The organism is uncultured Porphyromonas sp. (genome assembly GCF_915070105.1).
In the GTDB taxonomy this organism is placed as follows: Bacteria; Bacteroidota; Bacteroidia; order Bacteroidales; family Porphyromonadaceae; genus Porphyromonas.
This window is the reverse complement of record NZ_CAJZFJ010000004.1, coordinates 1-57,671: the sequence shown is the minus strand read 5'-3', so window position 1 is coordinate 57,671 and position 57,671 is coordinate 1. Positions and strand designations below refer to the sequence as shown.

43 protein-coding genes (1 of these 43 running past the window's edge) are annotated in these 57,671 nt (G+C 54.2%); 22 read left to right on the top strand and 21 right to left on the bottom strand.

The window, feature by feature from the left end; genetic code table 11:
- Positions 1 to 1,045: the start of a polyribonucleotide nucleotidyltransferase gene (locus QZ554_RS00965; protein ID WP_297193548.1), read on the bottom strand. 1,130 nt of this gene lie to the left of the window's left edge; 1,045 of the gene's 2,175 nt are visible here — the first part of the coding sequence; the start codon lies at positions 1,043 to 1,045; its stop codon lies beyond the left edge, outside the window.
- Positions 1,046 to 1,770: 725 nt separating this feature from the next.
- On the opposite strand from QZ554_RS00965, the gene QZ554_RS00960 reads away from it, so the two are divergent.
- The 5 genes from QZ554_RS00960 to QZ554_RS00940 all read left to right on the top strand — a co-directional run bounded on the left by QZ554_RS00960 (position 1,771) and on the right by QZ554_RS00940 (position 12,650).
- On the top strand, positions 1,771 to 4,347 hold the full coding sequence (locus tag QZ554_RS00960; RefSeq protein WP_297193546.1) for a TonB-dependent receptor: 2,577 nt from the start codon (positions 1,771 to 1,773) through the stop codon (positions 4,345 to 4,347).
- 1,135 nt (positions 4,348 to 5,482) lie between these two features.
- On the top strand, positions 5,483 to 8,548 hold the full coding sequence (locus tag QZ554_RS00955; RefSeq protein ID WP_297193544.1) for a carboxypeptidase regulatory-like domain-containing protein: 3,066 nt from the start codon (positions 5,483 to 5,485) through the stop codon (positions 8,546 to 8,548).
- Positions 8,549 to 8,572: 24 nt separating this feature from the next.
- Positions 8,573 to 10,168, top strand: a complete 1,596-nt coding sequence (locus QZ554_RS00950) for a RagB/SusD family nutrient uptake outer membrane protein (protein ID WP_297193542.1) — start codon at positions 8,573 to 8,575, stop codon at positions 10,166 to 10,168.
- A gap of 17 nt (positions 10,169 to 10,185) precedes the next feature.
- Positions 10,186 to 11,337 carry a substrate import-associated zinc metallohydrolase lipoprotein gene (locus QZ554_RS00945; RefSeq protein WP_297193540.1) on the top strand — a complete coding sequence of 384 codons (1,152 nt, stop codon included), beginning with the start codon at positions 10,186 to 10,188 and terminating at the stop codon, positions 11,335 to 11,337.
- A 2-nt stretch (positions 11,338 to 11,339) separates the two neighbouring features.
- Positions 11,340 to 12,650 (top strand): DUF4302 domain-containing protein, encoded by a 1,311-nt coding sequence (locus QZ554_RS00940; protein ID WP_297193538.1) that lies wholly within the window; start codon positions 11,340 to 11,342, stop codon positions 12,648 to 12,650.
- Positions 12,651 to 12,752: 102 nt separating this feature from the next.
- Here QZ554_RS00940 and QZ554_RS00935 read toward each other — a convergent pair whose 3' ends face one another.
- The 5 genes from QZ554_RS00935 to QZ554_RS00915 all read right to left on the bottom strand — a co-directional run bounded on the left by QZ554_RS00935 (position 12,753) and on the right by QZ554_RS00915 (position 18,983).
- A complete protein-coding gene (locus QZ554_RS00935) occupies positions 12,753 to 13,358 on the bottom strand; it encodes a GNA1162 family protein (protein WP_297193536.1) in 606 nt (201 codons plus the stop codon).
- 219 nt (positions 13,359 to 13,577) lie between these two features.
- The gene (locus QZ554_RS00930; RefSeq protein WP_297193534.1) at positions 13,578 to 14,279 is read right to left on the bottom strand and encodes an outer membrane beta-barrel protein; all 702 of its coding nucleotides are present in this window, start codon (positions 14,277 to 14,279) and stop codon (positions 13,578 to 13,580) included.
- Between the two features lie 199 nt (positions 14,280 to 14,478).
- Complete coding sequence (locus QZ554_RS00925; protein WP_297193532.1) at positions 14,479 to 16,764, bottom strand: BamA/TamA family outer membrane protein; 2,286 nt, start codon at positions 16,762 to 16,764, stop codon at positions 14,479 to 14,481.
- Positions 16,757 to 17,551, bottom strand: coding sequence for a shikimate dehydrogenase (locus QZ554_RS00920; RefSeq protein WP_297193530.1), 795 nt, complete (start codon positions 17,549 to 17,551; stop codon positions 16,757 to 16,759). Before QZ554_RS00920 ends, QZ554_RS00925 begins: the two co-directional genes overlap by 8 nt.
- 379 nt (positions 17,552 to 17,930) lie before the next feature.
- A complete protein-coding gene (locus QZ554_RS00915) occupies positions 17,931 to 18,983 on the bottom strand; it encodes an endonuclease/exonuclease/phosphatase family protein (protein WP_297193528.1) in 1,053 nt (350 codons plus the stop codon).
- Between the two features lie 132 nt (positions 18,984 to 19,115).
- Between QZ554_RS00915 and QZ554_RS00910 the strand changes: the two genes are divergently transcribed.
- Genes QZ554_RS00910 through QZ554_RS00895 form a run of 4 tightly spaced genes read left to right on the top strand, consistent with a single transcriptional unit; the run spans position 19,116 to position 25,742 of the window.
- Positions 19,116 to 21,890, top strand: a complete 2,775-nt coding sequence (locus QZ554_RS00910; protein WP_297193527.1) for a TonB-dependent receptor — start codon at positions 19,116 to 19,118, stop codon at positions 21,888 to 21,890.
- Positions 21,891 to 21,901: 11 nt separating this feature from the next.
- Positions 21,902 to 22,720: a DUF5689 domain-containing protein gene (locus QZ554_RS00905; RefSeq protein ID WP_297193525.1), complete on the top strand. Its 819-nt coding sequence runs from the start codon at positions 21,902 to 21,904 to the stop codon at positions 22,718 to 22,720.
- 40 nt (positions 22,721 to 22,760) lie between these two features.
- The gene (locus QZ554_RS00900) at positions 22,761 to 24,503 is read left to right on the top strand and encodes a BACON domain-containing carbohydrate-binding protein (protein WP_297193524.1); all 1,743 of its coding nucleotides are present in this window, start codon (positions 22,761 to 22,763) and stop codon (positions 24,501 to 24,503) included.
- 9 nt (positions 24,504 to 24,512) lie between these two features.
- Positions 24,513 to 25,742, top strand: coding sequence for a DNA/RNA non-specific endonuclease (locus QZ554_RS00895; protein WP_297193522.1), 1,230 nt, complete (start codon positions 24,513 to 24,515; stop codon positions 25,740 to 25,742).
- Between the two features lie 372 nt (positions 25,743 to 26,114).
- Here QZ554_RS00895 and QZ554_RS00890 read toward each other — a convergent pair whose 3' ends face one another.
- Positions 26,115 to 26,660 (bottom strand): SDR family NAD(P)-dependent oxidoreductase, encoded by a 546-nt coding sequence (locus QZ554_RS00890; RefSeq protein ID WP_297193520.1) that lies wholly within the window; start codon positions 26,658 to 26,660, stop codon positions 26,115 to 26,117.
- Positions 26,641 to 26,898, bottom strand: coding sequence for an SDR family NAD(P)-dependent oxidoreductase (locus tag QZ554_RS00885; protein WP_297193518.1), 258 nt, complete (start codon positions 26,896 to 26,898; stop codon positions 26,641 to 26,643). The genes QZ554_RS00890 and QZ554_RS00885 overlap by 20 nt, the downstream gene beginning before the upstream one ends.
- Positions 26,899 to 28,063: 1,165 nt before the next feature.
- Here QZ554_RS00885 and QZ554_RS00880 point away from each other — a divergent pair.
- Genes QZ554_RS00880 through QZ554_RS00850 form a run of 7 tightly spaced genes read left to right on the top strand, consistent with a single transcriptional unit; the run spans position 28,064 to position 36,567 of the window.
- Positions 28,064 to 28,285 carry a DUF2795 domain-containing protein gene (locus QZ554_RS00880; RefSeq protein ID WP_005467333.1) on the top strand — a complete coding sequence of 74 codons (222 nt, stop codon included), beginning with the start codon at positions 28,064 to 28,066 and terminating at the stop codon, positions 28,283 to 28,285.
- 28 nt (positions 28,286 to 28,313) lie between these two features.
- On the top strand, positions 28,314 to 29,270 hold the full coding sequence (locus tag QZ554_RS00875) for a PorP/SprF family type IX secretion system membrane protein (RefSeq protein WP_297193516.1): 957 nt from the start codon (positions 28,314 to 28,316) through the stop codon (positions 29,268 to 29,270).
- A gap of 15 nt (positions 29,271 to 29,285) precedes the next feature.
- Complete coding sequence (locus QZ554_RS00870; protein ID WP_297193499.1) at positions 29,286 to 30,716, top strand: SUMF1/EgtB/PvdO family nonheme iron enzyme; 1,431 nt, start codon at positions 29,286 to 29,288, stop codon at positions 30,714 to 30,716.
- A 31-nt stretch (positions 30,717 to 30,747) separates the two neighbouring features.
- Positions 30,748 to 31,632 (top strand): gliding motility protein GldL, encoded by an 885-nt coding sequence (gldL, locus tag QZ554_RS00865; protein WP_297193498.1) that lies wholly within the window; start codon positions 30,748 to 30,750, stop codon positions 31,630 to 31,632.
- Between the two features lie 4 nt (positions 31,633 to 31,636).
- The gene (gene gldM / locus QZ554_RS00860; protein WP_297193496.1) at positions 31,637 to 33,181 is read left to right on the top strand and encodes a gliding motility protein GldM; all 1,545 of its coding nucleotides are present in this window, start codon (positions 31,637 to 31,639) and stop codon (positions 33,179 to 33,181) included.
- 24 nt (positions 33,182 to 33,205) lie between these two features.
- Positions 33,206 to 34,213: a gliding motility protein GldN gene (gene gldN, locus QZ554_RS00855; protein ID WP_297193494.1), complete on the top strand. Its 1,008-nt coding sequence runs from the start codon at positions 33,206 to 33,208 to the stop codon at positions 34,211 to 34,213.
- Positions 34,214 to 34,245: 32 nt separating this feature from the next.
- The gene (locus QZ554_RS00850) at positions 34,246 to 36,567 is read left to right on the top strand and encodes an ATP-dependent helicase (protein WP_297193492.1); all 2,322 of its coding nucleotides are present in this window, start codon (positions 34,246 to 34,248) and stop codon (positions 36,565 to 36,567) included.
- Between the two features lie 147 nt (positions 36,568 to 36,714).
- On the opposite strand, the gene QZ554_RS00845 is transcribed toward QZ554_RS00850, so the two are convergent.
- On the bottom strand, positions 36,715 to 37,482 hold the full coding sequence (locus QZ554_RS00845; RefSeq protein ID WP_297193490.1) for a BT1926 family outer membrane beta-barrel protein: 768 nt from the start codon (positions 37,480 to 37,482) through the stop codon (positions 36,715 to 36,717).
- 607 nt (positions 37,483 to 38,089) lie between these two features.
- On the opposite strand from QZ554_RS00845, the gene QZ554_RS00840 reads away from it, so the two are divergent.
- From QZ554_RS00840 to QZ554_RS00825, 4 genes are all read left to right on the top strand, one after another.
- Positions 38,090 to 39,154 carry a DUF4837 family protein gene (locus tag QZ554_RS00840; RefSeq protein WP_297193488.1) on the top strand — a complete coding sequence of 355 codons (1,065 nt, stop codon included), beginning with the start codon at positions 38,090 to 38,092 and terminating at the stop codon, positions 39,152 to 39,154.
- 14 nt (positions 39,155 to 39,168) lie between these two features.
- The gene (gene pdxA, locus QZ554_RS00835) at positions 39,169 to 40,266 is read left to right on the top strand and encodes a 4-hydroxythreonine-4-phosphate dehydrogenase PdxA (RefSeq protein WP_297193486.1); all 1,098 of its coding nucleotides are present in this window, start codon (positions 39,169 to 39,171) and stop codon (positions 40,264 to 40,266) included.
- Positions 40,267 to 40,302: 36 nt separating this feature from the next.
- The gene (locus QZ554_RS00830; RefSeq protein WP_297193484.1) at positions 40,303 to 43,704 is read left to right on the top strand and encodes an exodeoxyribonuclease V subunit beta; all 3,402 of its coding nucleotides are present in this window, start codon (positions 40,303 to 40,305) and stop codon (positions 43,702 to 43,704) included.
- Between the two features lie 739 nt (positions 43,705 to 44,443).
- Positions 44,444 to 45,043, top strand: a complete 600-nt coding sequence (locus QZ554_RS00825) for a YigZ family protein (protein ID WP_297193482.1) — start codon at positions 44,444 to 44,446, stop codon at positions 45,041 to 45,043.
- On the opposite strand, the gene folK is transcribed toward QZ554_RS00825, so the two are convergent.
- The 8 genes from folK to QZ554_RS00785 all read right to left on the bottom strand — a co-directional run bounded on the left by folK (position 44,996) and on the right by QZ554_RS00785 (position 51,838).
- A complete protein-coding gene (folK, locus tag QZ554_RS00820) occupies positions 44,996 to 45,487 on the bottom strand; it encodes a 2-amino-4-hydroxy-6-hydroxymethyldihydropteridine diphosphokinase (RefSeq protein WP_297193480.1) in 492 nt (163 codons plus the stop codon). The two genes, QZ554_RS00825 and folK, sit on opposite strands and share 48 nt — an antisense overlap.
- A gap of 16 nt (positions 45,488 to 45,503) precedes the next feature.
- Positions 45,504 to 46,565 carry a tRNA preQ1(34) S-adenosylmethionine ribosyltransferase-isomerase QueA gene (gene queA, locus QZ554_RS00815; protein WP_297193478.1) on the bottom strand — a complete coding sequence of 354 codons (1,062 nt, stop codon included), beginning with the start codon at positions 46,563 to 46,565 and terminating at the stop codon, positions 45,504 to 45,506.
- A gap of 25 nt (positions 46,566 to 46,590) precedes the next feature.
- Positions 46,591 to 47,313 carry a tRNA pseudouridine(55) synthase TruB gene (gene truB / locus QZ554_RS00810; RefSeq protein ID WP_297193476.1) on the bottom strand — a complete coding sequence of 241 codons (723 nt, stop codon included), beginning with the start codon at positions 47,311 to 47,313 and terminating at the stop codon, positions 46,591 to 46,593.
- Positions 47,314 to 48,147: an undecaprenyl-diphosphatase UppP gene (gene uppP / locus QZ554_RS00805; RefSeq protein WP_297193474.1), complete on the bottom strand. Its 834-nt coding sequence runs from the start codon at positions 48,145 to 48,147 to the stop codon at positions 47,314 to 47,316.
- Positions 48,144 to 48,386 (bottom strand): DUF3098 domain-containing protein, encoded by a 243-nt coding sequence (locus QZ554_RS00800; protein WP_297193472.1) that lies wholly within the window; start codon positions 48,384 to 48,386, stop codon positions 48,144 to 48,146. The genes uppP and QZ554_RS00800 overlap by 4 nt, the downstream gene beginning before the upstream one ends.
- Before the next feature lie 48 nt (positions 48,387 to 48,434).
- Entirely contained in the window at positions 48,435 to 49,313 is an 879-nt protein-coding gene (locus QZ554_RS00795; protein WP_297193470.1) for a permease-like cell division protein FtsX, read from the bottom strand.
- Between the two features lie 925 nt (positions 49,314 to 50,238).
- Positions 50,239 to 50,880 (bottom strand): DUF1266 domain-containing protein, encoded by a 642-nt coding sequence (locus QZ554_RS00790; RefSeq protein ID WP_297193468.1) that lies wholly within the window; start codon positions 50,878 to 50,880, stop codon positions 50,239 to 50,241.
- 310 nt (positions 50,881 to 51,190) lie between these two features.
- Positions 51,191 to 51,838 carry a hypothetical protein gene (locus QZ554_RS00785; protein ID WP_297193466.1) on the bottom strand — a complete coding sequence of 216 codons (648 nt, stop codon included), beginning with the start codon at positions 51,836 to 51,838 and terminating at the stop codon, positions 51,191 to 51,193.
- Positions 51,839 to 52,017: 179 nt separating this feature from the next.
- Between QZ554_RS00785 and QZ554_RS00780 the strand changes: the two genes are divergently transcribed.
- Together QZ554_RS00780 and QZ554_RS00775 are read left to right on the top strand one after the other, a co-directional pair.
- Complete coding sequence (locus QZ554_RS00780; protein ID WP_297193464.1) at positions 52,018 to 52,704, top strand: hypothetical protein; 687 nt, start codon at positions 52,018 to 52,020, stop codon at positions 52,702 to 52,704.
- Positions 52,688 to 53,356, top strand: a complete 669-nt coding sequence (locus QZ554_RS00775; RefSeq protein WP_297193462.1) for a hypothetical protein — start codon at positions 52,688 to 52,690, stop codon at positions 53,354 to 53,356. The genes QZ554_RS00780 and QZ554_RS00775 overlap by 17 nt, the downstream gene beginning before the upstream one ends.
- A gap of 183 nt (positions 53,357 to 53,539) precedes the next feature.
- On the opposite strand, the gene QZ554_RS00770 is transcribed toward QZ554_RS00775, so the two are convergent.
- The 4 genes from QZ554_RS00770 to ruvX form a co-directional block, all read right to left on the bottom strand.
- Positions 53,540 to 53,743 (bottom strand): winged helix-turn-helix domain-containing protein, encoded by a 204-nt coding sequence (locus tag QZ554_RS00770; RefSeq protein WP_297193460.1) that lies wholly within the window; start codon positions 53,741 to 53,743, stop codon positions 53,540 to 53,542.
- Positions 53,744 to 53,842: 99 nt separating this feature from the next.
- Positions 53,843 to 55,924, bottom strand: a complete 2,082-nt coding sequence (locus QZ554_RS00765) for a tetratricopeptide repeat protein (RefSeq protein WP_297193458.1) — start codon at positions 55,922 to 55,924, stop codon at positions 53,843 to 53,845.
- A gap of 89 nt (positions 55,925 to 56,013) precedes the next feature.
- Positions 56,014 to 56,580 (bottom strand): peptide deformylase, encoded by a 567-nt coding sequence (gene def, locus QZ554_RS00760; protein WP_297193456.1) that lies wholly within the window; start codon positions 56,578 to 56,580, stop codon positions 56,014 to 56,016.
- Between the two features lie 41 nt (positions 56,581 to 56,621).
- The gene (ruvX, locus tag QZ554_RS00755) at positions 56,622 to 57,065 is read right to left on the bottom strand and encodes a Holliday junction resolvase RuvX (RefSeq protein WP_297193454.1); all 444 of its coding nucleotides are present in this window, start codon (positions 57,063 to 57,065) and stop codon (positions 56,622 to 56,624) included.
- Positions 57,066 to 57,671 lie beyond the last annotated feature (606 nt).

Below are 57,671 nucleotides of genomic sequence, written 5' to 3'. Positions count from 1 at the left end.
CACGGGTGAAGACGGCCGAGCCGTGAGGCCCTGGGAGATAGTCGGTTTCGATCCAGATAGGGCGTATCTCGGTGGTCTTACGTCCATCCAGACGCTTACCTTCATCGAGGATAGCACGGCGCATAGCCTCCTTCTCTACATCGTGGTAGTAGCGAGCGATCAGCGGAGCCTTCGTCTCAAGCTCTTCTTCGGTGTACTTAGTCTTGTACTCCTCTACGATCGCTTCGAAGGCTTCTGCACGAGCGTGCTTGTCAGTACCAGAGGTAGCTACAGCATAGGCCTTAGCATAGCAGAACTCGTGGACATCCTTACGGAGCTCCTCATCGTTCTCCTCGTGGCAATAGGTACGCTTGACGAGCTTACCTACAGCTTCGGAGAGCTCAAGCTGAGCCTGGCACTGTACCTTAATCGCTTCGTGTGCGAACTTGATAGCCTCAAGCATCTCGGACTCCTGTACTTCCTGCATCTCACCCTCGACCATCATGATGTTATCAAGGGTAGCACCGACCATCAGTTCGATGTCGGCATTCTTGAGCTGCTCGAAGGTGGGGTTAATGACGAACTCACCATCGACACGTGCTACACGCACCTCACTGATAGGCCCATTGAAGGGGATATCGGAGACAGCCAAAGCAGCTGATGCTGCAAGACCAGCCAGGGCGTCAGGCATATCGACGCCATCGGTGGAAAAGAGGAGGACATTGACGAAGACCTCTGCATGGTAGTCATCGGGGAAGAGGGGACGTAGAGCACGGTCTACTAGGCGGCAGGTCAAGATCTCGTAGTCCGAGGCCTTGCCTTCACGACGGGTGAAGCCACCAGGGAAGCGGCCAAAGGAGGCATACTTCTCCTTATACTCTACTTGGAGGGGCATGAAGTCTACCCCTGGGTTGGCATCCTTAGCGGCACAGACAGTGGCTAGGAGGACGGTGTTACCCATACGGAGCTCTACCGAGCCGTCTGCTTGCTTGGCAAGCTTGCCTGTCTCGAGGATGATCTCTCTCCCATCGGGCAGTGTGATGGTCTTGCTAATTGGCTGTAGCATTATCTTGAATTGAGTTACTGATATAATCCTTCTTAATCGGGCGCAAAGTTAGGTAAATTAACGCTATTAACCCGCACTCCTTCCGTATTCCCCTGTGCAGGCCTACCCGACAGCACATCCCCCACAGGCAGGGTAATAGGACATAGGGGGTATCTTGGGAACCCTTATCCCGGAGTCACAAGAGGGCTAATTTCTCGCCCCTACACCCTCCTATCCACCGCTCTTAAGAAGCCTGCTGATAGGTACATAGCCCCCATACTCCGATCATACCGAGAGGGCAGTTGTATACACACGTGTAGACTACTATATACACGCGTGTACACTCTTGTATACACGCGTGTATACAGATGAGCAGACGATAGGAGCTCTCTCCCCTACTTCTCAGGGGGGTGCGGAGGGGGTAGATAAGCACCTCATGAACCACCCCGCTTTGTCGGCTACCCCACCCTATCCTCTACCCTTATATACACCATATCCTAGGGAGGTAGTCGCCCCACCATAGAGGAGACCTCAAGGAGCGGCACTGGGCATCCCCACATATAGGTATAATGAATCTGATATAGAGCTAGATGAAGCGCTTGTTATACTTTTGCATCGCTTCTCCCTCGGGGGTGAGCCTACAGACTGCTTACTTCCCCCGAGGAGATTACGAATTGGTATCGCACCCCAAGGAGCGGGTACTACGTCCTAAAGGACGCCATCCTTACTCAAATTATATGCATTAGATGAAGCTTTTACGACTTCCTTTATCCCTATGCCTCGTCACCCTAGCGATGAGTGTAGATACGACGGCTCAGAGCCCAGCAGATAGCCTGCGACAGGAGCGGGTAGTGGATACCTCTGGATATGATCCTCAGAGCCGTGGGCATCAGGCTCTACAGAGCCAGTACTACGACCTACGTGGTCAGCTCACTGACGCGAATGGCGTCCCCCTCTCTGGCGTCCTCATACGCCTCCAAGATACCCACCTACAGGCAGTGAGCAGCCGAGGTGGCTTCTACCATCTAACAGGGATACCTCGGGGAAAGCATCTCCTGAAGGTACATGGCGCAGGCTATGAACCTCAGGTGCGACTGGTCATCTTCGGCCTAGACGGGAGCCATAGGGATAGCCACCAGCATGAGGACTTCATCCTCATCGAGCGAGAGGAGACCCTGCCTGCTGTAGATATCGTGGGACGAAGGGAGCAGACCTACAAGAATACGATCTCCTATGCAGGCACTAAGACGGCTACCCCACTGCGCTATATCCCGCAGTCCATTGGCTACGTCACTAAGGAACTCGTCCTCGACCAAGCAGCCACTACCATCAATGATGTCGTGAAGAATATCAGTGGCATCAACCAATACTCCTTCTACAACGACTTCTCCATACGTGGATTCCGTGCCACGGGCAACCGTAACTCAGGCAACCTCGTCAATGGCATGCGCTCCCAGACCAGCCTCTGGCGTCAGTCATCCCTAGCCAACGTAGAGCGTGTAGAGGTGATCAAGGGTCCTGCCTCGGCTCTCTTCGGCAATGCCGCCCCTGGTGGTGTGATCAACCGAGTGACTAAGAAACCGCTAGATATCACCCGACGCTCAGTGAGTGTCTCTGCTGGTAGCTTCAGCACCGTACGTGCCTACACCGACCTCACAGGGCCGCTGGATGAGAAGAAGACCCTACTCTATCGTCTAAATCTGGGCTACGAGACCTCCGATACTTTCCGTGATCTACAGGGGCTCACGACCTACATAGTCGCACCCTCCTTCACGTATCTCCTCTCTGAGCAGACTCGCCTCGGTATGGATCTCGTCTACAACCGCAGTCTAGGCAAGATAGATCGTGGGGTAGCGATCTTCGGTGATGGAGACCTCTTCTCTCGCCCCATCTCGGCCTCCCAATCTGCCGCCAACGACTACCTCAAGGAGCAGAACCTCAATCTGACCCTAAGCCTATCTCATCAGATCGCCCCTGGGCTCCTCTTCAATAGCACCTACCTCTTTTCCTCCTATGATGAGGATATGATGGAGCACTCTCAGGATAATGCCTTCGTCAAGAAATCCGACGGGTCCTATGATCCCTCGCGAGTCCTGATGCGTGTCACGCAGCGTGTGCGCCTATTCCGCAATCATAGCCTCAATAACTACCTCACGTGGGATATCGAGACGGGAGCCGTACGACACAAGCTCCTCCTCGGCTATGACTACTTCGCTACCGACCTCCTCCCTGGCTCATCTCAGATAGAGGCAGGAGGATACCTGCTGAAGAACGGACGTACAGCGAAGGACTTCGACCCTGCTAAGGTGAGCAACTACCTCCTGGACAAGGAGGGTAACCCACGTACGAATATCCCAGCCTTTGACCTCACGACCAACCAAGGCAACCTCTACCAAGACATCTCCAAGTACATCTATACTTCTAAGGAGGTACGCCCCGCCACCCAGTATACCCAAGGAATCTACCTCCAAGAGCAGCTCTCGTGGTGGAAACTTCAGCTCCTCCTCGGAGCTCGCCTCGAGTGGTTCACCGACGTGACCAAGCTCTCCTCAGGCCTGAAGGAGAAGACTCACCAGCTAGCCTTCACACCTCGTGTAGGACTCGTCTACAGCGTCCTACCTAAGACGAATATCTATGCTACCTGGATACGTGGCTTCGAGCCTCAGAGTGTCGCCGTACAGAGCAATCCCGAGGCAGGTGGACCCTTCGACCCCGTCCAAAGCGAGCTCTGGGAGGTAGGTATCAAGGCTGAGTATCTCGGAGGTAAACTCAGCGTCACAGCAGCAGCCTTTGACCTACGACAGCGCAACACCCTCTACAACGCAGGCATCACCGGACAACCCGATCTGATGACCCCTATAGGCGAAGAGCGATCCCGAGGCATAGAACTCGATGTAGCAGGTACGATCCTCCCCTACTGGAGTATCATGGCCAGCTATGCCTACAATGTAGCAGAGATTACCAAGGCACCCGCCTCCACTCGTGACCTCAATCTCCAACGCCCAAGCACTCCCAAGCACGCTGCCAACCTATGGACGAAGGTCATCATCCCCTCGGGTGCACTCCGTGGGCTAGGTCTAGGTGTCGGAGTCAATGGTGTCTCGGAACGTCTGGGGCAAGTAGCTAAGCGTGAGCATGTCGTCAGCTACCCAGGTTATATCCTCGTCAATACAGCACTCTACTACAAGATCCGAGCTGTACAGCTCCAGTTGAACCTCAACAACGTCCTCGACAAGCGCTACTACATCTCCGGCTATGATCGGCTACGTTCCTTCCCCGGTGCCCCTCGCAACCTGAGCCTCTCTGCCACCTACCGCTTCTAGTCTCCTAGTCTAGGAGCTCGGAGCAGAGCACAGATGGTGGTAACTAGGGGAATGCTCTCACCTCAATACCCCTCCCTCGGAATAGTATTATAAGGCCCCCATCCCAAGCAAGTGTGGCCAGCAGATCTTGTATGATCTGCTGGCCACATTTCTTTATCTCTTGGGTAGAAGATTTGCCCATGTATCCTCTCCGCACAACGAACGAGTGACCCCTCCCCCATGGACTCACACGATGTCGCTCATACCGGGAAGGCCACCAGCAAGTATACCGAGAAGGGGGTATAGGACATATAATGAACGTCCCCGTCACCTATGTAAGGTGACGGGGACGTTCATACCGAGTCCTCTCCTAGGGACATTACGTATCCTCCAGTAGGGCGCTCAGAATGCGCTTCGCATCCTAGTATTAGCTGCCCTAGGAGCTACTACTTGACTCTATAGACAGTAGAGCGTTACCTTAGGGGCGACACATGATCTCTTTAGTACACTCCATTCTTTGGCTCTTAGGGGATATTGTTTCATGTCCTAGATAGCCTCCGTATCCCTTAAGTGCCTAGACGTTAGCCACGAGGAGAGCTGTATACAAGAGCTCTACAGAGGACGTACTTAGAGCGAGGTAGTGTACACGTGGGTATACAGTTATGTACACGTGGGTACACTTTTGTGTACACACGTGTATACTCACCCCTCCTAGGTAGTAGGTATAGGCCGGGTATGTCTACAGCTAGGACACGGATACTTCTACCTTGGGTGTATGCTCCTTGACTACATTACTCTCGCACTGGAGGGATTTCATGCATCGGCCCTAAGCGTTACCTCACCATGGAGCATAAAATAGGAGACATGCTAGAGGAGCAAGCAATATATCTCCTCGCCTCAGACATCCTTTCCAGCCACACATACCTACTACTCTACCACAAGATTTGCCCATCCCACCTCTCTTGGCACACATAATATAATATATGGAGTAAGTAAACACATGCTCAACCTTGCGGAGACTCCCTACATTCGGGGGCTCTTTCACTTCTTTAAATTCTATAAGAAGTAAATCACACTCAAGGCTTTACATTTTAATATCTTTTAGCTATATTTGCTATGCAACTAAGCACTAACCAATAAACGTATCTATCCGATTATGACTATTAGACTACGTCGTCTGATCTTGAGCTTGGTCCTCCTGATCAGTTCTATGGGTATCGTTTGTGCTCAGACGCTTCGAGTGAGTGGTACGGTACGAGACTCCAAGGGAACACCCCTGCCTAACGTCTCCGTCACCGTCAAACTAGATAACTCCAAGCGCACCACAACGGACTCAGAAGGTAAATTTGCCCTAGAGACTCCTCAGCAGGCAGTACTCGTATTTACCCTGACAGGAAAGAAGACCGCAGAAGTCATTGCTACCAACAAGCCCCTAGAGGTAACCCTAGAGAATGTCGATAAGAAGAACTCTGCCGTGACGACTATGCGCCAGACGACTTCTATTAACACCAAGTACTACCCCCTATGGGTTATCGACGGAGTCGCCTACAAGCAGGACAAGGACTTCAACACGGCCGACCTCGCCTCTCCCGATGCCCACCGTATCATAGCAGCTGCCCTGCCTGGGCTCTCGGAGCGTGACATCGAGGATTTCACCGTGATCACAGATGCCTCCGCCACAGCCCTCTATGGGAACCAAGCTACCGGGGGGGTGATCTCAGTCCGCACACGAAAGGCCCAGCAAGGGACGAACCTCCTCAGCTATACCTCGCAGCTCACCTACCGCTTCCGCCCCTCGTATCGGGAGTTCAATATCCTCAACTCACAGGATCACCTGTCGATGATGAAGGAGCTAGAGGCTGGAGGAACACTAACCCCCGAGAATGTCCTCTACAAAGACACCTACGGGATCTACGGGTGGATGTACGACAACTCGATCAAGTACGAGAATGGGAAGTTCTACCAAGATAACACCCGCGCAGGCCAGCTCGCCTACCTAAGACAAGCCGAGCTAAGGAATACAGACTGGTTCAAGGAGCTCTTCCAAAACAGCATCAAGCAGCAGCATACCATCACCCTCAACTCAGGTAGCCAGAAGGCCTCCTACTATGCGACCTTGGGGGTCACGCTAGACCCAGGATGGGCAAGGGAAACACACTCTAGAGACTACTTCTTCTCACTGAACGCAACCTTTAAGCCCCTAGCGAATTGGACCTTCGGGATGAGAGCAAATGCCTCCTACGGCCAATACCATGGAGGGAATGACTTCACTGCCCTAGAGCAGGCTAAGAGCCTATCCCGTACGATGGATCCAAACACATACTACCGATATAAATACACCCCCTTCAACATCAAGAACGAGCTACAGCAGAACTACCGAGACGATGACGATCTCAATCTCCGTCTCCAGGCTTCTCTTGAATGGAACCCCATCCGTCAGTTCAGGGCATCCCTCGTCACCTCGCTTCAGGTCAATAGTGTGGCGTATGAGTTCACTCGTACTGAGCACTCCAATGTCGCTCAGCGATTCCGTGCCATGGACAAGCGTCTCATCCGTAGTAACAATCCCTACCTCTACAAGCCTGCCGAGGACATATATGCACTGCCTCAGACAGTCATGCCCTCAGGTGGATACCGTACAGTGCAGGACTATCTCTCACGTAAGGTAGACGTGATGGCCCGTGCTATCTACACCGACAGCTTCGATGGAGGGAAGCACACTCTCACAGCGACCGTCGGATCAGACCTCTATGATAATATGCAGCGTAATGGCTGGCATAATGAGTATGGGGTAAACTTTGACCTCGGTCAGCTGCAGACCTACGACCCACTGATCTTCCGTTGGCTACGTGACCGAAGTGAAAACTACTTCAAGCGCACTACGACGATCGACCGCAACGTCGCCTTTGTAGGGAGTGCCTCCTACCAGTACCTAGGCCGCTACACCCTGGATGCTTCATTCCGCTATGAAGGAACCAATAAGTATGGGAAGGCTACTATCGCCCGCTGGATGCCTACCTGGAACGTAGCTCTCGGGTGGGATGTCACGAGTGAACCCTTCTTCGAGCATCTCAGACCTCTATCCTCGCTCTCCACAAAGCTCTCCTACGGGATGACCGCTACGCTCCCCTTCGTCTACAACTCCAATCAGCGTATCAAGCCCTATCTCCCCTTCCGTCCCAACGGTATCAGTGAGACAGAGCTCTATATCGACCAGCCAGCGAACCATGACCTCACCTATGAGAAGATGTATGAGCTGAACTGGGACGTCAATGTAGGCTTCCTTGAGGATCGCATCTCTGCCTCACTCAGCCTCTTCTCACGTCAGGGACGTGACCTCGTGGACGTCTCCTACAACCAGGGGACAGGTGGATTCTTCAAGCTCTATGGAAACGTAGCCTCAATGACTGCTAAGGGCGTTGAACTCTCTCTGACGACACAAAACATTAGGACGAAGGACTTCGCTTGGACCAGCACGTTCTCCTACTCACGTAACACGAACAAGGTCACCAAGCTTAACTCGCGTCCAGACGTCACCACACTAGTAAGCTCCTCTGGAGCTGCACGTGAGGGCTATCCCCTGCAGTCGATCTTCTCGATTCCCTTCTACAAGCTATCCTCTGAGGGCTTCCCTCAGTTCTACAATGCCGAAGGGAAGATTGAGCGTGACCACATCAACTACAGTGCCACGACAAACCTAGACTACCTCAAGCATTCAGGTACAAGAAGGCCTATCGACGAAGGAGGCTTCAATAATGCCTTCCGATGGAAGGACTTTAGCCTCAGCGTCTATGTCCTCTACTCCTTCGGTGCAGTGCAGCGTCTATCTAGCCAGTTTGGTACGACCTATGGTGACTACTACGCCCTCGGACATGAGTTCAACCGCCGATGGATCAAGGCTGGAGATGAGGAACGTACGAATGTACCTAGCCTCCCCACCTCCGCACAGCGTGAGAAGAACCCTACCCTATCGAATGCCTACACCAGCTACAACAACTCTGATGTCCGCATCGCCCGCCTAGACTTCATCCAGCTACGTGATATCACCCTAGGCTATAGCATCCCCAAGCCTGTACTGGAGAAGACCTTCCTCTCCTCCGTAGATCTAAAGCTACAGGCCTCCAACCTCTTCCTGATCTACTCAGACAAGAAGCTCAATGGTGCTCTACCCTATGGCTATGAGCCCCACTCGATCATCTTCACCTGTACCGTAGGCATCTAGTCATCATCATAATACGAGAGAATTATGAAGCTAAGAATTCGCCCACTGTGTGGCTTACTTGCACTCGCTCTACCTCTACTGATGAGCTCATGTAATGCCTTCCTAAGTGAGAATCCAGACTCTGACCTGGTAGATCCAACGTCACCAACTCAGATACAGAAGTTACTCATCGGAGCCTACCCAACCAGCTCGATCAACTTCCTCACCGAGCTCTCCTCGGATAATATCCTAGACGACGGGACGGGTAACCCCAATACCAGTACCTTCGCCGAGGATGCTGCCTACTGGAAGGCTATCCACAATGCTGATGACTACTATGACGCCCCATACAAGCTCTGGCAGAGTAGCTACTATGCCATAGCTCTATCGAACGAAGTCATCCAAAAGGTCACCTCTCTAGGACTGACAGACAATATCTCGATGGTGAGCAAGGGAGAGGCACTCGTGGCACGAGCCTGGGCTCACTTCCAGCTCGCCAATACCTTCTGCCTACCTTACGATCCTCAGACTAGCTCTAAGGATTTAGGTATACCCTACGTAGCAGAGCGTGTAGTGAGTCTACAGCCCGACTATCCACGTGGTACCCTAGCTGAGACCTACCAGCATATAGCGAGTGACCTCACGGAGGGTATTGCACTGCTCGAGCGCTATCCATCGAACTACAGCGAGGACATTAAGAAGTTCCACTTCAACCCCACCTCCGCCTATGCCTTCGCTGCTCGCTTCTACCTCTACTATCAGGACTGGGCCAAGGCTGAGGAATATGCTACGAAGGTGCTCGGGAACAATCCCTCCCTCGTACTGCGAGACTGGAGTTTCTTTACCACAATCCCTCGTACAGAAAAGGCCTATGCACTCGCCTACTACGACACGAAGCTAGCTGCCAACCTACTCTCTGTCTCCACCTATAGCTCCTACCAATGGCAGACAACGAGCGGTACGAGCTACTACCAGTCCCGCTTCACTCAGGCCAAGGAACTGACACAGAATGAGACTCTCTTCGCTCAGAATATCTGGGGACAGAGCGATGCCTACTACTTCGCACCATTCATCTATGTGGAGGGGAATATCAACAAGACGGTGCAGGCCAAGCTCCCGTCCTTCCCTAGCAGCGACTACCAGACGATGGATACCCCGCTGACCACAGACGAGACCCTGCTGGTACGTGCTGAGGCTCGTATCCACCAGAAGAAGTACGATGAGGGGGTGGCAGACCTCAACCTCTGGACCTCTCGCTACCTCAACGATGGCGACAACGCTCAGAAGCCACGTAAGAAGACCTTCACAAAGGATGAGATCATCGCCTTCTATAAGGCGCTTAGCTACGACTCCAAGGTACGCCCTACGATGAAGAAGAAGCTCAACCCACACTTCACCATCACGGCAGGTGATGAAGAGTTCCTCCTACACCACGTACTGCAGTGTCGTCGTATCCTCACCCTACACGAGGGACTACGCTGGCAGGACATCAAGCGCTACGGCATCACCATCTACCGCCGTATCAACAAGAACAGCAACTACAGTGTCGCCGCAGAGCTCGGTGATCGTGACCCTCGCCAGGCTATACCTCTCCCCCAGCAGGCGATCAAGGGTAGCATCGTTCAGAACCCTACGAAGTAACTCAATAAGAAACAGCTATGAAGAAGCTAATATTCCCCTTCGTCATCGCTTGCGCCCTAGGAGCACTCGCCTCATGTAGCTCCGATATCGATAGGGTTAAGCCCGACCGCAAGGTCATCGATACCGAGGATGTAAGCCGGCTGACGAGGCTAGATAGATATATACAGAAGGCTTTCGCCGAGAAGTACAACGTCAGCATCGACTATCGTTACGACGATAAGATGACCGACCGTCGCTACCTCCTAGCCCCAGTCAAGGAAGAGAAGGCAATAGAGTTCCTCAACCTCATTGACTTCGTCTTCTTCGAGACCTACAAGGAAGCAGCTCCCGAGGGTTATGCCCAGAGGCATACCGTCAAGTTCGTCAACCTCTATGGCTCCTCCGGCTACGCTATGGACAGGCGTATGGCTGGGGCAGCACCACAGGGTATGATCTGGATGTACAATATCAATGAGCTGAATACTCATATCGATAGGACGAGGCTCGATACTCGAGCTAAGGACTATGCCTACTGGATTGCCTCCAAGCGTGTGACAGCTGAGATCGAGAGACGCAATAAGGAGGCTAAGGACAAGACTGGGCAAGAGCTCACTGAGGATGAGAAGAAGAAGCTCAAGGATGAGCTGACACCCAAGTACGAGCAAGAGGAACTGTCTGGTGAGAAGTACCAGGGGCACATCAAGACAGCTACACTTGAGCTCGAGCAGCGTATGCGTAGCAGCTACATCAGTACCCTCTTCCACGAGTCTGCCCATACGCTCCATGAGGAGCGTGCTTACCCACCTGAGTACGACAAGCTCTCTGCACTAGACTATCAGAAGCAGGATGCCTTCTCCTACTGGTGGCGTAACGGTAAGGATTCACGTCACGCGGGGTTCGTTAGTGACTATGCTAGTACTGATGCCGACGAAGACTTCGCAGAGCTCTTCGCCACCTATGTCCTATCCTCCGATGGCGAGTGGGATGAGCTCCTAGCGTATGCAGACGCAAAGATCCGCCCCAGCGCCAAGTACACGGGCAAGGAGATCATCCTACAGAAGCTCGCCATCATGAAGCAGTACATCCGTGACGAGTACCATACCGACCTCGATGCCATCCGCCAGAAGGCACTCGAGAAGCTCTACCAAATCCCCTATAAGGACTTCACCCAATACCCAGCAGGATACTAACTATGCACTACTATCATATTTGGTCTCTGGCTCTAGCACTCGCCCTAGGGGCATGCAGCCAGTACGAAGAGATGCCCAGTGGCAAGGACTATGCCGCGACAGTGATCACTCAGCAGGAGCAGGAGATCATCAGTCTCCTTCGCTCCAGTGAGTACGGCTGGTCGCTCATCCTCATCCCCGACGAGGGGAACCATGGGGGGATCAACCTCTCGATGAAGTTCATCTCCGACAAGGAGGCTACCATCGCCTCCGAGGAATACGGAGAGACGGTAGAGGTACCCAAGGATCCCAAGAACCCAGGTGCTGGGACGGAGCAGATCTACCAGACGGAGTTTACCTCCAACTATCACTTCTCCCATAACTCAGGCCTTCGTCTGACATTCGACACATACAACAAGCCGCTGAACTACTACTCCGACCCTGACTGGGGGCTCCCCAATGGTTACAACGGAGACTATGAGTTCACCGTGGATAAGGTCAGCCCCGACAAGGATGTAATCTATCTCACTGGCTGTCGTACGAACAACAAGATGCAGATGATCCGCCTCAAGGGGGACACCAAGGCCTACCTAGAGGGGACAAAGGTCATCAAGCAGGCTGTGACGGGTAAGGCTCTTGCCCCCCTCCAGCTTGGAGGGAAGCAAGTAGCACTCTCCATCTTTGGTCTTGCTCGCCAGCTGTGGGTTCGCTACGATGACAAGTCCGAGCTACACCCCTTCTACTATACAGACGAAGGCATCAAGCTTATCAAGCCTCTCACCCTAGGTGGCGAGACCCTTGAGGGGCTAAAACTAGACAAGGATAAGGCTACTATGACGACCCTTGACGGGAAGAGTAAGCTAGCCCTACAGCTCGGTAAGTATGACTTGACGAAGGACTATCTACGCCTATACTTCCACCAGGGCTATGCGAGTGACCAGGCACTCAGCGTCTTTAATACAGCCAACGATATTCAATGGAGCGATACCTACAAGGCGAAGTATAAGGAGTTCATTGACCTTGGTCAGACGCCTGATGTCTCTAGACCCTCTATGAGGCTAAAAATAAGCGAAAAGGGGGATCTCTGGGATAGCTTCCAGCCAGTCTACTACCTAGACTTTACGTCTATCTACGGTGAGCCTAACCAATTCCATACGGTACGTATCATTCAGTACGGCTTGTCCTATTTCTACGCTCGTCGTGCACAGGAGTGGCTACTAGAGAATCTGTTATATTACTCTCCCTATACGGTCAGTGAAGCTACGGATGGACATGGCTATCACTGGTTGACTTCGCCGAAGGACAATGATGAATTCTGGTGCAAGGTACAGTAATGTCTAGGTGCAGGTAGGCTAAACCTACCCACAACTCAGTTAAATGAATCGCCCCAAGGCTTCGAGCCTTGGGGCGATTCATTTACTCCGATACTAGAGAGTCTATAGCTTTAGATCTGGGATACGAGAGGGAGCAGCACCCGTACTGCCGTCCTTCCCATACTTGGGGTGATAAGACCCTAGAGGCAGGTCTGAGAAGGCCCCTCTATTCACTTGATCGATAGCTGAACGCTTACCCTTGAGTCCTGCTCCAACAGCATTAACGAAGAAATGGAAGAGCCAATCGAAGAATCCACGCTCCTCCCCCTGTGCTAGCACACGTCTATCGATGCGCCCCTTGAGTTCCCTTGTATAGAGGATCTCATTACTCTTAGTGGATCTGAGTATGTACTGAACCTCGAACTCTAGCTCGGCGTTCAGATGCTGGTCCCACTGATGAATCACTGTGAAGAGCACAGCATCCGTCCCAAAGATCTTGCGGAAGGGCTCAAGGTCTTTCCCTAGATACTCCTCTGGACGTAGCAGGCTCTTATCTCGAAGATACTCGCTTGTGAAGGAGGGAGCGTAGACGTAGTATCCTCGGCTGGTCAGTATCGGAGCCAGCCCTGCGTACAGCTGGTCTCGAAGGTCCAGCCACCCTGTCTTGTCGATAGGTGGTATCAGGAGGATTGTCTTTGGACTCTCCCCATACATACGAGGATAGAGCATAGCGCGCTTATGAGGGTACATAGAGCGACAGGATGGCAGAGCAAGTAGAAGCAATCCTAATAATGCAATTAGGGAAAGACGCATGTGTCGGTGGTGTCGAGGCATCTCTGGATATACTGATAGAAAAAAGACAGCCACCTAATGGGCACTATTATATAATCCCATTAGGTGGCTCATCCGTCCCTACGTCAGTGCAGGGAAGTATAGGAGTGGTGTAGGTTAGAATTCGTAGCCTACAGTCAGGAAGCTTGATACGTAGCGCGAAGCACCAGTATCTCTACCGAAGAGCCCATCTCTACCCTCACCAGAGAGCTGATTGAGTACGCTGAATTCGATACCAGCACGCACGTAGAGGCTGCTGTAGCGATACATAAGGCTAGCCTGAAGCCCTGCTTCGAACTTCTTAGCGGTTCCCTCAGCGAGGAGGTCGTATTCGGCGACGTTAAGTGGGTCACCTGCTACATCTATGATAGGGCTACCCCCACGAGTAATCTTAGCGCTGAGGAGATAGGAAGCATAGGGAGTCACATTTAGGAAGACGTGCTGGTTTTCCTCTACAGTGATGATACGGAAGGAGAAGTCCACAGGCACCTGCACAGCGTAGGTCTGAAGCTTAGCTAGTGGCTTAGGTGCGTTGTTACGATTGCCAGTCTGTCTCTCACCACGACCGTTGAAGAAGATACCTGGAGCTAGGGTAAAGGGTGTGTGGACAAAGGGAAGAGCAAAGCTGACCCCTGCACGGAAGTTGATAAGACCCTTACCGCTATCATTGAGGTGGTCAAGTGCAAAGTTTGAGACCTTGGAGAGCGTAGGACCAGCCTCCACACGATAGCGTATCTTTCCAAGCTCTTGTGCTGACACATTGTTAACGAAGCCAGCTAGAAGCAGTGCTCCTAGAGCGAATAGTTTAAATTGCTGCATGTCTAAGATATTAATAATGTTGTTATTATTGGATAACGATGATACTCCTTAGTGAAGGATTTAGGTACCCTGCACACATAGTAGTAACTCTACAAAGGTACACAAAAATACTATCTCTATATATGTTTACGAGGAAAGCCCTGATGTCTTTCCCCTTCTAACCCTCTACTTTAGCCCTCTCTGTGGGGGCACACCCTCATTAGAAAGGATAGCCGATGGCAAAGTGTAGTGCCAGTAGATCTCGTGGACTTTGGTAGGTGATTACCCATGGACGACCATTCTCCACCTGTGGATCATACACCTTTGCCCCCGTATCGAAGCGCAGGACAAAGTACTCGAAGTCCCAGCGTAGCCCCATCCCAGCCGCCAGCGCTATCTCCCGATAGAAGGTCCGCCACTTGAAGTCCCCTTGAGGTTGGTTCTCATACGGACGTATCGTCCATACGTTCCCTGCATCTGCGAAGAGAGCCAACTGTATGGGGCCAAGGATACGCATCCGATACTCGGCATTGAGCTCCAGCTTGATGTCCCCCACTTGGTCGAAGATGGATTTACTCATAGATCGGGGCATGCTCCCCGGGCCAAGGCTACGGGCACTCCAGCCTCGTATGCTATTGGCTCCCCCAGCGAAGTAGCGGAGGTCTACGGGCACAAACTGGCTATTCCCATAGGGCACCGCCAGTGCCAACCCTAGGTGATAGGCGAAGGAGTTCCCCTCGCTCAGCTTCCTAAGTCCACTGTAATCGAATTCCCCCTTTACGAACTGAGCAAAGTTAGTCCCAAAGAGACGGTATGATCCGTAGCTATCACGCTCCCGGTTGGTTAGCTGAGACAGTCCATAGAGCATTGCCCCAGAGGACTGGAGGTAGAGTCTAAGGTTGTGTACCCAGGGGGAGGAAGAGAGACGATAGTCATTCAGCGAGTTATAGCGGAAGAGGTAAGAAGCACCAAGGACGAACTGATCCCGATAGTTCAGGATCTGTGTGATCAAGGGCATCGACTTGCGGAAGCTCTCGTTGATATAGGCGAAGTGCAGGAAGTTCAGATCCAGCACCTTCAGGTGATGCTTGTAGGCGGGAGTGTAGTGACTATGCCAGCTGTATCCCCACTCAAAGGAGAAGATATCTCGGCTAAACTCAGGGCGGCCATGGTAATCATAGCTCGCCTGAAAGTTCGTAGCCGACTGGAAGGTAGAGGGGCCACGTGTGTAGAGGAAGGGCACAAGGAGCTTCGGGAATGTCAGCGAAGTCTCCATCCCGTAGCTAAAGTGGTCATTGACTCGGCTGCGGAAGGACTCATACCCACCTCGCACCTGTAGCTGCAGCTGCTCACCTCCTCTAAAGAGGTTGTTGTGCTGGAAGGTCAGCGAAGCACTTACCCCTAGGTTCCCCGAGGAATTTGTCCCGACAACATCCCCACTGAAGCTCTTACTCGGCTCCGCACCTGTCACTATATCGCAGTTGAGGAGCGTAGAGTCTCCCGAGAGGCTGTCTACCTGATAGCGCACGGAGATATTCCTCATAGGTGCGAGGTCGGATAGAGCGGCATAGGTACGGGAGGTGTTCTGCAGGGAGTAGTCTGCTCCTGGGCGTACCCAGATGCGATGAGCGAGCTCTCCTGGGCGCACGTAGTGCTCGGGGTCAATCTCAAAGGCTATGCCTGCCAAGGTATCTCGTCTAAAGGGAAGGCTCCGATCGTTCCCCTCGTGCCGTAGTGTCACCTTGCCTATGCGGTAGGTAGTGGAGGGCACGGCGATTAGTTTGCGTACCCAACCATCATTCACCTCCAGTGTATCCACTTCGTAGCGGACACTATCGGAGGAAAATCCATAGTAGCCTCGGTTAGCCAAGATCAAGGCTATACGCTCACGTTCGAGCTGCATATTCTGAGGCGACAGCACCGATCCTGGGGCTAAGTAGGAGGTATATTGCTCACCTCGGAAGAGCTTCTTCTGCCGAAGGCTATCCCGAGGATGCAGGAGCGGATGGATGATGCTATCGGAGAGGACTTCCTCCTCCCTCCCCACATAGTATCGGGGGCCTGGCTGGATACGATAGAGGAGCTTAGCCTTCTTGTAGGCTGTCGTATCCGTATATAGCGTCGTCTCGGCATTGAGGTAACCGAGGTTGTACATAGCGGCAGTAAGGTTAGCACGGCCAAACTCTGATTCCTGCTCACTATACAGCACTGGGGGATCCCCCCACTTACGGAGCTGTCTATTGACGAAGCTATTGCTCTTCGGGTTGCTTAGGCTGTACACGGCCAGTGTCCACTTGACGAGACCAAGGAGACGGGCATTAGGCTGCTGGGTGAGATATAGATCCAGCTCTCCGAGTTGCTCTTGCTCGTAGGTCGAGAGGGAGTCCACCCGTATGGTGACCTTAGAGAGGAGGTAGCTCCCATCGGGCACATACTTGGTCGTCGAGCAGGAGGTGACGAGGAGGCTGACCAGCAGCGCTAGGATCGAGTACTTATACTTATTCATCTATAGTCCATATCTTCCAGGCTTCATCCGCCTGGATGTAGAGCATCTCAAGTCCGTCCTTGATCCGAGCCCCCCTCTGTTGAGCCTCTTGGAGGAAGGCTGTAGGGGAAGGATTGTAGATCAAGTCGTAGCAGAGGTGCTGATCTGACAGAGCCTCATAGGGCAGGGGAAGGAGCTCTCCAGGACAAAGCCCGATAGGGGTGGCATTGATCCACAGCCGACACTCCTCGGCTAGCCCCCCTCGGAGCTCCTCATAGGCGACCATCCCTTGGCGAGGGTGACGGCTGACCTGTTGCCCCTCTAACCCAAGCAAGGACAAGGCACGAAGTACAGCCGAGGCTGCCCCTCCACTCCCGAAGACTAATGCTCGTGGTCTCTGACCACCTAGCCAGATAGACAGAGAACGTCTGAAGCCCTCCACATCTGTATTATAGCCGTAGAGCTGAGTCTGACCGGTGGCACTTCGTCTGATCCGAAGGACGTTGGTCGCTTGTAGCGCCTCTACGTCTGGGCTCAGGACGTCCACGTAGCGAAGTACCTCCCGCTTGTAGGGGAGCGTGACATTGAGACCACAGAGATCGGGCTCTCGGGCAAGCAGGCTAGGGAGCTCCTCGATCGAGGCTAGCTCATAGGGCAGATAGCTCGCATCAATACCCTCACGAGCGAAGAAGTCACCAAAGTATCTAGGGGAGAACGAGTGGGCAAGTGTCCGGCCTATCAAGCCGTACTTGCGCCTCGAGCCTCTTGGGGCTCTACTCTCGTGATCCTGTCCGCTCTGTGGTGCCATCTGCTCTGTCGATGGAGCAAAAATACAACAATTCGTATCTTGCTCCCCCAGCCACCTTGCCCAGCACAGCCTTTGGGGGCTCATAACGGAGCTTTATACAAGGCCTCTAAGCTGCCTCTCCCGAGGTATGCCCACTGCCTCATCTTAGGTTTCCCCATAACCTCTGAGGAGGTAGCGAGGGTACCTGCGAAGAGGTTCCCCCACTACCTCCAGCAGTGAGGAAAGACAGAGACATAAAAGGATGGGATAGAATGACTACCGCTGGTGTGCCTTGCCCTTGCGGGGAGGTACACCAGCGGTAGGTTAGGAGCCTTCGGGGAAAGGTCTCCTTATGAGATAGCGAAAGGGGAGAGCCGCCTTAGCCTCTAGGGCTACGATGCTATTCCTCGATCGTGCGGGTCAGATAGAGGTAGACGGGATAGTGGTCACTATAGCCACCCTGGAAACGCCCCGAGGAGAAGGTACGGAAGGGATAGCCCTTGAAGTGCCCCGTCTTTTGCGTGAGGAAGTCAGCACTATATATATAGGCATAGTCCCCACTCTTCTTGTCTTGTAGGAGATGGAGAGAGGTATCAGCTCCACCGACGAGGTTAGCAGTCACCACAAGGTTATCAAATAGATTCCATACATCACGATAGGCGAGCGTGCCACGCCCTGATGCGTGGATCTTAGCCATAGGATTATAGAGATCCTCGGGGGCGAGATCCTCGGGAGTTACCTTGGCCTTTAGTCCCTGCACAACGCTGGGTGAGGTAGGATCGTCGTTGAAGTCCCCCATTAGGATGACCTTGTGCGCAGGGTTAGCCTGTAGTAGGGAGTCTGTGACAGATCGCATGACTTGTGCTGCCTGCATGCGCCGACGTAGCGATATTTGTTCGCCACCGACACGAGAGGGCCAGTGAGAGACGAGGAAGGAGACAGGCTCACCAAGAAGCAGGCCATTGACCTCAAGGACATCACGTGTCTTGATGTACTCTTCGCCCTTGAGACGTACGGGGTGAGGACGGGCATCTAGCAGCTGGTAGTACTTAGACCGATAGAAGAGTGCGCAGTCTATGCCTCTCTTGTCTGGAGAGTCAAAGTGAACGATTTCATAGCCCAAGTCACGAAGCTCTGGCTCGGCAAGTAGATCCTGGAGTACCTGGCGGTTCTCTATCTCACACAGGCCGATGATATCAGGGCCATTCTTAGAGCCTATCTGACTGATGGCATAGGCCATGTTGTGGAGCTTCTGTTTGTATTTCTCTTGGGTCCACTGGTTCTTTCCATTGGGGAGAAAGTCTTCGTCATTGTTGTCTCCATCGATGGTATCGAAGAGGTTCTCTAGATTGTAGAAGGCCACGGTAAGGCGCACCTGCTTCTTGGCTTGCGCAGAAAGGCTATGAACTGACAGAAAGATCGTAAGCAGAAGTGCTAGAAAGGGTCGAGTCATCTTTATCGGTGTATTTAATTAGTGAATATCCAGCATATTATATACCTTTATGGTGCAAAAGTAATAATTATCACTCGCTATATTGCCCTGCTATCCCTTATAGAAGGGTATTATGCCTATACGTGCAGACGCATGAACAAACTTATTACCACACTTGTATGTGCCTCCCTCCTAGGAGGTACAGCCCTAGCACAGCAGACCGAGGGGACGAAGGTCTTAGACGGCAAGAGCGGTAAGCCTATTGCCCAGGCTACGATCAGCATCTATGGCCCCGTCTCGAAGCGCCTAAAGACGGCTAAGGATGGCTCTTATCGTCTCTCCGACCTTCCTAATGGACGCTACACCCTCACCCTAAGTGCCGGAGGCTACGAGACCCGACAAATCGAGTACGTGAAAGACCAGTTTCACACCACCCTACCCACCGAGCTTAGACTCACGCCTATACCACAGGGGAGAGAGAGTCTCTACGACGACCTCCTCCTAACCGATGAGGTCGATGATGGTGAGGTAGGCACGCAGGATAAAGTAACCCTGCTGACCTCCTCCAAGGATCCATTCCTCAATGCCTCTGGCTACGTCTTCAGCACAGCACGCTTCCGCAACAGAGGCTTCGACTCCCAGTACAGCGAGCAGATGCTCAACGGGGTAGCGATGAATGATCTGAACACTGGCTACTCCCCCTGGTCACTCTGGGGTGGGCTCAACGATGTGACACGTCTACAGGAGACCTCACAGAGCTTTGAGCCTATAGCCTCATCCTTCGGTAACGCAGGCGTAACGAACAATGTGACAATGCGTCCCTCCATGTACGGAGCACAGCGTAGAGCGACAGCCTCGCTAAGCAACCGTACCTATACGGGACGCCTAGCCTTCACCTGGACAACAGGCGAGATGAAGGGGGGCTGGTCACTTGCCCTGAGCGCAGCCCGCAGAGCCGGCAGCGGACAATACTCCTACGTCAGAGGGCAATTCTATGATGCTTGGAGCTACTTCCTCGGGATCGAAAAGAAGTTTGACGAGATGAACAGCGTGAGCTTCATCGCACTAGGTGCTCCCACTCGCCGAGGGGTAGCCAGCGCCTCTACCCAAGAGGCCTACGACCTAGTTGGCTCAAACTTCTACAACCCTAACATCGGTCGTCAAGGAGGGAAATGGCGTAATGCTCGAGTACGTAGTAACCACGAGCCCATCCTACAGCTCAACCATTACTACTCCAATGCGCTATCGAACCTCCACCTACACACCACCTTCAGCTATCGCTTTGGGAAGAATGCCTACTCAGCGCTGAACTGGTATAATGCTCCAGACCCTCGCCCCGACTACTACCGCTACCTCCCCTCCTACTTCACCCGCATGGCAGACCCCAATGCTCAGGATCCCTCTGCCGCTGCTCGCTACGAGGAGCTATGGCATAGTGATCCCAACATGAGGTACATCGACTGGGATCGTCTCTATGAGATCAACCGACTCAATCAGACGACCGTACGGGATGCCTCTGGGCGAGTCCTAGCCACAGGGAAGAAGGCTCTCTACATGGTCGAAGACCGGCATACAGACCAGAGGGAGTTCGCTTGGGCTACCACGATGGACTGGCTCCCCCTCTCTTGGCTCGAAGTAAACGCAGGAGGGAATGCACGTACCAACGTCACCGAGAATTACTCTGAGGTAGCAGACCTCCTCGGGGCAGACTTCGTCTACGACATCGATAAGTTCGCTGAGCGAGACTTCGGTGGAGATCCGACTAAGAGTCAGGTGGACCTCAACCACCCCGACCGCATTGTCCAGAAGGGGGATCGCTTTAGCTACGACTACGACTCTCGTATCAACCGCTACCAAGCTTGGCTCAACCTCACCTACCGCCTCCCTAGACTAGATGCCTACACGGCACTCAGCTACACCCACACAGCCCTACAGCGTGATGGAAAGCAGCGTAGAGGTCTATTCCCTGACAACTCCTTCGGCTACTCAGACCACATTAAGTTCAATGACCTAGCAGCCAAGGTAGGTGCAACCTACAAGATCACGGGGCACCACTACCTGCAGGCTAACCTCGGGTATATCGAGCAGGCTCCTACATTCCGTAACCTCTTCATCTCCCCTAGGACACGAGATAGCTATATCAGCAACCCCAAGTCCGAGAAGATACTCACTGCAGAGGCCTCCTACTCGGTACGTCTCCCTTGGCTCCGAGGACGAGTGACAGCCTTCTACACCCGTATCACCGACCACGTGCAGAACGTGAACTTCTACGACGATGCCCGTGCCTCCTTCTCCAACTACTCCATCACAGGTATTGCTACCCAGCACGCTGGTGTCGAGCTCGGCCTCGAGGCTAAGCTCTCCCCCACCCTCACGGCAAATGCAGCTCTGGCTCTCGGGCAATACAAGTATGCGAATAACCCCTCCTATGTCCAGACCATCGATAACTCCAACGAGATCGTAGACCAGGATATCGTCTACTGGAAGGGGCTCAACATCAGCGGTACTCCACAGACTGCTGCGACCCTAGGGCTGACGTACTACTCGCCCTGGTATGCCAACTTCGGGATCAATGCCAACTACTTTGGTCGCAACTTCGTCTCTATGGCACCGCTGGTACGTACCGACCGTGGCCGTAGTGCACTGCCCGAGCGATATATCCTGCCTGAGAAGCTACAAGATGGCTTCACGGTGGACGTCTTCGCCAGCTACTCCTGGAGGCTCAACTACAACACCTATCTACGCTTCAATCTCTCGGTGAGCAACCTACTGAACAACAAGCGTCTGCCCAACAGTGGCTACGAGCAGCTCCGCATACGTACGCTACGTGACGACAATGGGGTGCAGCAGCTTCATCAGCCCTTCGACAGTAAGATCTCCTATGTATATGGGACGACCTTCTTCTTCAACACGTCCCTCCAATTCTAAGCTTTGTGATTATGAGATCTCTAGGTAAGTATATCCTCCCACTCCTCACACTTTGCACCCTATCGCTGGTGAGCTGTGAGAAGTACAACGAGGTACCAGCCCCCAGCTACAAGCCTGCTACCCCAGGCCAGGAGCTCCCCCTACCTACACATACGATCAGCCAGCTCAAGGCACTCTATCAGCGGGGAGGTGTGACCCTCAGTAGCCCTGTCGTCGTCTCCGCTGTCATGGCATCGGATGATAGTGAGGGCAACCTCTACAAGAGCTGCTTCATACAGGACGAGACGGGCGGGATCGAGCTGAAGTTCGCCATGGGTAGCCTCAGCACCCTCTACCCGCAGGGCTCACGAGTACTCCTGCTGTGTCAGGGGCTCACCCTCGGAGCCTACGGGGGACAGATTGGCCTAGGCTACCGCTCCAGCGACCCCAAGTACGAGACGGCCTTCTACCCCGAGAAGCTCGTACCCCTAGCCCTACATCGCCTAGGTGCAGAGGCGCTTCAGCCCCGTACGCTCACCATCGATCAGCTCAGCAAGCAGTACGCCTCCACACTCGTACGTATAGAGGGGGTACAGTTCGTCTCCTCGGAGCTAGGGCAGACCTATGCGAGCCCCGAGCAGAAGACCAAGGTCTCTAACGTCAATCGTACCCTCACCGATCGCTCTGGCAAGACCCTCATCGTACGCACCAGTAGCTATGCCAAGTTCGCAGGTAAGACCCTGCCTGAGGGCTCAGGGAGCATCGTCGCCCTACTCACCTACTTCAGGGACACGCCTCAGCTCCTGATCCTCCGAGAGCATGACGTCCAGCTCTCCTCTCCTCGCTTCTAGGACGAATACACTTCCGTACAACCCTATAACACCTCGCAAGATGACTAAGAAAGCACTTCTTCGCTGGTCGCTCACCGCTCTGAGCTGTGTGCTACTATCCGTAGGCTTCTCGTCCTGTAAGAACAACGATGACACCTACACCAAGCCCACCTACTCCATCACCAAGGATGGGAAGGCCGACAAGACCTTCTCTCTAGCCAAAGAAGGGGGGACACTCACCCTACACCTAGAGACCAACCGACGCTGGGAGGTAAGCTCCACAGCTGACTGGGTCAGCATCAACCCCACCTCTGGGGAAGCTGGTGTCCTCGACATCACGGTGCGAGTGCTCCCCAACAGCACGGCTCAGGCTCGCCGAGCACAGATTATCTTCAAGATCAGCGGCATCACCGAGATCTACACCATCGAGCAAACCTCGGGCGACACCCCCGGTGGCGGTGGCAACCAAGGTGCAGAGACTGCCCTAGCAGACTTCATCAAGAAGTATGACCAAGGCAAGGAAGTAACCGTAGACGAAGAGATCATACTCAAGGCATCCCTCATCACGGACATCGAGAGCAACAACTTCGCCACAAATAGGAACATCATCCTACAGGCTGGTGAGGTCGGTATCACCGTGCGACTCAAGTCTGCTGCCAATAAGGCATGGAAGCCAGGCACAGTCTTCGCCATCAAGGCCAAGGGTGGTAAGGTCTCTCGCTATAAAGAGGGCTCACTCCAGCTCGATATGAGTGCCGTGGCAGACGAAGCAGCAGTGACAGCTACTAGCGAAGTCATCACTATCCAGCCTAAGACGGTGACCCTAGCCGATATCTATGCAGGCAAGTACGACAATATCCTCATCGCCGTAGACGGCATTCAGTTCCAGACACCAGGTAAAGCCCTTAACCCCAACAAGAGCGTAGGGGGTAAGGCTCCTAGCCCATACTTCAATAACCTTACCGACTGCGTCACAGCTACGCCACAGGGTGTCAGCATACTCTCTGCTCCCATCTCAGGTCATGCTCCTGAGGCGCTACGCTCTGCCATCACACCAGATAAGAACGGACGTATCGTAGGGATCATCCAAACCAGTGTATCTGAAAAGGAGAACGTCAAGACTCGCTACTACAACCTCTGGATACGTAACCTCCAGGATCTCGACGGTCTGAAGGGTACTCGTTGTACGGAGAATAATGGTGGTACTCCCAATCCTCCTACACCCCCTACCCCCAACCCAGAGCCTCCCACGCCTCCCACGCCTAACCCTCCTACGCCCCCAGCACCTGGGACAGCAGACCTCATGATCGTAGTCTATGCCGAAGGGACTAGCTACGAGAAGTACATTCAGCTCTACAACCCTACAGACCAAGAGATCGACCTCAGCGCCTACACCCTCGTGATGCAGCTATACACTTCAGATGGCCACACGGATAAGGCGGGCAAGCCCCATGATCTCAAGCTCAAAGGCAAGATTCCTGCAAAGGGCTTTATGATCTATCAGCACACAGATGCTCAAAAGTACACACAGGGCATAAAGGACAAGAGTGTCATCAACTTCAATGGTAACGATCCTCTCGCGCTTAAGAAGGGCGACAATATCATTGATGTGATTGGCTCCTACCCCAATATATGGCTCAATGGGAATGTCGGTGCGGGCAAGGACGTCTTCCTACACCGCAAGATCGAGATCAATGCTCCAGCGACGACCTTCGATGCCAATCAGTGGGAATCAACCAGCATAGGCAAAGCAAATGAGAACAAGCTGGTAGAGCTCATTGAGAAGTACTTCAACAAAAGATAAGTCTACTCTATGACCTCCCCTAAGAAACTCTATACCCTACTCCTATCGCTGATGGTCGGCAGCGTCATAGCTCTAGCTATGGCCTGCACGACACAGCGTAAGGAGCAGCCCATACGCCGAACGACCCCACTGCAGCTACACCTTCCGTCCTCGACCTCCAAGGTAAAGACAGCTACCAGTGCGGGGGACAACTTCTTCGTACGTCTGCAGTCCGAGACCGACTGGACGCTACATCTGTCTCCTGAGACAGCGAAGGAGTGGATCACCCTAGAGCGTACCCGTGGGCAGGCCTCGGCTAGTCCTGTAGATATAGCAGTACAGCTGTCGAAGAACCTCGGGCAGGCTCGTGAGGCTAAGCTCATCGTCCGCTCAGGCTCACTGGCTGATACGATTATCATCACACAGCAGGGTACAGCTGCTACACCTCCTACTCCTAATCCTGACCCCAAACCCAATCCTCCGACGACAGACCCAAAGGGAGAGCATATCTTGGGTGATGTGACCCTCCTCGAGGCTCCTGCTCTAGCTGGAGGATCGAACAACTACTATATCACCCACAGGGCGAATAACGTCGTGAACTTCTCTCTAGAGTACGATGTCGATAAGCGTCACCCTCGCTTCGTCTGCTTCACCTTCGATGATGTCACTTCAGCGATGGCAGTCAAGCGTACCGATGCTTGGGCTTGGGATCCTGAGATCCCCTCAAAGTATTCGACGGAGAGCATGTTCAAGAACAGTGGCTACGATCGTGGCCATCTAGTAGCCTCCCATGACCGAGTCTATAGTCGGGAGGCGAACATGCAGACCTTCTACTACAGCAATATGAGCCCACAGCTCCCCTCATTTAACCAGAAGTACTGGGCTAAGCTCGAGAAGCAGGTGCAGGACTGGGGGCGCAACAAGAGCTTCCGTGACGTCCTCTATGTCGCTAAGGGCGGTACAATCCGTGACGACCAAGTAGAGAACACCAAGGTCAAGGGGCGTATCGTCGTCCCCAAGTACTACTGGATGGCTATGGTCGTCAAGAAGGGAGCTACCTACCATGGTCTAGCCTTCTGGCTGGAGCACAAGGAATGGGATATGAAGACCCCTATGATGACGGTCGCCATCTCCATCGACGAACTAGAGAAGAAGCTAGGCTTCGACCTCTTCCATAACTTCCCTGACGAGATAGAGAACAAGTTCGAAGCAGAGGATCCCTCTGATCCTCGCGTACGTGCCCATTGGCCTGGCATGTAGTCACGCTAGGATAGGGTCAAGTGCTGACAAAGCCTATTCTCCATAGGAAGACCCTATAGACATACCACTAATCGAAGAGGCGCAGTCCCCCTAACACTGGGGACTGCGCCTCTTCAATTATCGTAGTTAAGAGGAGGGGGAGCACAATGCATCACGGGCAAGGCTTCCTTTCTCCTCCATCTTTCCCCTATCACCTTGTGAAGCGAGCGAAGCACAGGGCTCTGCTGGCAAGACTTCCTTTCCCCTTCTCCTCCCATTGCTTATCGTCTTGAGAGGAAGGCGGAGCACAGAACAGCACCGATAGGGCTAACCTTCTCCTCCCATTGCTTATCGTCTTGTGGGATGTAGAGCTTAGCTGGGGAGCTCCCACCACTAAGCATCCTTCCTGTTCAATCCCATCGCAGCCAGCAGAACAAAGATTTTCGGCACAAAGGGGATCATCTTCAGGGCTAGCCGTTGTGACCAAGTCACACCTGATATAATCCTCCTCTTCCCTCGGAGCATTGCTCGGTAGCTATCTAGGGCGACCTTGTAGGGACTCTGAGTGAGTGCCTGGGCTAGTCCCGTACCCTCCAGACCAGCGGCCATCCCAAACTCCGTGCTCAGCCCACCGGGGAGGACACTCGTCACGGTCACACCTGTCCCTCGGGTCTCCATCCATAGAGCCTCGGAGAGCGAGGTTACGTAAGCCTTTGCGGCGAAGTAGGTGGCTTGGTAGGGGCCAGGGAGGAGCGAAGCGGTGGAGGAGACGTTGAGGATGCGCCCTGTCCCCCGACGTAGGAAGTCAGGGAGGAAGAGTTTGGTGAGGCGAGTCAGAGCGAGGATATCCACCGAGATTAGGTTGATCTCCTCCTCTATGGGACGCTCGGCGAAGCTCCCTTGCCCCCCGAGCCCAGCATTATTGATGAGATAGTCCACCTCTATTCCCCGATCTGCAAGGGCATCGTAGATCTGCTGGGGCTTCGGGGCGTGAGAGGTCATAGCTGAGGGTGAGGACATCTACCTGATACTGGGCTTCTAGCTCCGCCTTCAGTTCATTAAGCCGATCCAAGCGACGAGCCACGAGGACAAGATCCCCTCCACGTGAGGCATGCACACGGGCATACTCACGACCTAGACCGCTGGAGGCTCCAGTGATGAGTGCTACTTTCTTCATTGTACCTACCTATTTGTCTATTAGATGATAACCTGGGCAGTAGGCGTGTGGGGTACTGCTCTATGAGAAGAAAACAAACGGAGAGGTAGAGATGTTGGCTGTCTCCCACCATTTAGATGAAGTGAACCCGACCCCACCCTCATAGCTCTCTCCAGCACCCCACAAAACCCTCCAGCTAACTCACTCTGTATCGCACACATCGTGAGGGGCTCAGAGGACATACCGAGAGCGTGTGATAGGACTCGGTATGTGCGCACCCATCACCTATGTAAGGTGACCGAGGCGAGGATACCGAGTCCTCTCCTTCGATCATTACGTGTCCACTCTAGGGCCATCAGAATGCCTGCTTCAAATACATCACGACCAGCATACATGATCCCTATCCTTGGGCTGATCGAGAGGATACAATCCTACGAGGACAGAGCGAGTAACGACAATAGATCTCCCCTACCCATTAGGTACATAGAGGGAGGGTAACGATCTAGGAAAGGAGGCTAAAGCCTTCAATAGAGGCATCTATCAGGAGGGATATAAGGATGGTGTACCCCAGGCACCCGAAGAAATGGTGTGGGAGGAGCAGACCACGAAGGGGGGATCTTTAGCTACCCCACTATCCTCAGACTTAGCACCACATGAGGACGAGGATCACAGGCTATATATGCGCCCCCACCGACTCCCCACTAGGTCTATGGGGACGCAGACCAGAGCTGACACATGAACTGATCACTAGAGGTCAAGGGCAATATGATCAAGGAGCATACATCGACGATAGGAACACCTACACCTAAGCACATATTTACCAAGCATATACCCATCACCTAGGAGAGATAAAGTATACACGTGTGTACACACTAGTGTACTCATGTGTACACTGTTGTATACACGCGTGTACACTACCTCGCTCTAAGTATATCCCCGTTAGCGCTCTCTCGTATGTAGATCTCGGGGCGAAGACCTAAGCACTCCATAGATACAGATAAGACTCCCTTAGACATGGAATAATATCCCCAAGAGCGAAAAGTAGAGAATACGAAAAGAGACCACACATCTCACCTAGAGCACAGACGGGGTTACGAGGATAGTGTCCGAATAATTGTTATTTTTGCACCCTAGTACGAAGACGTGGTCTTCACCTATAAAACGACTTATAAACAAAGAAATAACTATGTACTGGACTCTAGAACTCGCCTCTAAGCTCGAGGATGCACCATGGCCCGCGAGCCGCGACGAACTGATCGACTATGCACAGCGCTCCGGCGCCCCCATTGAGGTCATAGAGAACCTACAAGAGATGGAGGACGAAGGCGAACTCTACGAATCAATCGAGGACATCTGGCCCGACTACCCAAGTAAGGAAGACTTCTTCTTCGACGAGGAGGAGTACTAGCTCCAGTTACTCTACCAGCACGCCCTAGATGAAGCGCCCCCTCACCGTCTCACGCCTCCTGACCCGAGGACGACCGATGAGGGCTCTTGCGCTCCTTTCCCTCCTCGGGGGGCTACCCACGTGCCTATATGCCCAGCGGTCGCCCCTCGTGAGGCAGTGGCAGGAGGCTCATGCCTACATCTGCCCTGCAGCTATCGCCCTCAGTGACGAGCAGCGCATCCTAGGTCTGTACACCTACGAGGAGCGACAGAGTAGCCTCTATGGGGCTATGACCGATCTGCCTATCAGCCTCCTCGGTAGGGAGCATGGGGTAGGAGCTGGGGTGATGAATAGCACTCGGGGACTTACCTCCAGCACGGAGTTTGCCGCTCGCTATGCGTGGCTACAGGAGCTACTCGGTGGGCGACTACAGATAGGTCTGGAGGGTGTACTCGCTCGTACTGCCTTCGACGGAGCACGAGCACTGGAGGAAGGGATCACCGACCCCCAGCTACCGACGACGAAGGTCGAGGGCAAAGCCTTTGACCTTGGTCTGGGTCTTTATTGGCGTGGGGCAGGTCTTAGCATAGGCTTGTCCGCCCAGCATCTACTAGGTGCCGAGGTCTACCTCACGGATCGCTATCAGCTCCACCTCCCACGGAGCTACTCCGCTAGCATCAGTTACCGCCTCGGGCAGGTCTCCACGGGACTAAGCTGGGAGGGCTCACTACTCGGCATATACCACGAGGGCGGTGGCTATCGTGGTGACTTGGGGCTAAGGGCATGGTGGCGGGGACGCTTCGTCCTCGGTGCCGTCTACCGCTGGGACAGAGCGGTAGGCATCCAGATAGGAGCCTCACTCTCTAGGCTCTACTTAGGTTATCAGGGGGAGCTCTCTACACAGCATCGGGGGCAGCTCCACCACGAGCTCCTGATCAGCTACTCATTCCCCCTATCTAGGCAGAGGGGCAAGCCACAGCACTACAAGAGCGTGCGGCTACTCTAATCAAAACGACAAGAGATGAAGAAGATCTTTCATCGGGGAGGCGACCTCCTACTGACTCTACTCCTACTAGGCTTCGTAGCCTCCTGCGGCTCCTCCCGTAGCCCGAGAGGAGCAGAGGTGAGGGCGGCACGACTTACCTCGTGGAATGAACCTGCACCACACGGCATGGTACTCATCCCTCGGGGACACATCCACATGGGGGAGCAGCGTCCAGACAGCCTATGGGGAGATCCCGCACAGTCACGTGGGGTCTCGGTAGATGCCTTCTGGATGGATCGTACCGAGGTGACCAATGCCCAGTACCGCCAGTTCGTCTACTACGTAAGAGACTCGATCCTACGAGAGCGACTAGCCGACCCAGCCTACGGAGGTGATGAGAGCTACAAGATCACCGAGGACAAATACGGTGAGCCCATCCCCCCACGACTTGACTGGTCTCGCCCGATCCCCTCGGAGAAGCGAGCTTCAGACGAAGAGCTTCGTGCCCTACAAAGCCTCTACTACACCAATCCCATCACAGGAGAGCGTAAGCTAGATCCTGCACAGCTCAACTACCGCTACGAGCGGTACGACCATCGGGCAGCAGCCCTATGGCGCAATAGGCTACGTCATGCTCAGACCAACCCTGAGTGGACACCCTCGCCTAATGCCCCCGTCTTGATCACCAAGGACACAGCCTACCTAGATGCTACGGGCAAGATCGTCCGTGAGACAATCACTCGTCCGCTGACGAGCGAATATGACTTCCTCAGCACCTACATAGTCCCTGTCCTACCCGATGAGACGGTTTGGGTCAATGACTTCCCCAACTCCCGCAACGAGATCTACACCACCCGCTACTTCAGCCATCCCGGCTACGACGACTACCCCGTCGTCGGTGTGACCTGGGAGCAGGCAGATGCCTACTGCGCCTGGCGCACAGCTACCTACCGTGCTGGGCTGAAGCTCCCCGAGGGGCAGGTCGTGGAGGAGTTTCGTCTACCGACAGAGGCCGAGTGGGAGTACGCCGCCCGTATGGGTGTAGATAGTCTGTTGTATCCCTGGAGCTCGGAGGGTCTTCGTGCCCCCAAGGGTTGCCTACTGGGCAACTTCAAGCCCGGCGATGGGAACTACACCGCAGACAAGCACCTCATCACGGCACGTGTCTCCTCCTATCCCCCCAATGACTTCGGGCTGTATGATATGGCAGGCAACGTCGCCGAGTGGACGAGCACCTCGTGGAGTGCCTCTGGCCTGCGCAAGGTGAACGATGTCAATCCCGAGCTACGTGGCCATGTAGACTTCAAGGATCCCATCAGTCGCACGATGAAGGTCATCAAGGGGGGCTCATGGAAGGATATAGCCCGCTACATACAGGCCAATAACCGCAGCCGAGCAGCGCAGAGCGAGGCGCATTCGTACATCGGCTTCCGCTGTGTACGCTCCGCCGTGGAGTTCGCCAAGTAAATACAACCACTACCCGATATAGCTACTGAATATGTCTGCACATCCCCGTCTGCTCTCTCGCCTAGAGACGTTCCTTGCCAGTGAGAGAGGTAGGCGCATCCTCAATCGGTTCTACTCCTGGGGGGCAGCCTTCGTGATCCTCGGAGCTCTCTTCAAGCTCCTACATATTAGATATGGTGACGAGATACTGCTGGTCAGTATGCTCACAGAGTTTGTCGTCTTCTTCATCTCTGGCTTTGAGCGCCCAGAGAAGAGCTATGACTGGGAGGCCGTCTTTCCCGAACTTCGGGGAGCAGAGGAGGTACCTCTCTCCGAGTCCATCGCACGCAGAGAGGCTCTCATCCAGCGTGCCCAGCAGGGTGCTCCAGCCCTCCAGAGCGAGACATGCGCATCACAGAGTCCACAGCCACTAGTCAGCCAGCAGACGCTATCCTCAGAGGAAGTGGAGCACCTGCGTGAGGCGATTGACCGCCTCGGGGAGGCAGCTGCACAGCTAGCACGCATCGGGTCAGTATCCAGTGAGATGACGAAGCGATACGAACTGATGGCTCTCGACTACAGCAAGATGAGCCAGCACTCTGCCCAGTACCTCGGGGAGATGGAGAGCCTTGCCCGCAACGTCACGGGGCTCAATGCCATCTATGAGCTACAGCTCAAGAGCATCAGTAGCCAAGTAGAGACCATCGATCGTATCAATTCGGGTCTCCAGCATATCCGACAGATGTACGAAGGAGGACTACCCGACAGCGAGGCCTTCGGCAGGGAGAGCGCACACCTTACCCAGCAGCTCACCCAGCTCAACGATGTATATGCACGTCTGCTGCAAGCTCTCACGGTGAATATGACTACTCCGGGGGCACCACATACCCCCTACACCGCCTCTTCCTCCGATCAAGACGACCACATAGCACGCTAAGGATATGGCTGTAGGCAGTAGGGGCAATCCCAATAGACAGCGCATGATCAACCTCATGTACCTTGTCTTCATCGCTATGATGGCGCTCAATGTATCCCCTGAGGTACTCGATGGCATCTCTCAGGTAGAGGGAGAGCTACAGCAGACCATATCCACTACGGAGCAGCGCAATAGGGCTCTAAGCCAAGATATGGATCAGGCCTATCAGGCGAACCCCGATAAGGTCTCCGCTTGGCGACAGCGCAGTGAGGAGCTACGCCTACGCTCCGACTCCCTATATCACTACATCCAGAGTCTCAAGGAGCTCATCGCTCAGGAGGCTGACGGACGAGAGGGGCGGGCAGATGCACTTCGTCACCTAGATGACCTATCGGCTTCGTCCGTAGTGATGCTCTCCCCCCTTCACCCACGAGCTAAGGAGCTAAGGAAGCGCCTAGAGCAGTACCGCACTTGGCTCACGGAGCTACTAGGAGGCAGCCCTCGATCGGCTCAGATCACAGCACGACTAGCGACGAAGGATGGACGAGGTGGCCAGAGCTGGGAGAGTGCAAACTTCGAGAACATGCCTGCCATAGCTGCCCTCACTCTCCTATCCCACCTACAGAGCAACATCCACCATACCGAGGGCGAAGGGCTCACCGAACTCCTCCAGAGCATCGATGCCCATGACTACCGCCTCAGCCTACTCACCGCTCAGGTAATCCCCGATAGCAGGATCGTACTCAGTGGCGAGCCCTACCGAGCACGTATCGTCCTCAGCAGTACAGACACGACGAGACAGCCCCACATCGTGGTCAATGGTGCCCCTCTCTCTCAGGCACTCAGGGGACAGCTCTCATTACCTACCCCTAGAACGGGTACCTTCCCCGTAGAGGGCTACGTAGAGGCAGACCGAGGGGATGGCTCTACGGAACGCCTTCCCTTTGCGACCAACTACACCGTCATAGAGCGGACGGCGACCATCGCCCCTGTGATGATGAACGTCCTCTACTCCGGTATAGACAACCCGATCAAGATAGCAGTGCCAGGCATTGCCCCCCAAGACCTCACAGCCTCTATCAGCAGTGGTACGCTTACCCGCCGAGGAGAGCTCTGGGTCGCCCACCCCAGCCAGCTAGGTGAGGTCACTATCTCCGTCTCTGCACGAGGGGAGGGTGGCAAGACAAGCCTCATCACACAGACCAAGCTACGAGTGCGCCGCCTACCCGATCCCTCTCCCTATATAGCCCTCACCGAGGGGGGAGAGAGTCGCTTCCGAGGTGGACGGATTGCCAAGCAGGCACTGCTCGCTGCAGGCGGAGTGCGTGCAGCCATCGACGACTCTTTCCTAGATATTAGCTACACGGTCGTACGCTTCCAGCTCATTACCTTTGACTCTATGGGCAATGCCATTCCCGAGGTCTCTAGTGGAGCGACCTTCTCGCCCCGACAGATCCGACAGATACAGACCGCTCCCCGAGGGAAGCGTCTCTATATCTCAGACATCATCGCTCGTGGCCCTGATGGCATCGAGCGCAAGCTTCCCTCCCTAGAGCTCATCATCGGCTAAATGTCCCCCTCAGGACGAACGAATATGAAGAAGATACTCCTCACCCTCCTCTCGCTATACCTTCTCACCCTCACCCCCCTCTGGGCACAGGTCTCCACACCTAGTACCCCAGTGGTACGCAAGGGCGCAAGGGCGACACTCGAGACACCGAAGGCTCAGTCCTCTACCTCCCGCACCTTCGTTCACGAAGAGGGACGTATCGCCAGTGCTCTCCAGTCTGCCTCATGGCTACGCAGCATCTATCGTCTGATCGACCTCACGACTCCTACTAACGCCCCCCTCTACTATCCCGAGGTCACGACCCCGACACGTGCGAACCTCTTCGCACAGATCTGCTGGCTCTATCAAGCGGGGAAGCTACGGGTCTATGAGTACCTCGATGGTGAGGAGCAGCTCGACGAAGCTCACCTACTCCCCTACCGAGACTTCCTAGATCGCTTCCATATCCCCTACAAGGTCGAGGGCAAGGGTGCTAAGGAAGTACTCACCGTCCAGCCTAGTGACCTCCCCACCACCGAGGTCAAGAGCTACTACCTCAAGGAAGCGTACCTCTTCGACGAAGCGACCTCTACCTATGACCGACTCGTGCTCGCCCTCTGCCCTATCCTCTCTACAGTCGGGGACTATGGTGCTGTGAATATGCCCCTCTTCTGGGTCGAGTACGAAGCTCTACAGCCCTACCTCAGTGATCAGCTCATCCCCCTATCTAAGCAGAATGCAGCTAAGCGTGCTTCGCTAGATGACTTCTTCACCCTACACCTCTATGAGGGCGAGATCATCAGAGCAGACCATCTCCTCGGGCGCAGTCTCGTGCAGTCCTCCACCTCTGCCGAAGAGCTAAGGAAGGAACAGACACGTATCGAGGACGAACTAAAGGCCTTCGGCTCTCGTCTCTTCCTCCCCGATAGCACCCTAAAGCATCGCCCCTCTACCCAAAAGGCAAAGAAGGTACGCACGCCGAAGGCTTCACCCAGCACCAAGTCCTCTAAGGGTGGACACTCCACGACACGCTCCATCCGTAACCGAGGCTAAGCCCTCCACCACCTATCCATCTCATCAGATACATGCCTAGCACTACACCGCTGGACTTCCCCTACCTCACCGAGCTCAATGAGGCACAGCGAGCCGCTGTGACCTACAACGATGGCCCTGCGCTGGTCATCGCAGGTGCAGGTAGTGGCAAGACCCGTGTCCTCGTCTACAAGCTCCTCTACCTGCTCGACTGCGGCTACCACCCAATGGGACTGATGGCCCTGACCTTTACCAACAAGGCTGCTCGGGAGATGCGTCAGCGTATCAGCGAGCGAGCAGGCTCCGTAGCACGACAGATACGGATGGGGACGTTCCACTCGGTCTTCCTCAGCATCCTACGCCTACATGCTTCGCTCCTGGGCTATACCCCAACCTTCTCAGTCTATAATACCAATGATAGTCGTAGCTGTATCAAGGCGATCGTGAAGCGGCTGGGACTCGATGACAAGGTCTACAAGCCCAACCTCATCCACAGCCGTATCTCCTCGGCCAAGAATAGGCTACTCACCCCCGAGGCCTATGCCTCCTATGGTGAACTCGTGAAGTATGATGCCAAGAGTGGGCTACCCCGCATAGCCGAGATCTATCGCCTCTACTGGGACGAACTAAGGCAAAGCAATGCGATGGACTTCGATGACCTGCTCCTACAGATCAATATCCTCTTCCGTCAGAATCCCGAGGTACTCAAGGAGTGGCAGGAGCGTATCGACTACCTCCTCATCGACGAGTATCAGGATACGAACTTCGCCCAGTATATGGTCGCCAAGCAACTCATGCAGGAGAAGGGGGCTATCTTCGTCGTCGGTGACGATGCACAGAGCATCTACTCCTTTAGAGGTGCTAACCTAGACAATATCCTCAACTTTGAGAAGACCTTCCCCTCTACCAAGGTCTTCAAGCTTGAGCGCAACTACCGCTCCACCCAGACCATCGTCTCTGCCGCTGGGAGCATCATCGCTCACAACGAGTACCAGATCCCTAAGCAGGTCTTCTCCGAGGAGGCTGTCGGGGAGCCAATCCAGGTACATGAGGCCCTCTCGGGCGACCTCGAGGCGCTCTGGGCTGGGGAGGAGATCCAGCGTCTACACCGAGAGCAGGGGCAGAGCTACGACTCCATCGCCATACTCTACCGCACGAATGCACAGAGCCGTACGCTGGAGCAGGTCTTTCGTCGCATCGGTATCCCCTTCCGCATCTACGGGGGGAGATTCTTCTTCGACCACAAGGAGATCATGGACGTAATGGCTTACCTACGTGTGCTCATCAATGAGCAGGACGAGGAAGCCCTCCTACGCATCATCAACTACCCCAAGCGAAGCATCGGAGACACCACGGTACTGCGTGTACGTAGTGCCTCTCGTCTGCACCACCTCCCGATCATGGAGATCCTACGTAATCCGCTCGCCTACGGGGTAGAGGTCAATAGGCCTACGGCGGGGCGGCTCCAGTCCTTCGCAGCCCTACTCGACGAGCTACGCACCCTTAGCCAGACAAGTGATGACCTCTACGATGTCGTAGAGCAAGTGATCCTACAGACAGGTATCCTCGCCGATCTGAAGAGCGATACCACGCAGGAGGGTAAGACTCGTGTGGAGAATATCCAGGAGCTACTCTCCGGGATAGAGGAGTACGTACAGGCTACTCTCGAGGAGGGGGACACCCCCACGCTGGGCTCCTACGTAAGTGGCGTAGCCCTACTGACCGACCAAGATACCCGGGGTGAGGGAGAGGATGCCGTGACCCTGATGACGATCCATGCCTCGAAGGGATTGGAGTTCCCCCACGTCTTCGTCCTCGGGCTGGAGGAGGATCTCTTCCCCTCCTCGATGAGCAATACGGGACGTGAGCTGGAGGAGGAGCGACGACTCTTCTACGTAGCACTCACCCGGGCGGAGAAGACCTGTCACCTAGGCTATGCTCGAGAGCGTTTCCGCAATGGGCGCACGGAGTTCAGTCGCCCCAGCCGTTTCCTCAGAGAGCTCCCCACGGAGTACATCCAGTTCGATACGGCGCATGGCTTTGGCTCTACCCCTTCGTGGCTTCAGGGGCCTCCTCGCCCCCATCGTGGTGGTGAGCTCCCAAGGGACTTCAGCTCTGCCCCCGACTTCCTGCCCAAGGCTCGCCCCAATCGGCGTGTCCTCACCCAGCGCAGGTGGAGTGATGAGGCGGAGGAGAAGCACACCTCGATCGGTGATCTACGTATCGGTACCCGAGTCCTACACAAGCGATTTGGCGAGGGTGAAGTCATGGAGCTAGAAGGATCGGGAGAGAATGCGAAGGCGGTGGTAGCCTTCGATGCAGGCGACACGAAGAAGCTCCTCCTACGCTTCGCCCAGCTCCAAGTCTTAGACTAATCTCCAGCTCGTAAGACAATAGCCCTAAGCCACGAGACGACAACGTCAGCCCTACTATACAGACACAGCCCATCGGGAATAGTTCCCGATGGGCTGTGTCGTATGTATGTCCTAGCCTAAGGCTAGGGGATTAGCATGATTTAGTGCTTAGAACACGAAACCGATCTTGAAGCCAACCTGAAGGTCAGTGTTCATCGTAGAACCACTGAACTTGGTCTTACCGCTATTGTCATCCGTCTTTGTAGGCTTACCCGTTTCGTTGGTCGTTACGACGTTCGAGCCCGTACCAAGGCTATGAGCATCGATATTGAGACCTGCTTCGAGTCCTAGGAAGACCTTAGGAGCGATGTAGTAGTCTGCACCCATGAAGAGACCACCACCAAAGGTGAAGCCTGGAGCAGTCTTAATCTGCGTATTAGTCGTCTTAACGGACGTACCGATCGTTTGGGTTACGTTCTTCTCATAGTTCGTAGAGTAGGAGCCGAGGTGGAGCTCAGCGCCAACGTAAGGAGAGAGACGATCCGTCCCAGCGAAGTGCTTTTCGACACCTACACCGAAGTAGATGGTCGAGGAGCGATACTTTTCGACCTCGTTGTTATTGGGCTGCTCAGTAGTTTTCTTGACAGAGGGAGCAGAGAGGCCAAGAGAGAGACGAAGTGCGAGATCGTCCTGGAAGAAGTAGCGGCCCTTGAGGACTCCTACTGTGTTCAGGTTAATTGAACCTGAGTTTGTACCTACAGAGGCACCACTAGCTACATTCCCCTTGTAGAGGGCAGTAGGGTTAGAGAATAGGCCGTTAGCGAAGAGGCTAACATCTGTGGTGACATCACCAGCCTTGGGCTTGAACTCGTTCTGTGCCTGAGCGGCTACAATCGATGTAGCAGCGAGTGCTGCTACCATGATAATCTTCTTCATATATGTCTGTTAGTTTTATATGAGCCACGAGACAGCTCTTGTCTCATGGCGATACAAAGATAAAGAAATATATACACTACACACTTCTGCCCATCCTGTGCAACCCTACAATCTCACATATAGCTAGCGACTCGGTATGCTACCCAGATCTAGCGAGACCCTCTCAAGTGAAGATTTTTCCCAAGCCCAAGGTCTCCCACGATCTCCACACAGAGAGCAGACTGTATAGACGAAAATAGTCCTGATGTAACATCCTCTCTATCAAGCACTCTTAGAGGGCAAAAACGTTCATACCGAGAGCGCACTCACGCTCTCGGTATGAACGCTCCCATGATGTTACTTAGAGCGCAGAGGCGAACATACCGAGAGCGCAAATGCGCTCTCGGTATGTTCGCTAGTAGGGCCTCGGGATAACCGCTCTACCCGACTTGTGATCGCACCTCTCCACAAGCTATCTAGTAGGGACACTCCGAAGCCTCGGTAGGGCTACATTGTACTCGCTCTTGTGCGAGGTAGGACACGTAGCTGTTCCCCCTAGTTTCGCTATCTTTGCCTACATATATAGTATTACTATCACGGAATATAAACCACATAAATATAACGGACAATGAAACGATGCTCTCTCACGCTGGCTCTGCTCCTCAGCCTAGCTCTCCTCCCCCTCTCTAGCTGTAAGTCCAAGTCAGGAGGCTCCGTCCTCCAGCAGAATGCCACTGGTAAGCCCGGAGAACTGATGCTCGTGATGAACAAGGAGTACTTCGAGTCCCCCATGGGTACGACTCTCTATGACCTACTGGAGGAGGATGCCCCCTCGCTCCCACAGAGTGAGCCCTCACTGCGTATCTCCCGTATCCCCACACAGTCCTTCTCGGGCTTCATGAAGCTGGTGCGCAACATCCTCATCGTAGACGTAGATGCCGAGCGCTATACCCAGACCTCGCTCAAGTACAGCTATGATGACTGGGCCAAGGGACAGATCGTGCTACGTGTCACCTCCCCCTCCCCCGACTCGGTCATCAGCTATACCAAGCGTGACGGGGAGGCGATCATGAACCTCTTCCTCCGCCACGAGCTCTTCCTCTTCGGCGAACTCCTCTCCAAGCAGTACAGCCAGCAGGCACAGGAGAAGGCAGACAGCCTCTTCGGCTATCGGGTGAATGTCCCTCAGGATATCCGTGGCAGCAAGATCGGCAAGGACTTCCTCTGGATGTCCAATGCCTCTATGCGTAGCCGTCATGACCTACTCATCTACACCTATCCCTATCACTCTGATAACGACATCAGCCTAGATGCCATCGTCGCCAAGCGTGACTCTGTACTGAAGATGAATATCTCCGGTGAGTTCGAGGGCTCCTACCCCTGCACCGAGCAGAACTATGGGCTCCTCTACCGCCGTGTACAGCTCGGCGAGACCAAGGCTCGTGCCGAGGTCAGAGGCCTGTGGAAGATGACGGGTGGAGCGATGATGGGTGGCCCCTTCGTCTGCCAAGCGATCGTCGATGAGGCTGCGGGCAAGGTCTATGTCGTCGAGGGCTTCGTCTACCGCCCCAACGAGGACAAGCTCCACCTCATACGTATGATGGAGGCAGCCCTCTATACCTTCCGTCCAAAGTCTGTCAAGGACTTTGACCCTCAGAGCATCCTCAGCGCAAAGTTCACCAAGGGCTTCTAAGACGGCGACCTCAGATGGACGGACAACGGATACGTGTAGCCATCACACATGGCGACATCAATGGTATCGGCTATGAGCTCATCCTCAAGATATTCGAGGATGACCGCCTCTGCGAGCTCTGCACCCCCATCCTCTACGGCTCATCGCATGTAGCTGCCTTTTGGCGCAACCACCTTGGCCTCGAGCAGGTCTCTTGGCACACCATCACGAGCCCTCAGGAGGCCAAGGCAGGTGTGCTGAACCTCATCGACTGCACTCAGGGGCGAGAGACCGTACACATGGGTGAGCCGAGGGAGGAAGCTGGGCACAGTGCCTTCATGGCGCTGGAGCGTGCAGTAGCCGACATACGTAGTGGGCTATGTGATGTGCTCGTCACAGCCCCGATCAACAAGGCTGTGATGCCCCGTGAGCTCTTCCCCTTCAATGGGCATACGAAGTACCTAGAGAGTGTCGGTGCCACTACCCCCGGGGAGTCCCTAATGGTGCTCGTCGCAGGCGACTGCCGTGTGGCCATCGCCACGGAGCATATCGCCCTACAGGAGGTCGCCTCAGCTCTGAACGAGGAGCTCATCCTGAGGAAGCTACGTCTGCTGGAGGCTGGGCTACAACGAGACTTCGGTATCACGAAGCCTCGTCTAGCTGTCCTAGCCCTCAACCCCCACGCAGGGGACAAGGGGCTCATGGGACAGGAGGAGGGGACGATCATCCAGCCTGCCGTGGCCAAGGCCTTCGAGTCGGGCATCATCACCTTTGGGCCCTATGCAGCCGATGGCTTTTGGGGCAGTGGGCGGGTAGATTCGTTCGATGGTATCCTCGCCATGTACCACGATCAGGGCTTAGCACCCTTCAAGGCGCTCTATATGGGTGAGGGGGTCAATGTCACCCTCGGCTTACAGTTCGTACGCACCTCTCCCGATCACGGTACGGGCTACGACATAGCAGGCAGGGGGATAGCCGATCCGACCTCCATGCGTGAGGCGATCTACTGCGCCCTCGACATCTATCGTGCCCGCCGTCGGTATGACGAGGCCACACGCAATCCCCTTCGTCGCTGCTATCACAATCGCAGCCGAGATGATGAGAAGCTCGACACCACCTCGGAGGACTACTAATCCCTAGCTGAGCAATCATATAACCCTGCGCAAGACATGTCTCTTGACCTCTACACCGCCTCAGCAGGATCGGGGAAGACCCATACGCTGACCCGCGAGTATCTACGATTAGCCTTATCCACGAGCGATCCTAATACCTTCAGACACATCCAGGCTGTGACCTTCACCAACAAGGCTACAGCAGAGATGAAGGAGCGTATCATACAGGAGCTCTACGTCCTAGCCAAGAGCCCCGAGGACTCTCCTTTCTTCGCAGAGCTAAAGCAGGCTCTGCACCTTGACCCAAAGGGGCTGAAGCAGCGAGCCCGGGGGGCACTCCGTGCCCTTCTACTTGACTATACGAGCTTTAGGGTGCGTACGATTGACTCCTTCTTTCAGGAGGTCGTCCGCTCCTTTGCCTATGAGTTAGGGGTCACTGGGGGGCTACGTGTCCAGATCGAGAGCAGTGCCCTCCTGCACCAAGCCGTACTGGAGGTCCTCGCTGACCAAGATGGCGAGCGACCCGACAATCAGATCAGAGCGTGGATCCAAGCCCTCGCAGAGGACAACCTAAGCTCCGGTAAGAGCTACCACATCGAGACGAGCCTAGAGGCCTTCGCCAAGCAGCTTGAGGAAGAGCCCGTGAAGCTCCTTCGCCAGGACAAAGGTCTACCCACCAAGGAGGCCATCGCGAGCCTACAGGAGGTCCTAAAAAAGATAATAGACAACACGCGCAGGCAGGCCAAACGTCTAGCGACCGACGCCCTCGAAGCACTACGAGCCACAGGCATTCCCCCCGAGGACATTAAAGGTGGTATCACAAAATTCCCTCTAGGTGCACTCAAGAGTTGCGTTAAGGCCTCGGGAGAGATTTTTGAGAGTAGTAGCAAGGGATTCTATTCCGAACGTGCAACCCTACAGAAGATCTGCCGAGCAAATGACCTAGAGGAACAGCTAGGTCTTTTCCTTGCCAAAGAGAAACTAGAGCGATACAGAGCCCAGCTAGAGCCTCATCTAGCCTCTATCATAGAGCATGTCAGGGCTTTCGATAAGCTCTGCAGGGAAAAGGGCGGGATCTACGTGACTGCGCTCGTCATCTATGAATACCTAGGGCGCTATGGACTACTGATCGACATCGACAACAAGCTCCAAGAACTAAAGCAGGAGCAGGGGACAATGCTCCTAGCGGATGCTCCCTCCCTCATCTCAAAGCTCCTGAAGGATGCACAGACGGATACTCCATTCCTATACGAGAAGATTGGGGCTAAGATCCGCCACCACATGATCGATGAGTTCCAGGATACGAGCAGACTACAATACGACAACTTCCATCCCCTACTACAGGAAGCCATGGCCTCTGGCAATGACAGCCTCATCGTGGGTGATGCCAAGCAGAGTATCTACCGCTTCCGTAACTCAGATAGTACCCTCCTAACTCGTGTTGTACCCGAAGACTTTGCCCAGTCTATCAAGCAGACCAGCCTAAAGGACAACTGGCGTAGTGTACCCGAGATCATCAAGTTCAATAACCAGCTCTATCAGCAGATCATCCCTCTACTCGATCGTCTCTTCACTAAGTGCATCGAGGCTCTACCTAACTCTACTTTAGACAAAGAGAAGGAGCCACTACTTAGCACTCTCAGAGGGCATCTAGTAGCCTATGAAGATGTAAAACAGCGAGTACCAAAGAAGAAGCCCAAGTCCAAGGGGCTCGTCGCCCTCCATGAATATACCGAGGAGAAAAAGAACGGAAGAAAGCCCCAAGGAGGAGAGGCAGACGAAGAAGACAAGGAGAAGGCATCCTCAAATGCCTTTCAGCAGATCCCCCTTGTCTTGATCGACCTACAGAAGCGAGGCTATCGCCCTATGGATATTGCGATCCTTGTACGCAATAAGAAGGCCGCCACCGACATCGCAGAGATCCTACAGAACTATCCCAAAGAGAAGTACGAGGGTTCTTCCCTTAGCTTCATCTCCCAGGAGGCTCTATTGGTCAGTAGCGCTGTCTCCACACGCTTCATCGTAGCAGCTCTGGCCTACATCAGTAGCAATGGCACAGCACTACAGCAAGCCCTCCTCCTTGAGCTCCATAGCCAGCTCGCTCGGACAATGGGTACAGAGGAGCCTTCACCCAGCCTCGATGAGGAGACCCTACACCAGCTACTGACCATCGGACGTAGAGGTCTATACGAGGCTGCCGAGGAGATCCTACACCTCTTCCAGCCCATCCTACCCGACCAGGAGAGTGCCTATGTGGTGCACCTCCTCGATATGCTCTACACCTGGGAGACAGAGCAGTCAGCAGATATCCCCAGCTTCCTAGAGTATTGGGCAGATGGCGGTGCAGAGGAGCGCATCCTCACTCCGACCAACGAGCAGGCCTGTAGTCTGATGACCATACACAAGTCCAAGGGACTTGGTTTCCCTGTCGTCCTGCTCCCAGACCTAGGCTGGGAGCTAGATGCCAGTACGCATCACGAGAATATCCTTTGGTGCTCAACCGAGGGTAAGGAGACGGACGAACTCCCCATGCAAGAGATCGCAAGTCTCCCACTCAAGTATAGTCGTAAGCTCTACTATACCCTCTTCGCACGTGAGTACCTAGAGGAGCGGATGAACTATACCTTCGATGCCCTCAACCTCCTATACGTAGCTACCACCCGAGCCAAGGAAGAGCTACATATCTGGCTCCCTACCTCCACAGATGGGAAGAAGAAAGAGAAGAATGAGCCTCTCTCCAATATCCCCAAGGACATCAAAGCCCTCCTTATGGAAGAGGACGATGGGAAACCCTTATGGCAGGGACTACCAGCAGAGGTAATTAGTGAGGAGAAAGGCACCTCGGAGGAAAAGTACCCCAAGCTCATACAGCGACAAGCTATCCACACAAGCCTTCAGGAGAACATCCTCCAGGTGGACTCCATCATCTCCCACCCCATCACGGATCGTATAGCCATCCTACGCAAGGGACTAGACTACTTCTCCGAAGAGCAGCAGCTCAGGTATGGGCACACGATGCACCTCATCCTCGCCGAGATAGAGACCACAGAGGATATAGAGGGCGCACTAGAGAGAGCCATTAGCCAAGGCCTCATAGCACCCGATGAAGAGGATGATGTGCGACAGAGCCTACTGAGGGTGGTCTCCCACAGCGAATGTGCTCGATGGTTCGACGGATCAGGAGTGGTCAGGAACGAATGTTCAATCATTGGAGGTGGGCTAGAGGGCAGTCGTCGCCCCGACCGTATCGTCTTCTACGCAGACGAAGGTGCCGACAGAGATCAGACTTCGGTAGAGATCATTGACTATAAGTTTGGGCACTTCGATAAGCGTTACTATGCACAGATACAGGGCTACCAAGCCCTGCTCCAGCGTATGGGTTATCGGGATGTGAAGGGCTGGCTCTGCTATATAGAGAAGGACAAAATCAAGGTCATCCCCGTCCCCCCAAAGCGATAAGAAAGGAGACTGAGGCCACATGTCCCATCCTACGTCACAAAAGGGGAACCACCACTACAAAGCAGTGACAGCGCAGGTGAAGGTCACACGATAAGTCAAAGGGGGTAAGATGTTGTGCATCTTACCCCCTTTTCTATATCTTGCCTGGACTTGGGATACTAATGTTACCCTACTGGCCTAGACAGCTACATGAGGATTAAGGAATAAATGAGATGGTAAGGCTAGCTAGGGTGACATAGAGTCTACTCCTCTCCTTCCCTCCCAAGTGATAAGTGGCCTCCTATGTCGAAAAGCAATGCACCCTATCCTAAATCAGCCTAGAGAAGCCCTACATAGAAAGAACAGAAGTGTCTCTGAGCAAGAAGTAAAAACGCAACAGAGCAAGCAACACAATTATAACAAATCCTCTCGGATTTCCATTTATCATCATCTAGCAGTCCGTACCTCATCACTCTACCGAAATGATACATATCCTCCCGAAAAGACCTCTAGATACGAAGGAAAGCAAATAGGGGCTGTCTCCCGACAGCCCCTATCTTGTTAACCTTAAATCTAATACCATGAAAAACACAGTACAAATATACGAATAATTTTAATACAACCTATTTTTTGCAAAGAATAATCAAAACCTAGCATACATTTCTAGACCTATAGGGCTACTTCACACGATCTCCACCCCATCATCCTACGACAATGCCGTATCTTTGCCCCCAAACAAGTCCCTACTAGACGACATTAGATGCAAGAAGATAGCTACTGGACACTCGCTAAAGAGGCGAGTGGCGAATATTCGGAGAAGCGAAGTAAGTTCCTAGCCTTTGCGTTCCCTGTCACAAGCGAAGAGGAAGCTCTCGCACGGGTGCAGGAGGTCAGAGTTGAATACTATGATGCCCGGCATGTATGCTGGGCATACCGCCTTGATCCGGCTGGAGAGCGGACACGAAGCAATGATGATGGGGAGCCCTCGGGTACAGCGGGCAAGCCCATACTAGGGATACTCATCTCCCAAGGACTGACCGATCTGATCGTCCTCGTCGTACGTTACTTCGGTGGGGTAAAGCTCGGCACTAGTGGACTCATCGAAGCCTATAGGGAGGCTACGCTGGCAGCCCTAGAGGGAGCAGAACGGAAGGAGTGCATCCTCGAGCAAGAGTGTGATGTGCTCTTCGCCTACGACCTTATGGGGATCGTGATGCGTCAGATTAAGGAAGTGGGGGCGGTGATTCTCGAGCAGGACTTCCGTGAGACGTGTCGCCTACGGCTCTCCATTCGCCTAGGGCACTGGGAGGAGCTAGAGGCTAGGCTGGGACGTATCTATGGTGTGGAGCTCCAGCTGTAGCTCACGTATCGTCTTGCCTAGGATAGGATGGTATAGATGGGGGGCTATCTCTGCGAGTGGATCGAGGACGAAGCCACGGCGATGTAGCAGAGGATGTGGCAGGGTCAGCCTATCTGAGGAGAGTACGAGGGAGTCGTAGAGCAGTAGATCGATGTCTATGGGGCGGTCTTGGTAATTACCGAGGCTGCTCTTTTGTTTTCTCCCCAGCTGTCGCTCTATCTGCTGAGTCTGGTCGAGCACCTGCTCTGGGGTAAGCTGGGTCGTAAGGCTGAGGGCTGCATTGAGGAAGGGATGGGGGCTATCGAATCCCCAGGGCGCAGTCTCATAGAACGAAGAGACGCTATCGATATGTCCGATGGACACACCGATAGCGTCTATTGCTTGGCAGAGGAGCACCTCCCGATCACCCTCGTTGCTGCCTAGAGCTAGATAGAGCTGGGGCATGGGGGATCTTGGGGGGCTAGTCGATGATGAGCATCGCATCGCCATAGGCACCGAAGCGATACTTCTCCTTGAGTGCTACGGCATAGGCATGCATCGTCTCGTCGTATCCGCCGAAGGCGGCCGTCATCATCAGCAGGATGGACTTGCCCATGTGGAAGTTCGTTACGAGGGCATTGGGCACATTGAAGTCGTAGGGAGGGAAGATAAAGCGACTCGTCCAGCCATCGAAGGCCTTGAGGTGTCGCTCCGTACCTGCAGCTGTCTCCATAGCTCGCAGTACCGAGGTACCAACGGCACAGATGTTACGCCCTGCGTCGCTCGCCTTATTGACTACGGTGCAAGCCTCCTCGGGGATGATGATCTGCTCACTCTCCATCTTGTACTTCGTGAGGTCCTCGACATCGATGTCTCGGTAGTTCCCCAATCCATTGTGTACGGTGATGAAGGCCTTGTGAATATCACGGATCTCCATACGCAGTAGGAGCTCACGGCTGAAGTGGAAGCTCGCTGCAGGGCCTACGACAGCCCCTTCGTTGCAGGCGAAGAGGGACTGATAGCGGTGGGCATCCTCGCTATTGGGGCTACGATTGATGTACTTAGGCAGTGGGGTCTCGCCCATAGAGTAGAGCACACGGCGAAACTCCTCGGGGGGGCCGTCATAGAGGAAGCGCAGGGTACGTCCTCGGGAGGTCGTGTTGTCGATGACCTCCGCAACGAGCTCATCGTTCTTACCGAAGTAGAGCTTGTTCCCGATACGGATCTTACGAGCAGGATCTACGACGACATCCCACAGCTTGAGTGCGGGATTGAGCTCACGCAGGAGGAAGACCTCGATCTGGGCTCCAGTCTTCTCCTTGTTGCCGTACATACGGGCGGGGAAGACCTTGGTATCGTTGAAGACAAAGACATCATCCTGCTGGAAGTAGTCTAGCACGTCCTTGAACTGTCGGTGCTCGATCTCCCCATTACTTCGGTGCAGGACGAGCATACGGGACTCGTCACGGAAGGTAGCAGGCTTCTTGGCGATCAAGTTCTCTGGGATGTCGAGCTCGAAGTGACTCAGCTTAGTATCCTTCATTTCTATCTATCTTGTCTTGGAGTATTTATTCGTTTGTTTCATCTAGTGGAGCTACGTGCTCGGCGAGGAAGCGCTGTATATCCTCCACTCGGTAGCACTGCTCTAGGCTGTAGTCACCGACTCGTGTACGGCGAAGGTCCGTGAGGTGTCCACCCGAGCCGAGGGCTAGGCCTATATCTCGGGCTAAGGCACGGATGTAGGTGCCCTTGCTACAGACCACACGTATCTGGATCTGTGTAGGGGCATAGGCAAGGAGCTCGATCTCGTCGATCGTGAGCTTCTTGGCCTTGAGCTCAAATTCTCGTCCCTTGCGAGCTAGCTTATAGGCTCGCTTCCCATCCACCTTCACTGCGGAGAAGGCAGGGGGCACCTGCTCAATCTCGCCGACGAAGTCTAGGAGCTTCGCCCTGACGAGTTCCTCCGTGATATGCTCTGTCGGGAAGAAGGCATCGGGCTCACTCTCCATGTCGTAGGTCGGGGTCGTCTGTCCAAGGCGAATATCAGCGATATACTCCTTGCGCCCCGACTGGAGCTGCTCGATGAGCTTGGTATGCCGTCCCGTGCAGAGGATCATCACACCTGTGGCTAGGGGATCAAGCGTTCCGGCGTGACCGACCTTGAGCTTGCGAATGCCGAGGTAGCGGCAAGCCTCGTACCTAAACTTATTGACTAGGCTAAAGGAGCTCCACCCAAGTGGCTTATCTAGGGCGATCGTAGCCCCAGCTATGAGATCTAGTGGCTCCTGCATCTAGCTCAGCGAGATGTGCGCACCTGCAAGCAGGGCGATGGCGATCCCTACCGAGAGGGCAATACGATAGTAGCCGAAGTGTCGGAAGCCGTACTTAGCTACGAAGTCGATAAAGAACTTGATGGCCAGCAGGGCGACGACGAAGGCCACGACATTGCCAATAAGCAGTGTCTGCCAGTTGTCACGGAAGATCTCCACCCCGAGCTCCTTGTAGAGCTTGTACCCCTTGAGCAGGGTCGCACCGAACATCGTCGGCACAGCGAGGAAGAAGGAGAACTCTGCCGCCTGCCTACGGCTCAGCCCCTGCTGCATCCCACCGAAGATCGTCGCCATCGAGCGCGAGACCCCAGGGATCATAGCCAGACACTGGAAGAGACCGATGACGAAGGCATTGCGCACCGTCACACGACGCTCCTCTCTAGTACCGAAGATACGGTCAAAGTACACCATGAGAATCCCCCCAAGGAAGAGCATCCCCAGGACAACCCAAGTATTCCCTAGGAGCATATCTATCTGATCGCTCAGCAGAGCACCGAAGATAGCCGCTGGGATACAGCCCACTACCATCAGCACATACAGACGCCAGCCCCCGAGACTCGTCGTCTCATCGGGCTTCATCCCCAGCACTGGGAAGGGGAGGAAGCGGCGGAAGTAATAGGCTACCACGGAGAGGATAGCACCAAACTGAATGATCACCGTGAAAGCCTTGAGGTAGGGCGTGCTCTGCATGCCCAGTATGCCCTCCGTGAGGATCATGTGACCAGTCGAGGAGACGGGGAGGAACTCCGTCAGCCCCTCGACGATCGCTAGGATGATACTCTCGAGGATCGTCATTCCTTAGCCTCCTTATCCATGCTCTTACGCTCGCCCCCATTGACGAGGATTGCATAGACCATCAGGATAAAGCCCGAGAGGCATACGATCGGCGCTAGGACGATACGACGACCACTGAAGATCTCGGGACTAAAGGCTCGTGGGTCCTCACTCTGACCACCAGACATCAGGACGAAGCCCACGATGATCAGCAGGGCAGAGATGCCCATTAGGATGTAGTTCTTTTTATTATAAAGCATGATGTAATGATGCTGTATGTGTAAGCGTGACGTAGTGTCCCCTCTGACTTAGATGAGGTGGATCTTGCCCTCATCCATGTGGATGTACTTGCGAGTAGCTCTCCAGGAGGAGACGAAGCTCACTGAGACCCCGACGAGGGGGATCACCAGTGCTACCCCTATGATCGGCAAGAGAGGACAATAAGCGAGGAGGTCAAAGCCAAAGCCCCGACAGATCCCATAGAGACTCCCCCCGAGCAGTGCGAGGGCAACTAAGGCTCCGAGGAAGCCATCCAGCATCGCCCTCAGGACGAAGGGACGACCGATGAAGCTCGCCGTAGCTCCGATGAGCGAGAGCGTACGGATACGCATCCGCTGGGAGTAGATCACGAGCCCCGTGGCGGTATTGATCTGGAGGAAGCTCACAAGGAGGTTGAGGACGAGGAAGCACCAGAGTACCATACGTATCGTCTGGAGGTTCTCCGTGGCCGAAGCCCACTGCCCCTCTTGGTCATTCAGCTCCTCTGCCGTACGTAGTAGTGGACTCTGCCGAGCGATCATACGTAGGCTATCGGGGTGGGTATAGGCAGCCTGCAGGTGTACCTTGGCTAGGGGGGAGAGGGGATTGTAGCCGAGCACCTTGGTGGGATCTTCGCCCAAGACCTCCGTGAGGTCACGAGCCGCACTATCGGATGAGATTAACTCGACCTGACGGACATAGGGCAGGGCACGTAGCTGTGCCACGGCCTCCTCGGGTGTGACTCCCCCCTCACGTGGGAGCTCCACGGTGAAGGAGACACGCTCCCGCACCTCCCTACTTAGCCCCTGCTCCAGAGCATAGACCAAGCCTAGGGCACCGAGCATGAAGAGCGAGACGGTGATACTGATGAAGCTCAAGAGACGCGAGTAGCGGAGCGTCGTGGACTGTTTTGTATTGGGCGCACCCATGATTCCTTTGGATATATCAGCTCGTCCATCACCCTCGTATCAATCAGCTAAAGTAGCAACCATACGGACAGACCATGGACAATTTGCACGCAAAGATAGACATAATCGCACAAACGACCTTGTCTCTCAGGGACGACGCATGATCTCGCTCGCACACTCCTGCCTTTTGCCTTTAGATCTTCGGCGATATCATTTCGTATCCCAGGGAGCCTTAGCCCATCCCTAGAGATCCGAGGCATTATTCCCAAGAAACAGACATACAAGCGAACCCTATAGAGGATATACTTAGAGCGCACTTGTGTACACGCGTGTATACAGTTGTGTACACGTGGGTATACTATAGTGTACACACGTGTACACTCATCCCGCCTAGGTAGGAGGTATTTGCTTGGCATATCTAGACTAGGACACGGAAACTTCTATCTTCGGCGTATGCTCCTTGACGACCTCGCCCTCGCACTATAGTGATTTCATGCCTCAGCCTTGGCTCTAGGTCACTACCCCCTCCAACACATCGCCCCCGTAAGAACATTGGGTACATCTATTAGCCCCTTCCCAAGGGAGCTAAAACGAGCATAGTATCATCGCCGAAGTGCTCTCGGTAAGAACGCTGTCGTCACCTATGTAAGGTGATGGAGACGCTCTTACCGAGAGCGCAGTCACGCTCTCGGTATGAACGTCTCAGCCCAATCGGGATGCCTGATACAGAGCCACCTAGCTAAGGTCAATTCCCTACCCTCATTCCTCACGGGGAAGCCCCCATCTCACGGGAAGAGGGACACAGGATAACGAGGTGTACGCAGAGGAGAGGCAGGCGAAGGAGATGGTAAGAGCAGAGAGGTGGGGAAAAAGAAAGAGGTCGTACCCCGTCCCAAAGGGACTGAGGGTACGACCTCAGAGAAGAAGTTCTTCTATCGAAGGGGGCTTACTTCAGAGAGATTACCTTATAGATAGAGACAGGAGACTCTTGGATATCCTTGACGACGGACTCTAGTTCAGCCTTGCCACCGTATTCATCATTGGGATCCCAAGCAGTACGGCCAGCGAGGAAGTCGTTGAAGTACGCAGTCCAATCAGGGTACTTAGCCTGCGCCAGTGCGAGGAGTTCCTTCTGATAGGCCTCAGCTTCTGCTTGGGTAATGAAGCCCGCACGGACACCAGCCCAAGAGATGTTCACAGCACGACACCAGTCCCAAGCCTTATGCTCGGACTCCTGAGTCTTGAGCTTCTCGAGCTGTGCCTTTAGTGAGGCGGTATCTGTGATATCCCAGTCATTCTTGAGCATATTGGTTGCGTTGCTGACAGACTCCTCTTCGTAGGGGTTGATGAAGAGCTGCTTGTAGCCTTCGATCTGTTCAACACCGCCACTCTTAATGTGACTATCTACTGCTTGTACACCACCATAACCACGGTAGAAGTAGACTCCACCGAGGAGGGTTGGGCGCAGTGCATCGTATTCGGCATTAGCCTTGTCACTGGAGGAGGATGATGAAGAACCTCCGCAGGAGGCTAGACCTACTACTGCGAGGAGCCCAAGAAGCAGGGTCTTAAGTACGTTCTTTCTCATGTTGTCTTTTATTAGTGTGGATGAGATGTTAGTGCTCCCTAGGACGATCCTATACTGAAGGGAGCATCACAAAAGTACACATATATGATTAAATATGAAAACCTCTCAGTCCTCATAGAGCCCAACACCTCTACCCTACCCGCCCTACGAAGAGAGAGTCCCCAAGCCTACACGCCAAGCCTATATAGCTAAGGATCACGCGAATGAACTGCAAATGAGAATAGCTGAGAAGGTGATGAAATGAGCAGAGGCGACCCCCACTGATGAGGGTCGCCTCTGCCTAATATGTGTATGCTCCTAGAGCGAGGGGCTACTTCTTTGCTGGCTGTTCAGCCTTCTTAGTGCACTTCTTTTCACACTTAGCGCCTTCCTTGCTGTCGCACTTGGTGGCAGCCTTGTCACACTTCGTTGCGCCCTTGTCACACTTCGTTGCACCCTTGTCGCACTTGTCGCCTTCCTTGCTGTCGCACTTGGTGGCACCCTTGTCACACTTCGTTGCGCTCTTGTCGCACTTTGCGCCTTCCTTGCTGTCGCACTTGGCAGTAGCCTTGTCACACTTCGCTGCGCTCTTGTCGCACTTGACGCCTTCCTTGCTGTCGCACTTGGTGGCACCCTTGTCACACTTCGCTGCGCTCTTGTCACACTTGGCGCCTTCCTTACTGTCGCACTTGGTGGCACCCTTGTCGCACTTGGCGCCTTCCTTGCTGTCACACTTGGCAGTAGCCTGCCCTTGGGCGTTCTTGCAGGTTCTCTCACCGTCCTTTACGCAGGCAGAGCCTTCCTTGCATTCACAGCTCTTCGCCCCAGCAGGACAACAGAACTTCTTGCTATCGCTTGATTGGGTAGCCCCCGAGCGAGCACAGGTCTTCTTAGTGCTATCCTGCTTCTGTGGTGTCTGCGCAGATACAGCGACCCCGAAGGCAAAGGCACAAGCTATGGCCAAAACAAACTTCTTCATTATGATCTCTTGATGTTAGTTGGTGAAACAAATCTATCTATTGGGACACATATCCCGTAGCAAAGGTAGCTAAATAGGAGTATAAAGTGTACATATACTACCTATAAATACGTATATTTGCCCTTATAAACGCTACACAGTACACAGCATCTACATCCAAAGTAATATCCATACGAGCAATGATCCAGCATCCACTCCCCCCCTTCGCTCATGGCCAGGCACTCAAGCAAGCCTATCGGCTACTGCAGAGCCACAAGGGTCTCTATGGACTCTCGGTACTCATCTTCGTCCTCATCCTGCTCTGTGTCTCTGGGGTCTACTTCTCCCTCGAGCACCTCAGTAGCACCCCTACTCCCACGACCTCACCATGGCTAGCCCTCGGTATTCTGCTCCCATTCCCGATCCTATATACCTATCTCACACTCGTCCTACAGGTACGTGTACTACGTATCACAGCCCGAGGGAGCGAGGAGGGAGCACAAGTGAGTGCCTATCGGGTAGCTCTACGTAAGCTCCTCCCCCTGATCCTCCTCGCACTACTCATCGCACTCGTATGTAGCCTAGGGCTGCTGCTCTTCATCGTGCCAGGGCTCTATGTGATGCTACGTCTGGCATTCGTACCTCAGGTATATATCGAGCAGGGAGGCCTATGGCGATCCGTAAAGGGAGCTTGGCGACTCACGGAGGGACACTTCTACCCGCTCCTACTCGTGCTGGTCATCCAGCTGGCACTGTCCCTCCTCGGGAGCATAGCCCTAGGGATCGGGATGATCATCACACTCCCTCTAGGGGTGATCTACCACACTCTCTTCTACCGCTATCTACAGGGTGTACCTAGCGAAGAAATCCATGAGGCGCTTAGCTAAGGGGCGAGCACTCCCTCGCCTAGAGGGACTCACTCGTCGGCTGAAGCGATCGAAGCGTCTCATCATCAATCGCCGTGGGGATGGTGTGCACTCGCCCTATGCCTTTCACCTCATCTCTAGGGTCATCCGCAATCACCGCCCCTACTACTGCTTCGCAGAGCTGAGGGAGGAGCTCAAGCGTCGCTCTCGGGAACTCGCACGGGCTACTCGCCCACGCCCTATACGCAGTGCCCGTACGCTAGAGCTCATCTTCCGCATTGCCCACGAGGAGCAGGCTCATCGCATACTCCTCGTGACGGGAGAGCTGACCATGATCCCACTATACATCGTCAGTACAGGCTACGTAGAGGTGCTCCATCAGATCGAGCATCCCACAGCAGAGACTACAACGGGTGAGTACGACCTGATCCTACTAGAGCGTCTCCCATCCGAGGCTACAGTGCTCACGGAGCTAGCTACCCTACTGCATGCATATCAGAGTAGCCCCCGACGTACGACCATACTCATCAATACTCGCTCTCGCACTGCCAAGCGTCTCTCGACTGCCCTCCGCCTACAGACGAGCCCACAGCTCAGCCTAGATCTACTAGATCTGGAGGTATGGGTCCTCGATCCACGACTGACGCCCTGTCGCTACAAGGCTGTCTACTGACCCTCTTACTTTCCCCCGAACTATGCGTCTCTACCAGCAGGTGGCCCACCCGAACTAGATACAGGTATAGCCCCCCGAACTAGGAGGATAGAGATACACCGAAGCCCCCACAGCATATAGCGGATATATGCTGTGGGGGCTTCGGTATATTAGGTCTACTAGACCTGATGACGTTCGTCTCTACTAATAGATGAGCTCTACGAAGAGATCTTCACCGACCTCGTCGAAGTGGAGCTTACCCTCCTTGGCGAGCCAGCCGATGGCGGCATATAGCTCCTTATCTGTACGTAGCTTAGTGGCTTTCTTCAGTGCCTTGACATCCATCTTGCCTAGCTTATCTAGGACATTCCAGATGAGGCCTGCATTTGTTCCTATCGTTGCGATCATAGCTCTTCTTGGGTTAGTTAGTGTTGGACATACATTACCTATTGGCTCTAGTGATCACTCATTAAGCCACTACTAAGGTACGCATTTTGAGCGAATAGGCTACTTATTCATCCTCTTGATGAAGCTATAGGCTTCGTATAGCCCTAGCTCACCAGCCTTGCTCAGATCCCGCACCCCATCAGCGACCCTACCACGAGAGAGGTAGAGTAAGCCCCTATTGTAGTAGCCCTCAGCGAAGGCTGGATTGAGCTCGATAGCTCTCGTATAGTCCAGAAGCGCCTTATCCTCCTCTCCCGACCGGACATAGAGATTACCCCTATTGTAGTAGGCGTAGGCGAACTGTGGATCTAGCTCGATGGCTCTGTTGAGATCAAGCAGGGCAGGTTGCTCGCTCAGACGTGGTGTCCGAGGAAGGGTCGGTGCAGGGGTAGGAGCCGTGGGGAGTGCCTTACCACCTGTAGCTGCTGAGCGAATGATGGCACGCTCCTGCTGCGAGTGCTCCTCAGGGATACGTCCCTGCTCAGCCTCGGAGCGACGCATCGTGGCTGTGGCACGTGCGAAGAAGGCTAAGGGTGAGGTCGGATCAAGGCTAATCGCACGAGAGAAGTCTAGGATGGCTTGGTCAAGGTCCTGCAGGAGAGCATAGTCGATCCCTCGACGCAGGTAGAGCGAGGCTGTCTCCCCAGTCTCCCGAGAGAGGCGAGCGATGTCCTGCTCCATTGCCTTGATCTGATCCGAGGACAGAGCCAGCGTACGCTCCTGCAGTAGGATGCGAGGTGTGCGCTTGTCACGCTGCAGCTGCTGGGCATTGTAGCGATCCAGGAGAGGAGAATAGTAGATGCGGGTCTGGTTGCCGTCCTTATCGACCTCGGTGAAGTAGGAGAGGGTGATATTGGACTTAGGCAGCGCCTGCGCCTCTCTGTCCTGCACACGACCACGCACCTGACTGGTGTACTTTGGCTTCTCTGTCTCTGCTCGTGGTGCTGTCTCGACGAGCATGTTGTACTTCTCGATTGCCTCGTCCTCCTTGCTACGAGTATCCCGCTCCTTGGTCTTATCTCTAGAGGTCTTGGTAGCGGAGCTTCGGTACTTCTTGCTGTTCTGCAGGTCGAAGACATGGAGCTGATCCCGTCCAGCCCCCTTGGTATCGCCGAGCATACGCTTGACCTCGGCACGAGCTAGGAAGCCCTCACCAAAGATTGGATACTGCTCCAGCACGGCATTGAGATCCTGCAGGGCTGCACGAGGATTCCCGAGACGCATGTGCAGTAGGGCACGGTTGTAGCGTGCGATATAGTTCTTGGGGGATAGGCGGATCACTTCATCCCAGTCGGAGATAGCAGGGCTGTATTCACCGACCTGAGAGCGCAGGAGAGCACGATTATTGCGGGCTGGGATATTAGAGGGTTCGAGCTTGATGGCCTCCGAATAGTCCTGCATAGCTCCACGTAGGTCATTCTGATGATAGCGCATGATCGCACGATTGACATAGAGGCTGGCATTGCCCCCCTCTATCCCGATCACATGATCAATCGCCTGCACGGCCGTAACGTAATCCCGACGGTCAGCAGCTACCTGAGCACGTAGCAGATGAGCTGGTGTATAGAGGCTATCCCGATTGAGGAGCTCCTCCACCTGGCGTAGCGCCTGGACCGTATCCTTACGCTCGAGAGCCGTCTGAGCGAGTAGGCGGTAGGCATCCTTATTGCGAGGGGAGAAGCGCAGTAGCTCATGTGCCGTACTATCGACAGCAGCATACTGCTTGGCCTCGAGCTGGGCGATGGCGAGATTGTAGCGTAGCCCCACATCCGAGGGGGATAGGCTCAGCCCCTGTCGGAAGTCTCCGATGGCGGCTTCGTACTCCTTCTGAGAGAAGCGTGCGATACCACGCACGAGGTAAGCCTTGCTCAGGAAGGGATTACGCTCGAGCGCCAGCGTAGCATCGGCCTCTGCTCCACGATAGTCCTCGAGGTTGATCTTCGCTACCGAGCGATAGAAATAGGGCTCTGCCATCCAAGGGCGAAGGCCTATCACTTGGTTGAAGTACCCCATAGAGACGATATAGTCGTTGAAGTAAATAGCATTTCGCCCGATAGAGAGCACCTGGTGGACATCTATCTGCGCATGCGCCAGTGGCGCACCGAGCGTAAGGGCAAGGATCAGAAGCCGAAGCTTCCTCATGGAGCTTTTTACCATCTACTATATCGTTATGAGGCCGTGTCTACAGTGTTATATAGGATGAACGACGTAGCTACGCCGAGTAGTGTATCCTAGCGACGCTTCTGCGGTGCAGTCACGACACGATAGTGTGCCGAGACCTTACCCTTAGCGAGGTTTGTGAGCTTGCCCTTAATGAGTTGCTTGCGGATAGTAGCGATCTGATCGATGAAGAGTATCCCCTCGATATGGTCGTACTCGTGCTGGATGACACGTGCCGCAAAGCCCGAATAAGTCTCCCGATGAGGCTGGAAGTCCGCATCGAGATATTCGATGGTGATGGTCGAGGGGCGCGTGACCCGCTCATTGATCCCGGGGATGCTTAGACAGCCTTCGTTCTCGGAGAGCGTCTCCTCGCTCCGCTCGACGATACGAGCGTTGATGAAGGTCTGCTTCAGCCCCGCACACTCGGGGAAGTCCTCCTTCATCGGGTCTGCATCGATCACGAAGAGGCGAATAGCCCGTCCGATCTGAGGTGCCGCAAGCCCGATACCCTCTGAGAAGTACATCGTCTCCCACATATCAGCGATGAGCTGCTGGAGCCCCTCGTACTCAGGGGTGATGTCCTGCCCCATCTCGCGGAGGACAGGATGACCGTAGATATAAATAGGTAGCTTCATAGGGTGTATAATTTCCTTTTTGGAGTAATAAATGATTGGATCTAGCCAGGTAGGTGGATCGGGCCAAGCCCCTTCTTCGCCTCCAGATAGCTCTGCAGGATGATGACGGCACTGACTTCGTCCACGAGCCCCTTGTCCGTCTCTCGCCGTCGCCGGCCAATGCCAGCCTCACGGATCGTCCTCTGGGCAAGAGTGGAGGTGAAGCGCTCGTCCTGATACTCGATAGTCATCGAGGGTAAGGCATTCTGAAGCCGTCCCACGAAGGGGCGGATATACTTCATCGAGGCAGACTCCTGGCTATTCATCTGCCTTGGGTAGCCAATGATAATGCGCTCGACCTCCTCACGCTGCACATAGTCCAGCACGAAGTCTAGAAGCTGATGCGTGGGGATCGTCCCCAGTCCACCGGGGATGATCTGTAGGGGATCAGTGACGGCGACACCGCACCGCTTCTGTCCATAGTCTATAGCTAAGAGTCTACCCATAAGTCACGGGCAAAGATACGCAATTCGTCCCTCTCCTCCCTTAGCTTCTAGGGCTAAGGTATGAAAACTGTAGAGGTCGAGGACAAAGTAGTCCCAGAGCATACACCTCGGCAGGAGCACACATACTATATAGAAACATCTCTACCCGAGGGGTATCCTCACCCAATGTATACCTACTACCTAAGGGGCAAAAGTGTACACGTGTGTACACTGTAGTATACCCGCCTGTACACAACAGTGTACACACGTGTACACACCTTCGCACTAAGTATGTCCTCTCTAGGGCTCTCCTTTGTGCGATTCTCGGAGCTAACGCCTTTTCGTCAGAGACAAGGCTTTAGAGCCCCCTTGGTCATGACATAATACCCCCAAAAGAGCCAAAGAGTGGAGTATCCTAGGAGTGTACAAGTAAAGCAATGAATGCACAAGCAAAGCACTGAGTGTACAAAGAGAGTACCGAGTTTACAAGGAGAGTACCGAATGTACAAGGAAAGCACCGAAAGAAATCATGCATCGGCCTCGACCTTAGCCCCACAAAGCAGTTTCCCCACAAAGGCGAGAACTCCCCTCCACCCAATCTACTCATCCCCCGCCCCGCCCCTGGCA

What these genes read in the sequence shown, in the direction of transcription:
- QZ554_RS00830 (WP_297193484.1), top strand. Translation starts at nt 40,303, where the DNA reads ATGTCTCTTGACCTCTACACCGCCTCAGCAGGATCGGGGAAGACCCAT.
- QZ554_RS00895 (WP_297193522.1), top strand. Translation starts at nt 24,513, where the DNA reads ATGACCTCCCCTAAGAAACTCTATACCCTACTCCTATCGCTGATGGTC.
- def (WP_297193456.1), bottom strand. Translation starts at nt 56,580, where the DNA reads ATGAAGCTACCTATTTATATCTACGGTCATCCTGTCCTCCGCGAGATG.
- pdxA (WP_297193486.1), top strand. Translation starts at nt 39,169, where the DNA reads ATGGACGGACAACGGATACGTGTAGCCATCACACATGGCGACATCAAT.
- queA (WP_297193478.1), bottom strand. Translation starts at nt 46,565, where the DNA reads ATGAAGGATACTAAGCTGAGTCACTTCGAGCTCGACATCCCAGAGAAC.
- uppP (WP_297193474.1), bottom strand. Translation starts at nt 48,147, where the DNA reads ATGACGATCCTCGAGAGTATCATCCTAGCGATCGTCGAGGGGCTGACG.
- QZ554_RS00880 (WP_005467333.1), top strand. Translation starts at nt 28,064, where the DNA reads ATGTACTGGACTCTAGAACTCGCCTCTAAGCTCGAGGATGCACCATGG.
- QZ554_RS00845 (WP_297193490.1), bottom strand. Translation starts at nt 37,482, where the DNA reads ATGAAGAAGATTATCATGGTAGCAGCACTCGCTGCTACATCGATTGTA.
- QZ554_RS00795 (WP_297193470.1), bottom strand. Translation starts at nt 49,313, where the DNA reads ATGGGTGCGCCCAATACAAAACAGTCCACGACGCTCCGCTACTCGCGT.
- folK (WP_297193480.1), bottom strand. Translation starts at nt 45,487, where the DNA reads ATGCCCCAGCTCTATCTAGCTCTAGGCAGCAACGAGGGTGATCGGGAG.
- truB (WP_297193476.1), bottom strand. Translation starts at nt 47,313, where the DNA reads ATGCAGGAGCCACTAGATCTCATAGCTGGGGCTACGATCGCCCTAGAT.
- QZ554_RS00875 (WP_297193516.1), top strand. Translation starts at nt 28,314, where the DNA reads ATGAAGCGCCCCCTCACCGTCTCACGCCTCCTGACCCGAGGACGACCG.
- QZ554_RS00950 (WP_297193542.1), top strand. Translation starts at nt 8,573, where the DNA reads ATGAAGCTAAGAATTCGCCCACTGTGTGGCTTACTTGCACTCGCTCTA.
- QZ554_RS00770 (WP_297193460.1), bottom strand. Translation starts at nt 53,743, where the DNA reads ATGATCGCAACGATAGGAACAAATGCAGGCCTCATCTGGAATGTCCTA.
- QZ554_RS00940 (WP_297193538.1), top strand. Translation starts at nt 11,340, where the DNA reads ATGCACTACTATCATATTTGGTCTCTGGCTCTAGCACTCGCCCTAGGG.
- QZ554_RS00925 (WP_297193532.1), bottom strand. Translation starts at nt 16,764, where the DNA reads ATGAATAAGTATAAGTACTCGATCCTAGCGCTGCTGGTCAGCCTCCTC.
- gldN (WP_297193494.1), top strand. Translation starts at nt 33,206, where the DNA reads ATGAAGAAGATACTCCTCACCCTCCTCTCGCTATACCTTCTCACCCTC.
- QZ554_RS00840 (WP_297193488.1), top strand. Translation starts at nt 38,090, where the DNA reads ATGAAACGATGCTCTCTCACGCTGGCTCTGCTCCTCAGCCTAGCTCTC.
- gldM (WP_297193496.1), top strand. Translation starts at nt 31,637, where the DNA reads ATGGCTGTAGGCAGTAGGGGCAATCCCAATAGACAGCGCATGATCAAC.
- QZ554_RS00955 (WP_297193544.1), top strand. Translation starts at nt 5,483, where the DNA reads ATGACTATTAGACTACGTCGTCTGATCTTGAGCTTGGTCCTCCTGATC.
- QZ554_RS00915 (WP_297193528.1), bottom strand. Translation starts at nt 18,983, where the DNA reads ATGACTCGACCCTTTCTAGCACTTCTGCTTACGATCTTTCTGTCAGTT.
- QZ554_RS00800 (WP_297193472.1), bottom strand. Translation starts at nt 48,386, where the DNA reads ATGCTTTATAATAAAAAGAACTACATCCTAATGGGCATCTCTGCCCTG.
- gldL (WP_297193498.1), top strand. Translation starts at nt 30,748, where the DNA reads ATGTCTGCACATCCCCGTCTGCTCTCTCGCCTAGAGACGTTCCTTGCC.
- QZ554_RS00825 (WP_297193482.1), top strand. Translation starts at nt 44,444, where the DNA reads ATGCAAGAAGATAGCTACTGGACACTCGCTAAAGAGGCGAGTGGCGAA.
- QZ554_RS00920 (WP_297193530.1), bottom strand. Translation starts at nt 17,551, where the DNA reads ATGGCACCACAGAGCGGACAGGATCACGAGAGTAGAGCCCCAAGAGGC.
- QZ554_RS00780 (WP_297193464.1), top strand. Translation starts at nt 52,018, where the DNA reads ATGATCCAGCATCCACTCCCCCCCTTCGCTCATGGCCAGGCACTCAAG.
- QZ554_RS00910 (WP_297193527.1), top strand. Translation starts at nt 19,116, where the DNA reads ATGAACAAACTTATTACCACACTTGTATGTGCCTCCCTCCTAGGAGGT.
- QZ554_RS00935 (WP_297193536.1), bottom strand. Translation starts at nt 13,358, where the DNA reads ATGCTCTATCCTCGTATGTATGGGGAGAGTCCAAAGACAATCCTCCTG.
- QZ554_RS00850 (WP_297193492.1), top strand. Translation starts at nt 34,246, where the DNA reads ATGCCTAGCACTACACCGCTGGACTTCCCCTACCTCACCGAGCTCAAT.
- QZ554_RS00785 (WP_297193466.1), bottom strand. Translation starts at nt 51,838, where the DNA reads ATGAAGAAGTTTGTTTTGGCCATAGCTTGTGCCTTTGCCTTCGGGGTC.
- QZ554_RS00885 (WP_297193518.1), bottom strand. Translation starts at nt 26,898, where the DNA reads ATGAAGAAAGTAGCACTCATCACTGGAGCCTCCAGCGGTCTAGGTCGT.
- QZ554_RS00945 (WP_297193540.1), top strand. Translation starts at nt 10,186, where the DNA reads ATGAAGAAGCTAATATTCCCCTTCGTCATCGCTTGCGCCCTAGGAGCA.
- QZ554_RS00900 (WP_297193524.1), top strand. Translation starts at nt 22,761, where the DNA reads ATGACTAAGAAAGCACTTCTTCGCTGGTCGCTCACCGCTCTGAGCTGT.
- ruvX (WP_297193454.1), bottom strand. Translation starts at nt 57,065, where the DNA reads ATGGGTAGACTCTTAGCTATAGACTATGGACAGAAGCGGTGCGGTGTC.
- QZ554_RS00775 (WP_297193462.1), top strand. Translation starts at nt 52,688, where the DNA reads ATGAGGCGCTTAGCTAAGGGGCGAGCACTCCCTCGCCTAGAGGGACTC.
- QZ554_RS00905 (WP_297193525.1), top strand. Translation starts at nt 21,902, where the DNA reads ATGAGATCTCTAGGTAAGTATATCCTCCCACTCCTCACACTTTGCACC.
- QZ554_RS00790 (WP_297193468.1), bottom strand. Translation starts at nt 50,880, where the DNA reads ATGAGAAAGAACGTACTTAAGACCCTGCTTCTTGGGCTCCTCGCAGTA.
- QZ554_RS00930 (WP_297193534.1), bottom strand. Translation starts at nt 14,279, where the DNA reads ATGCAGCAATTTAAACTATTCGCTCTAGGAGCACTGCTTCTAGCTGGC.
- QZ554_RS00960 (WP_297193546.1), top strand. Translation starts at nt 1,771, where the DNA reads ATGAAGCTTTTACGACTTCCTTTATCCCTATGCCTCGTCACCCTAGCG.
- QZ554_RS00870 (WP_297193499.1), top strand. Translation starts at nt 29,286, where the DNA reads ATGAAGAAGATCTTTCATCGGGGAGGCGACCTCCTACTGACTCTACTC.
- QZ554_RS00765 (WP_297193458.1), bottom strand. Translation starts at nt 55,924, where the DNA reads ATGAGGAAGCTTCGGCTTCTGATCCTTGCCCTTACGCTCGGTGCGCCA.